Annotated in this window: 49 protein-coding genes, 1 tRNA gene and 1 pseudogene; 34 read left to right on the forward strand and 17 right to left on the reverse strand. The window is 65.2% G+C overall.

Going from position 1 to position 57,671, the window contains the following annotated elements:
* The first annotated feature begins 460 nt into the window (after positions 1 to 460).
* The 10 genes from NG697_RS08535 (at position 461) to NG697_RS08580 (ending at position 11,026) form a co-directional block, all read left to right on the forward strand.
* Positions 461 to 2,185, forward strand: coding sequence for a hypothetical protein (locus tag NG697_RS08535; protein WP_252614020.1), 1,725 nt, complete (start codon positions 461 to 463; stop codon positions 2,183 to 2,185).
* Positions 2,186 to 2,191: 6 nt separating this feature from the next.
* Complete coding sequence (locus NG697_RS08540) at positions 2,192 to 3,181, forward strand: HAD-IIA family hydrolase (RefSeq protein ID WP_252609105.1); 990 nt, start codon at positions 2,192 to 2,194, stop codon at positions 3,179 to 3,181.
* A gap of 9 nt (positions 3,182 to 3,190) precedes the next feature.
* Positions 3,191 to 3,421, forward strand: coding sequence for a hypothetical protein (locus tag NG697_RS08545; protein WP_252609106.1), 231 nt, complete (start codon positions 3,191 to 3,193; stop codon positions 3,419 to 3,421).
* 2 nt (positions 3,422 to 3,423) lie between these two features.
* Positions 3,424 to 4,236 (forward strand): TlyA family RNA methyltransferase, encoded by an 813-nt coding sequence (locus NG697_RS08550; RefSeq protein ID WP_252609107.1) that lies wholly within the window; start codon positions 3,424 to 3,426, stop codon positions 4,234 to 4,236.
* 13 nt (positions 4,237 to 4,249) lie between these two features.
* Entirely contained in the window at positions 4,250 to 5,275 is a 1,026-nt protein-coding gene (locus NG697_RS08555; RefSeq protein WP_252614021.1) for an NAD kinase, read from the forward strand.
* A gap of 3 nt (positions 5,276 to 5,278) precedes the next feature.
* Positions 5,279 to 7,018, forward strand: a complete 1,740-nt coding sequence (gene recN / locus NG697_RS08560) for a DNA repair protein RecN (protein ID WP_252609109.1) — start codon at positions 5,279 to 5,281, stop codon at positions 7,016 to 7,018.
* A gap of 88 nt (positions 7,019 to 7,106) precedes the next feature.
* Positions 7,107 to 8,852, forward strand: a complete 1,746-nt coding sequence (pyrG, locus tag NG697_RS08565; protein ID WP_252600686.1) for a CTP synthase — start codon at positions 7,107 to 7,109, stop codon at positions 8,850 to 8,852.
* 25 nt (positions 8,853 to 8,877) lie between these two features.
* Entirely contained in the window at positions 8,878 to 9,540 is a 663-nt protein-coding gene (locus tag NG697_RS08570) for an NUDIX domain-containing protein (RefSeq protein WP_056342385.1), read from the forward strand.
* Positions 9,540 to 10,523 (forward strand): site-specific tyrosine recombinase XerD, encoded by a 984-nt coding sequence (gene xerD / locus NG697_RS08575; protein ID WP_252609110.1) that lies wholly within the window; start codon positions 9,540 to 9,542, stop codon positions 10,521 to 10,523. The genes NG697_RS08570 and xerD overlap by 1 nt, the downstream gene beginning before the upstream one ends.
* 29 nt (positions 10,524 to 10,552) lie before the next feature.
* A complete protein-coding gene (locus NG697_RS08580; protein WP_252600689.1) occupies positions 10,553 to 11,026 on the forward strand; it encodes an 8-oxo-dGTP diphosphatase in 474 nt (157 codons plus the stop codon).
* Between the two features lie 108 nt (positions 11,027 to 11,134).
* On the opposite strand, the gene NG697_RS08585 is transcribed toward NG697_RS08580, so the two are convergent.
* From NG697_RS08585 to NG697_RS08600, 4 genes and pseudogenes are all read right to left on the reverse strand, one after another.
* Entirely contained in the window at positions 11,135 to 12,274 is a 1,140-nt protein-coding gene (locus tag NG697_RS08585) for a bifunctional 2-methylcitrate synthase/citrate synthase (RefSeq protein ID WP_252609111.1), read from the reverse strand.
* Positions 12,275 to 12,349: 75 nt separating this feature from the next.
* Positions 12,350 to 13,255: a methylisocitrate lyase gene (prpB, locus tag NG697_RS08590; protein ID WP_252600691.1), complete on the reverse strand. Its 906-nt coding sequence runs from the start codon at positions 13,253 to 13,255 to the stop codon at positions 12,350 to 12,352.
* A 33-nt stretch (positions 13,256 to 13,288) separates the two neighbouring features.
* Complete coding sequence (locus NG697_RS08595; RefSeq protein ID WP_252600693.1) at positions 13,289 to 14,809, reverse strand: MmgE/PrpD family protein; 1,521 nt, start codon at positions 14,807 to 14,809, stop codon at positions 13,289 to 13,291.
* Positions 14,802 to 15,462: pseudogene (locus tag NG697_RS08600) on the reverse strand (GntR family transcriptional regulator). The gene NG697_RS08595 and the pseudogene NG697_RS08600 overlap by 8 nt, the downstream one beginning before the upstream one ends.
* A 173-nt stretch (positions 15,463 to 15,635) precedes the next feature.
* Here NG697_RS08600 and NG697_RS08605 point away from each other — a divergent pair.
* The 3 genes from NG697_RS08605 (at position 15,636) to NG697_RS08615 (ending at position 20,773) form a co-directional block, all read left to right on the forward strand.
* Complete coding sequence (locus NG697_RS08605) at positions 15,636 to 17,534, forward strand: acetate--CoA ligase (protein WP_252609192.1); 1,899 nt, start codon at positions 15,636 to 15,638, stop codon at positions 17,532 to 17,534.
* A gap of 526 nt (positions 17,535 to 18,060) precedes the next feature.
* The gene (locus NG697_RS08610; RefSeq protein ID WP_252614022.1) at positions 18,061 to 19,635 is read left to right on the forward strand and encodes an NCS1 family nucleobase:cation symporter-1; all 1,575 of its coding nucleotides are present in this window, start codon (positions 18,061 to 18,063) and stop codon (positions 19,633 to 19,635) included.
* A gap of 40 nt (positions 19,636 to 19,675) precedes the next feature.
* Entirely contained in the window at positions 19,676 to 20,773 is a 1,098-nt protein-coding gene (locus NG697_RS08615) for a pyridoxal-phosphate-dependent aminotransferase family protein (protein WP_252609112.1), read from the forward strand.
* A gap of 17 nt (positions 20,774 to 20,790) precedes the next feature.
* Here the strand turns inward: NG697_RS08615 and NG697_RS08620 are convergent, their stop codons facing one another.
* On the reverse strand, positions 20,791 to 21,504 hold the full coding sequence (locus NG697_RS08620) for a response regulator (protein ID WP_252609114.1): 714 nt from the start codon (positions 21,502 to 21,504) through the stop codon (positions 20,791 to 20,793).
* A complete protein-coding gene (locus NG697_RS08625; RefSeq protein WP_252609115.1) occupies positions 21,501 to 23,141 on the reverse strand; it encodes a sensor histidine kinase in 1,641 nt (546 codons plus the stop codon). The genes NG697_RS08620 and NG697_RS08625 overlap by 4 nt, the downstream gene beginning before the upstream one ends.
* Positions 23,142 to 23,280: 139 nt before the next feature.
* On the opposite strand from NG697_RS08625, the gene NG697_RS08630 reads away from it, so the two are divergent.
* The 10 genes from NG697_RS08630 (at position 23,281) to NG697_RS08675 (ending at position 32,985) form a co-directional block, all read left to right on the forward strand.
* Complete coding sequence (locus NG697_RS08630) at positions 23,281 to 24,630, forward strand: cation:dicarboxylate symporter family transporter (protein ID WP_252609117.1); 1,350 nt, start codon at positions 23,281 to 23,283, stop codon at positions 24,628 to 24,630.
* A gap of 253 nt (positions 24,631 to 24,883) precedes the next feature.
* Positions 24,884 to 25,783, forward strand: coding sequence for a ParA family protein (locus tag NG697_RS08635; RefSeq protein WP_252569374.1), 900 nt, complete (start codon positions 24,884 to 24,886; stop codon positions 25,781 to 25,783).
* 7 nt (positions 25,784 to 25,790) lie between these two features.
* Positions 25,791 to 26,603 (forward strand): segregation and condensation protein A, encoded by an 813-nt coding sequence (locus NG697_RS08640; RefSeq protein ID WP_252609118.1) that lies wholly within the window; start codon positions 25,791 to 25,793, stop codon positions 26,601 to 26,603.
* A gap of 35 nt (positions 26,604 to 26,638) precedes the next feature.
* Positions 26,639 to 27,262, forward strand: coding sequence for an SMC-Scp complex subunit ScpB (scpB, locus tag NG697_RS08645; RefSeq protein ID WP_252614054.1), 624 nt, complete (start codon positions 26,639 to 26,641; stop codon positions 27,260 to 27,262).
* Positions 27,263 to 27,372: 110 nt separating this feature from the next.
* Entirely contained in the window at positions 27,373 to 28,662 is a 1,290-nt protein-coding gene (locus tag NG697_RS08650) for a pseudouridine synthase (protein WP_252614023.1), read from the forward strand.
* 3 nt (positions 28,663 to 28,665) lie between these two features.
* Positions 28,666 to 29,775, forward strand: a complete 1,110-nt coding sequence (locus tag NG697_RS08655) for a prephenate dehydrogenase (protein WP_252600711.1) — start codon at positions 28,666 to 28,668, stop codon at positions 29,773 to 29,775.
* A complete protein-coding gene (cmk, locus tag NG697_RS08660) occupies positions 29,775 to 30,488 on the forward strand; it encodes a (d)CMP kinase (RefSeq protein WP_252600713.1) in 714 nt (237 codons plus the stop codon). Before NG697_RS08655 ends, cmk begins: the two co-directional genes overlap by 1 nt.
* 31 nt (positions 30,489 to 30,519) lie before the next feature.
* Positions 30,520 to 31,200 (forward strand): lysophospholipid acyltransferase family protein, encoded by a 681-nt coding sequence (locus tag NG697_RS08665; RefSeq protein ID WP_252609202.1) that lies wholly within the window; start codon positions 30,520 to 30,522, stop codon positions 31,198 to 31,200.
* Positions 31,201 to 31,210: 10 nt separating this feature from the next.
* On the forward strand, positions 31,211 to 32,761 hold the full coding sequence (der, locus tag NG697_RS08670; RefSeq protein ID WP_141140079.1) for a ribosome biogenesis GTPase Der: 1,551 nt from the start codon (positions 31,211 to 31,213) through the stop codon (positions 32,759 to 32,761).
* A gap of 147 nt (positions 32,762 to 32,908) precedes the next feature.
* Positions 32,909 to 32,985: transfer RNA gene (locus NG697_RS08675), tRNA-Pro, on the forward strand.
* Positions 32,986 to 33,064: 79 nt separating this feature from the next.
* On the opposite strand, the gene NG697_RS08680 is transcribed toward NG697_RS08675, so the two are convergent.
* Positions 33,065 to 33,934: an Fpg/Nei family DNA glycosylase gene (locus NG697_RS08680; protein WP_252600714.1), complete on the reverse strand. Its 870-nt coding sequence runs from the start codon at positions 33,932 to 33,934 to the stop codon at positions 33,065 to 33,067.
* 3 nt (positions 33,935 to 33,937) lie between these two features.
* Positions 33,938 to 34,573 (reverse strand): hypothetical protein, encoded by a 636-nt coding sequence (locus tag NG697_RS08685; RefSeq protein ID WP_252614024.1) that lies wholly within the window; start codon positions 34,571 to 34,573, stop codon positions 33,938 to 33,940.
* A 118-nt stretch (positions 34,574 to 34,691) separates the two neighbouring features.
* On the opposite strand from NG697_RS08685, the gene gcvH reads away from it, so the two are divergent.
* The 5 genes from gcvH (at position 34,692) to NG697_RS08710 (ending at position 37,778) form a co-directional block, all read left to right on the forward strand.
* Positions 34,692 to 35,084: a glycine cleavage system protein GcvH gene (gcvH, locus tag NG697_RS08690; protein ID WP_252609122.1), complete on the forward strand. Its 393-nt coding sequence runs from the start codon at positions 34,692 to 34,694 to the stop codon at positions 35,082 to 35,084.
* A 139-nt stretch (positions 35,085 to 35,223) separates the two neighbouring features.
* Complete coding sequence (locus NG697_RS08695; protein ID WP_141140080.1) at positions 35,224 to 35,700, forward strand: FHA domain-containing protein; 477 nt, start codon at positions 35,224 to 35,226, stop codon at positions 35,698 to 35,700.
* Between the two features lie 23 nt (positions 35,701 to 35,723).
* Positions 35,724 to 36,440, forward strand: coding sequence for a transcriptional regulator FtsR (gene ftsR / locus NG697_RS08700; RefSeq protein WP_056342316.1), 717 nt, complete (start codon positions 35,724 to 35,726; stop codon positions 36,438 to 36,440).
* Entirely contained in the window at positions 36,440 to 36,943 is a 504-nt protein-coding gene (locus tag NG697_RS08705; RefSeq protein WP_252600717.1) for a bifunctional nuclease family protein, read from the forward strand. Before ftsR ends, NG697_RS08705 begins: the two co-directional genes overlap by 1 nt.
* Before the next feature lie 238 nt (positions 36,944 to 37,181).
* A complete protein-coding gene (locus NG697_RS08710; RefSeq protein ID WP_252600718.1) occupies positions 37,182 to 37,778 on the forward strand; it encodes a MerR family transcriptional regulator in 597 nt (198 codons plus the stop codon).
* 105 nt (positions 37,779 to 37,883) lie between these two features.
* Here NG697_RS08710 and NG697_RS08715 read toward each other — a convergent pair whose 3' ends face one another.
* Complete coding sequence (locus tag NG697_RS08715; protein WP_252600719.1) at positions 37,884 to 38,705, reverse strand: ParA family protein; 822 nt, start codon at positions 38,703 to 38,705, stop codon at positions 37,884 to 37,886.
* A gap of 300 nt (positions 38,706 to 39,005) precedes the next feature.
* Here NG697_RS08715 and NG697_RS08720 point away from each other — a divergent pair, with 300 nt between their 5' ends.
* Complete coding sequence (locus NG697_RS08720) at positions 39,006 to 42,401, forward strand: pyruvate carboxylase (RefSeq protein ID WP_252609124.1); 3,396 nt, start codon at positions 39,006 to 39,008, stop codon at positions 42,399 to 42,401.
* Positions 42,402 to 42,498: 97 nt separating this feature from the next.
* On the opposite strand, the gene NG697_RS08725 is transcribed toward NG697_RS08720, so the two are convergent.
* Positions 42,499 to 44,307 (reverse strand): AMP-dependent synthetase/ligase, encoded by a 1,809-nt coding sequence (locus tag NG697_RS08725; RefSeq protein WP_252600721.1) that lies wholly within the window; start codon positions 44,305 to 44,307, stop codon positions 42,499 to 42,501.
* 179 nt (positions 44,308 to 44,486) lie between these two features.
* Between NG697_RS08725 and NG697_RS08730 the strand changes: the two genes are divergently transcribed.
* The gene (locus tag NG697_RS08730) at positions 44,487 to 45,575 is read left to right on the forward strand and encodes an ROK family glucokinase (RefSeq protein WP_252600722.1); all 1,089 of its coding nucleotides are present in this window, start codon (positions 44,487 to 44,489) and stop codon (positions 45,573 to 45,575) included.
* A gap of 10 nt (positions 45,576 to 45,585) precedes the next feature.
* Here NG697_RS08730 and NG697_RS08735 read toward each other — a convergent pair whose 3' ends face one another.
* The 3 genes from NG697_RS08735 to NG697_RS08745 are packed head-to-tail and all read right to left on the reverse strand — an operon-like array spanning position 45,586 to position 47,826.
* Complete coding sequence (locus NG697_RS08735) at positions 45,586 to 46,221, reverse strand: hypothetical protein (RefSeq protein ID WP_252614025.1); 636 nt, start codon at positions 46,219 to 46,221, stop codon at positions 45,586 to 45,588.
* A complete protein-coding gene (locus tag NG697_RS08740) occupies positions 46,214 to 47,008 on the reverse strand; it encodes an alpha/beta hydrolase (RefSeq protein WP_252600724.1) in 795 nt (264 codons plus the stop codon). The genes NG697_RS08735 and NG697_RS08740 overlap by 8 nt, the downstream gene beginning before the upstream one ends.
* Positions 47,005 to 47,826 carry an alpha/beta hydrolase gene (locus NG697_RS08745; protein ID WP_252614026.1) on the reverse strand — a complete coding sequence of 274 codons (822 nt, stop codon included), beginning with the start codon at positions 47,824 to 47,826 and terminating at the stop codon, positions 47,005 to 47,007. The genes NG697_RS08740 and NG697_RS08745 overlap by 4 nt, the downstream gene beginning before the upstream one ends.
* Before the next feature lie 111 nt (positions 47,827 to 47,937).
* Here NG697_RS08745 and NG697_RS08750 point away from each other — a divergent pair, with 111 nt between their 5' ends.
* Both NG697_RS08750 and NG697_RS08755 read left to right on the forward strand, forming a co-directional pair.
* Positions 47,938 to 48,714 carry a lysophospholipid acyltransferase family protein gene (locus NG697_RS08750; protein ID WP_252600726.1) on the forward strand — a complete coding sequence of 259 codons (777 nt, stop codon included), beginning with the start codon at positions 47,938 to 47,940 and terminating at the stop codon, positions 48,712 to 48,714.
* A gap of 71 nt (positions 48,715 to 48,785) precedes the next feature.
* Entirely contained in the window at positions 48,786 to 50,177 is a 1,392-nt protein-coding gene (locus tag NG697_RS08755; RefSeq protein ID WP_181037301.1) for a class II 3-deoxy-7-phosphoheptulonate synthase, read from the forward strand.
* Positions 50,178 to 50,229: 52 nt separating this feature from the next.
* Here NG697_RS08755 and pknB read toward each other — a convergent pair whose 3' ends face one another.
* Both pknB and NG697_RS08765 read right to left on the reverse strand, forming a co-directional pair.
* Positions 50,230 to 52,320: a Stk1 family PASTA domain-containing Ser/Thr kinase gene (pknB, locus tag NG697_RS08760; RefSeq protein ID WP_252614027.1), complete on the reverse strand. Its 2,091-nt coding sequence runs from the start codon at positions 52,318 to 52,320 to the stop codon at positions 50,230 to 50,232.
* Between the two features lie 116 nt (positions 52,321 to 52,436).
* Positions 52,437 to 53,846 (reverse strand): lytic transglycosylase domain-containing protein, encoded by a 1,410-nt coding sequence (locus tag NG697_RS08765; protein WP_252614028.1) that lies wholly within the window; start codon positions 53,844 to 53,846, stop codon positions 52,437 to 52,439.
* 240 nt (positions 53,847 to 54,086) lie between these two features.
* On the opposite strand from NG697_RS08765, the gene NG697_RS08770 reads away from it, so the two are divergent.
* On the forward strand, positions 54,087 to 54,440 hold the full coding sequence (locus tag NG697_RS08770) for an Rv2175c family DNA-binding protein (protein WP_058929391.1): 354 nt from the start codon (positions 54,087 to 54,089) through the stop codon (positions 54,438 to 54,440).
* A 60-nt stretch (positions 54,441 to 54,500) separates the two neighbouring features.
* Here the strand turns inward: NG697_RS08770 and NG697_RS08775 are convergent, their stop codons facing one another.
* Both NG697_RS08775 and NG697_RS08780 read right to left on the reverse strand, forming a co-directional pair.
* Positions 54,501 to 55,595, reverse strand: a complete 1,095-nt coding sequence (locus tag NG697_RS08775; protein WP_252600729.1) for a polyprenyl synthetase family protein — start codon at positions 55,593 to 55,595, stop codon at positions 54,501 to 54,503.
* The gene (locus NG697_RS08780) at positions 55,592 to 56,119 is read right to left on the reverse strand and encodes a hypothetical protein (protein ID WP_252600730.1); all 528 of its coding nucleotides are present in this window, start codon (positions 56,117 to 56,119) and stop codon (positions 55,592 to 55,594) included. Before NG697_RS08780 ends, NG697_RS08775 begins: the two co-directional genes overlap by 4 nt.
* A gap of 140 nt (positions 56,120 to 56,259) precedes the next feature.
* Here NG697_RS08780 and dinB point away from each other — a divergent pair, with 140 nt between their 5' ends.
* Positions 56,260 to 57,417 carry a DNA polymerase IV gene (gene dinB / locus NG697_RS08785; protein WP_256470901.1) on the forward strand — a complete coding sequence of 386 codons (1,158 nt, stop codon included), beginning with the start codon at positions 56,260 to 56,262 and terminating at the stop codon, positions 57,415 to 57,417.
* Positions 57,418 to 57,671: the final 254 nt, after the last annotated feature.

Genomic DNA, 57,671 nt, shown 5'->3' on the forward strand with positions numbered 1-57,671 from the left:
GGAGAGTAGGTCACCGCCGGAACATCATTACAGGTCGAGAGCCCCCCAACCACCAGGTTGGGGGGCTCTCCCACGTTAACCACCACACCACAAACACCCCACAAACGCAGGACTAGCCCGGAACCCCACCGAAAACGCGGCACCCACCACACCCGCCGCCGTCGTGCACCACACAACCCGGCACCCGAAGTGACAGAGCGTCCGGCTGAACGTCGCACGAACTGAGAGAGCATCCGGCGGAACACTCCAGGAACTACGAGAGCGTCACCTGGGGAGTGTGAACATTCCCACGACGGCGGCCTGGAGGCGGATCCATGTCATCTGTCGGTGGGGTCTCGCCTAGAATTGAGTGAGATGTACGGACTTCGAAGCGCTTGATTTCGGGTTGCGTAGGATAACGAAACACGGAACGAGCGGCTGCGATTGCGCCAGTGGTCGGCTCATAACAGGAGGAATCCCCATGGCTGAGCACAACGGCGGCAACCGCGGCGGCAACGACCGCGGTCCTTTCCGCGGCAACAACAATTCTGGCGGCGACCCGCGCGGATTCCGTTCCCGCGAAGACCGTAACCCAGAGGCTCCGAAGCGCGCGCCTGGTTCCGGCGAACGTAAGCCTTTTGGTGATCGTCCGCGTCGTGAAGGTGATGGCGAGCGGCGGACCTTCGGTGGTGGAGAGCGTAAGCCTTTCAGTGGTGGCGGAGACCGGAAACCGTTCACAGGCGGCGGCGGTGGTGAGCGGAAGCCCTATGGTGACCGTGACAACAAGCCTTTTGGTGACCGTCCGCGCCGCGAGGGTGACGGTGAGCGGAAGCCTTATGGTGACCGTCCGCGCCGCGAAGGTGACGGCGAACGTCGCAGCTTTGGCGGCGGAGAGCGCAAGCCCTTTAGTGGCGGCGGAGACCGGAAACCGTTCACGGGCGGCGAACGCAAACCCTATGGTGACCGTGACAACAAGCCTTATGGTGACCGTCCGCGCCGCGAAGGTGACGGCGAACGTCGAGGTTTCTCCGGCGGTGACAACCGCAAGCCGTTCGGAGACCGCCAGGACCGCGCCCCCCGCAGCTTTGACCGTGGCGATTCCGGCCCCCGCCAGTTCGGCAAGGACCGTGCAGAAGACCGCCCGGTCCGTGTACCCAACGCGCGTGACCTTCGCAGCGCGAACCGCCCGGACCGCGAACGTTCCCCGGAAATCGATGAGGATGTCACGGGCAAGGAGCTTGACCGCGCTACGCAGCACCAGATCAAGACCCTGGAAGACAAGAGCGCCGAGTGGGTTGCCCGCCACCTGGTAATGGCCGGACGCCTGATCGACGAAGAGCCCGAGCTGGCTTTCCAGCACGCCCTCGCCGCGAGCCGGCGTGGTGGCCGGCTGGCTGCCGTCCGTGAAGCCGTCGGACTCACTGCTTACGCGGCAGGACACTACGGCGAAGCACTGCGCGAATTCCGGACCTACCGCCGCATCAGCGGTTCAAACGTCCACCTGCCCGTGATGGCAGACTGCGAACGCGGACTCGGTCGGCCTGACCGCGCTCTCGACGTTGTACGTTCCGAGGAAGCCAAAGACCTGGACGCGCCCGGCAAAGTCGAACTGGCCATGGTTGCAGCCGGGGCCCGGACCGACCTCGGACAGCTGGACGCCGCCGTAGCAGAACTGGAAATTCCCCAGCTGGACATGAACCGGGCGTTCTCCTACAGCCCGCGGCTGTTCCGGGCCTACGCCAACGCCCTGTCCGGTGTTGGTCGGGAAGATGAGGCGGCAAAATGGCAGAAGCAGGCAGTTGTGGCTGAAAATGCCCTGGGCCTCGGCGTCGATGAGGAACCCGACATCGTGGACCTCGGCTGGGACGAGGAAGAGGAAGCCCGCGAGGAAGCCCAGCGCCGGCGTCTGCTGGAGCGAGCTGCCGCAGGCCCCGAAGCCACTGCTTCCACGCCCGCTGCCCGTTCCGAGGTAGCCGCGGAGAAGACTGCCGTTGAGGCCGCCGCCGTGGATGCAGAGATCGACGACGTGGAATCGGATTTCTTCGAGTCCGATGACGCCGAGTCTGACGAGGATTCCCTCGAAGCAGATGAGCTGGAAGCCGGCGACGCCGAGCACGGTGAAGAAGTGCGCGATGAAGAAGAGCACAGCGAAGCAGACGACAGCAGCAACGGCGTCGATGGCCACTCTGACGGACGGGACAGCTAGCGCGCTATGACTGAAGTTCCACTGATTTCCCTGTTCGACGCCCTTTTGGCGGACCTGGACGGCGTGGTCTACGCCGGGCAGCACGCCATCCCAGGCGCCGTGGACTCGCTGCAGCAACTGGAGGGTTTGGGCATTGGCCTGGGGTATGTCACCAACAATGCCTCCCGCACCCCGGCGCAGGTAGCGGCGCATCTCCGTGAACTAGGTGCACCGGCGGACGACGACCAGGTGGTCAGCTCCTCGCAAGCCGCGGCCGAACTCCTGGCGTCACTCGTCGCCCCCGGAGCGCGGGTGCTCATCACCGGCAGCCCCGCTCTGGCGCAGGAAATCGAGCTGGTGGGATTGACGCCTGTTTACAGCCAGGACGAGGATCCGGTAGCCGTGGTCCAGGGATTCAATCCCGGGATCAGCTGGAAAGATCTTGCCGAGGCGGCGTACGTCGTGTCGGCCGGAGCACTGTGGATCGCAACCAACACCGATATGTCCATTCCGCAGGCACGCGGCATAGCCCCGGGCAACGGCACCCTGGTGGCAGCTGTAGCCGCCGCCACCGGACAGACGCCGCAGGTTGCCGGCAAGCCGGAGGCCCCGCTCTTCCACGCCGCCGCCAAACGGCTCACGGCTGACCGCCCGCTGGTGGTGGGCGACCGTCTGGACACCGACATCCTCGGCGGCAACAACGCCGGGTTTGCCACGGTGGCAGTGCTGACCGGCGTCGACACCACAGCTAGCATCCTGGCCGCACGCACTGCGGAACGCCCGGACTACATCATCAATTCCCTCAGCGACCTCCACCGCCCCTACCCGGCGCTGGACCACACTGACGGAACGCACCGCTGCGGGGCCTCCACTGCGCGGGTCAGCGGTGACACTATCCACGTCAGCGGCAGCGAGAGCGACCTGGATTCCTGGCGGGCCGCCTGCGCCGCCTGGTGGACTGCGGTCCCCGACGCCGCACTGCCCACCGAACCCAAACTCGAGTGGCGCAATCATTAGACTGGTCCAATGACTGAGCTGAACGAACCGCACCATCCGGAAGCAGCCCAGCCAACACAGGAATGGCCGGACACGGCGGCGTCGGCAACCAGCGATCCATCCATTGCGGCGATAACGGCCGCGCTGGACGGCGTCGAACGGTTGCCCGTGTCTGAGCATGAGGCTGTTTACAGCGACCTCCACGATGCCCTGCTGCACGCGTTGAACGAAGAGGCCCCAAACGGCGAAGGAGACGCTTGAGCATGGCACGACTTGACCAGGCGCTCGTCGCCCGCGGCCTGGCCAGGTCCCGGACCCACGCTGCTTCGTTGATCGCCGAGGGCAAGGTGAGCTCGGCCGGGCAGGTCCTGTCCAAGGCGTCCCTCCAGGTCGACGACGGCAAGGACCTGTCGGTCGAGCACACGGAAGAGGACAGCTACGTCAGCCGGGCCGGCCACAAGCTCGCCGGCGCTCTGGACGTATTCCCGGAGGTCACGGTTGCGGGCAAAAGGTGCCTGGACGCCGGCGCCTCCACCGGCGGCTTCACCGAGGTGCTCCTGCGGCGCGGTGCGGCACACGTGGTGGCCGTCGACGTCGGCCATGACCAGCTCGTCCCGCAACTCCGCGCCGATGACCGCGTAGCCGTGCATGAAGGCATGAACGTGCGGTACATGGCGCCGGAGGACATCGGCGGCCAGGCCGAACTCACGGTAGCCGACCTCTCCTTCATCTCGCTGACCCTGGTGGTCCTGCCCCTGGCGCTGTGCACGCAGCCGGGCGGCGATCTGGTGCTGATGGTGAAGCCCCAGTTCGAGATCGGCAAGGACCGGCTGGGCCGCACCGGTGTGGTCACCTCCGAGCGCGAACGCCGGATGGCAGTGGAAAAAGTTGCCAATGCGGCGCTCGACGCCGGACTGGACTTATGCGGCTTAGCGGCCAGTCCGCTGCCGGGCCAGGACGGAAACGTCGAATACTTCCTGTGGATAAAGCGCAGGATGACCCAAGAACTGCCTAAGATCGAAGAGCGCCTCGCAGCCATTGACGGATTGCTTGGCCGAATCTGGCCGAACCACTAGAAAGCGGAACCCGATGAGCAGGCGAGTACTTGTCCTTGCCCACACTGGCCGCGAGGAGTCACTGAAGGCCGCCTGGGAAGCCTGCGCCCAACTGCATGACTCCGGCATTGTTCCCGTCATGCAGGAGTCTGAGCTGCGTGACATGGAAAGATTCTTCGGGCAGCTCACGCAGCCGGTGGAGATCCTGCACGACCATGTACAGCTGCCGGACGTCGAGCTGGTGATGGTCCTGGGCGGTGACGGCACCATCCTGCGCGCCGCAGAGCTGGTGCGCGAGGTGGACGTACCCTTGCTGGGCGTCAACCTTGGCCACGTCGGCTTCCTGGCCGAGAGCGAGCGGGCGGACCTGGCCCAAACGGTGGAATGGATTGCCCGCCGCGACTACACGGTTGAAGAGCGCATGACCATCGACGTCCAGGTCTGGGTCCGCGGCCAGAAGATCTGGCATACCTGGGCCCTGAATGAGGCCGCGATCGAAAAGGGCAACCGCGAACGCATGATCGAGGTGGTGACCGAAGTGGATGAGCGCCCGCTGACGTCCTTCGGCTGCGACGGCGTGGTGGTGGCCACCCCCACAGGCTCCACCGCGTACGCGTTTTCCGCCGGCGGGCCCGTCGTGTGGCCGGAGGTCGAGGCCCTGGTGATAGTTCCCATCAGCGCCCACGCGCTCTTTGCCAAACCGCTGGTGGTATCGCCCCGGTCCCGGCTGGCCGTGGAAGTCCTCACCCGCACCGGTGCCCAGGGTGTGCTCTGGTGCGATGGCCGGCGCTCCGTGGACCTGCCGCCCGGCGCCCGGGTTGAAGTGACCAAGTCCGCCACTCCGGTCAGGCTGGCCAGGACGCACCAGACGCCCTTTTCAGCGCGTCTGGTCCGCAAATTCGAACTCCCCATTCACGGCTGGCGCGGGCCCGTGCCGCAGTCGGAGACGATTCACACCGGACCCATCCCGATCGTCCGGACGCCGCGGCCCAGGCCGCCGCTCCAGCTTGCCTCCGGCGACCAGCCGGAGGACGATACCGATCCCACGACCGCAAAGTGAACCATGCTTGAAGAACTGAGAATCCGCGATCTGGGCGTCATCACCGACGCCACGCTGCCGCTGGGCCCCGGGCTGAGCGTCGTTACCGGCGAAACCGGTGCCGGCAAAACGATGGTGGTCACCGCCGTCGGCCTACTGCTGGGGGCGAGGTCCGACGCCGGGGCGGTCCGGAGCGGGGCGAAGAGCGCCACGGCGGAGGCCGTCCTCAAGCTCGACGCCGGGCATCCGGCGATTGCCCGGGCAGTTGAAGCGGGTGCCGACGTGGAGGAGTTCGACGGCGGCGCTGAGCTTATTCTTGCGCGTCGCCTCGGTGCGGACGGGCGCAGCCGGGCCTTCCTGGGCGGGCGGGCCGCCCCGGTGGGCGTTCTGGCGGAGATCGGTGAAACCCTCGTGGTGGTCCACGGGCAGTCGGACCAGATCAGGCTGAAGGGGGCGTCCGCCCAACGCGGCGCCCTCGACAAATTTGCCGGCGATGCGCTGGCGGGCCCGATGGCCTCCTACCAGGCGCTCTACAGCCATTGGAAGGCCAGCCAGGCGGAGCTGGAAACCCTTCGCAGCGCCGCCCGGGACAGGCTCCGCGAGGCCGAGTCGCTGGAAGTCGCCCTGGCCGAAATCAGCACCGTGGATCCGCAGCCGGGGGAGGACGAATCCCTCAAGGCGGAGGCTGTGAAACTGGCCAACGTAGAAGAGCTCAGGATTGCGGCGAACACGGCGCACCAGGCGCTCATCGCGGAGGACTACGGTGACGCGGGCGACGCCACCACCCTCGTGGACGTTGCGAAAAGGACCCTGGAGCACGTGGCCGAGCACGACGCCGAGCTCGGGTCCGCCGCAGCACGGTTGGCCGAAGTGGGCTTCCTGCTCAACGACATCGCCACGGAGCTGGCCAGCTACCAGGCCGGCCTGGACTCAGAGGGTCCGGAACGCCTCGCCGAGATCGAGGACCGGCGGGCCGCCCTGGCCACGTTGGTCCGCAAGTACGCCCCCAGCATTGACGAAGTCCTGGTGTGGGCGGAAAACGCCCGGGTCCGTTTCGACGAGCTGCAGGACGACTCCACCAGGATCGAAGCCCTGGACGCAGACGTTGTCCGTACCGAAGCGGAACTGCAGAAGCAGGCTGCCGCCGTCAGCAAAATCCGGGCCAAGGCTGCCAAGGACCTCTCCGGCCGGGTGAGCTCGGAGCTGAAGGCACTCGCCATGGCCGACGCCACGCTGGTCATCACCCGTGAGGCGGCCGGTCAGCTGACACCGCATGGAGCCGACGAGATCGCGTTCCTGCTCCAGCCGCACTCCGGAGCCCCGGCCCGTCCGCTGGGCAAGGGCGCCTCCGGTGGCGAACTCTCCAGGGTCATGCTGGCCATCGAGGTGGTGCTGGCCGCTGTGGACCCGGTGCCCACGTTTGTGTTTGACGAGGTGGACGCCGGGGTCGGTGGCCGGGCCGCCGTCGAAATTGGCCGCCGGCTGGCCATGCTGGCACAGCACGTGCAGGTCCTGGTGGTCACACACCTGCCGCAGGTGGCAGCCTTCGCGGACCAGCACATCACTGTCACCAAGACATCCGTCAGAGGGGCCGACGGCGGCACCGCCACCGGGTTCACGTCCAGTGATGTTCGCCTCCTCGACGGCCAGGAGCGGGTGCGGGAGCTCGCCCGGATGCTGGCCGGCCAGGAGGATTCAGAATCAGCCCAGGCGCACGCCCAGGAGCTGCTGGACGACGCAAAACTGCTGCCGCAGCGGGCCTGACGGCCTGCACCCCTTGATCGCAGGGCGCCTTGCCATGCACACTGGATCATTTGGGGAGACAGTTCCTGATCGGGGAAAGGCTCAATTGATGATAGGCTCGAATTCCGTGGTGCAGCGATCAAATTCCCGTGTAAATTCCCGGTTCCCGGGCTCGTCCAAGACGACCAAACACATCTTCGTAACCGGTGGTGTGGCGTCCTCGCTCGGTAAGGGACTGACGGCTTCGAGCCTCGGTCACCTCCTGCGGGCACGCGGTCTGTCTGTAACTATGCAGAAGCTCGATCCCTATCTGAACGTGGATCCGGGCACGATGAACCCCTTCCAGCACGGCGAAGTCTTCGTCACCGACGACGGCGCCGAGACGGACCTGGACATCGGACACTACGAGCGGTTCCTCGACGAAAACCTCGAGGGCTCAGCCAACGTGACCACCGGCCAGGTCTACTCCACCGTGATCGCCAAGGAACGCCGCGGCGAATACCTCGGTGACACGGTCCAGGTCATCCCGCACATCACCGATGAGATCAAGCGGCGCATGCGGCTTCCGGCCGAGGGCAAAAACGCGCCGGACGTCATCATCACTGAAATCGGCGGCACCGTGGGCGACATCGAGTCGCAGCCCTTCCTCGAGTCGGCCCGCCAGGTCCGCCAGGACATTGGCCGCGGCAACGTCTTCTTCGTCCACGTCTCCCTGGTGCCCTACATCGGACCCTCGCAGGAACTGAAGACCAAACCGACGCAGCACTCCGTGGCAGCCCTGCGCTCCATCGGCATCCAGCCCGAGGCCATCGTGGTCCGCTCGGACCGCGAAGTCCCCGAGCCGATGCGCGCCAAGATCGGCCGCATGTGCGACGTCGATATCGAAGCCGTCATCGGATGCCCGGATGCCCCCAGCATCTACGACATCCCCAAGACCCTGCACACCCAGGGACTGGATTCCTACATCGTCCGTGCACTGGACCTGCCGTTCAAGGACGTTGACTGGACCAGCTGGGACAAGCTGCTCGAAGCAGTGCACAACCCCAAGCACCACGTGGAAATCGCGCTGGTGGGCAAGTACATCGACCTGCCGGACGCCTACCTGTCCGTGACCGAGGCCCTGCGTGCCGGCGGCTTCGCCAACGACACCAAGGTCAAGATCCGCTGGGTACCGTCGGATGAATGCGAAACCCATGAAGGCGCCGTGGCGTCCCTGGACGGCGTGGACGCCATCTGCGTTCCCGGCGGCTTCGGCATCCGCGGCCTTGAAGGCAAGCTGGGCGCCCTGAAGTACGCCCGTGAAGCCAAGCTGCCTGTCCTGGGCCTGTGCCTGGGCCTGCAGTGCATGGTGATCGAATATGCGCGCAACGTGGTGGGCCTTGAGGGCGCTTCCTCCAGCGAATTCGAGCCGGATTCGAAATACCCGGTGATTGCCACCATGGAAGAGCAGCTGGACATCGTGGACGGCAAGGGCGATCTTGGCGGCACCATGCGTCTGGGCCTGTACGAGGCAAAGCTCGACGACGGCTCGGTCATCGCAGAGACCTACGGGAAAACCACCGTCAGCGAACGCCACCGGCACCGCTACGAGGTCAACAACAAATACCGCGACCAGATCGCCGCCGAGGGCCTCGTGTTCTCCGGAACGTCGCCGGACGGCAAGCTTGTGGAATTCGTAGAGCTGCCCCGCGAGGTCCACCCGTTCTACGTGGCAACCCAGGCGCACCCTGAACTGAGCTCACGGCCCACGCGGCCGCACCCGCTCTTCGCCGGGCTCGTCAAGGCCGCACTGGACCACCAGAAAGCACAGGACGCGCCGGCAGCCAAGCCGTTGCGTACGGTTGCCGCAAAATAAAACCGAATAAGTAGAGGACGGCGCGATGCCCGGCACACCTGAAACCCCACAAGCTGCACGGCAGGTTTCGGATGCGCCGAGCCCGCGCCGTCTTCTGTCTACGGAGAAGGTCTATGAAGGTCGGATCTGGGATGTGGTCAGTGACAGCTTCCAGCTGAGCGAGACAGGGGAGTCCCTGACCCGCGACTACATCGACCACCCCGGCGCCGTGGCTGTCCTGCCGATGAACGACGCCGGCGAAGTTCTGCTGATCAGGCAGTACCGGCACCCCGTGGGCATGGACCTTTGGGAAATCCCTGCCGGCCTGCTGGATGTGGAAGGCGAGGATTTTGTGGCGGGCGCTGCCCGCGAGCTCGCCGAGGAGGCGGACCTTGCAGCCGGCGAATGGAACGTCCTGGTGGACTTCTTCAACTCGCCGGGCTCCTCCAGCGAGGCCATCCGCATCTACCTCGCCCGGGACCTCACCGACGTGCCTCACCACGAACGCCATGAGCGGACCGATGAGGAGGCCGAGATTGAATTCCACTGGATCGCCCTGGACGACGCTGTGGCCGCAGTTTTGGAAGGCAGGCTGCACAACCCGTCCGCCGTCGTCGGAATCCTGGCCGCCGCCGCGGCGAAAGCTGACGGCTTTGCGGGATTGCGTCCGGCGGATGCACCCTGGCCTGCGCACCCCAGCCAGCGTTGATGACGGCGAGTACTGAGGCGGCAGCCCCGACGCCGCCCGTCCGGCCACAGACGGCCATCGACCGCGCCATCACCGAGTATCTGCAACATATGGGCGTGGAACGCGGTCTGGCCGTAAATACACTCTCCGCCTACCGCCGTGACCTGACCCGGTATTCCCGCTACGTGACGTCGGAAGGCTGCCACGGCCCGGGCCAGATCACCCGCCACCACGTGACGGGGTTCCTGATGGCCCTCAACGACGGATCCGACGGCGGCACAGCGCTGGGCGTCCGGTCTGCCGCCAGGACTGTGGTGGCCGTCCGGGGGCTGCACAAGTTCTGGGCTCTGGAGGGGATCACAACGACGGACCCCGCCAGCGACGTCCACCCGCCCATGCCGGGCAAAAGGCTGCCCAAGGCCATCAGCGTGGACGAAGTCACCCGGATCCTTGAAGCCGCGAGCACGGACACCGCCACAGGGCTCAGGGACCGGGCCCTGCTCGAATTTCTCTATTCCACCGGGGCGAGGATCAGCGAGGCCGTGGGCCTGGACGTTGACGACATCGCCCTGCACGAGGCCGAAGCCGGGCCCGCCGTGGTCCGCCTGTTCGGCAAGGGATCCAAGGAACGGCTGGTGCCGCTGGGATCCTATGGGGCGCGGGCTGTGGACGCGTACCTGGTGCGCGGCCGTCCACTGCTGGCGGCGAAGGGCAAGGGAACGCCCGCCCTGTTCCTGAACGCCCGCGGCGGCAGGATCAGCCGGCAAAGCGCCTGGACCATCCTGAAGGCGGCCGCGGACAAAGCCAACGTCACCAAGGATGTTTCCCCGCACACACTGCGACACTCGTTCGCGACGCATCTGCTCGAAGGCGGCGCCGATGTCCGCGTGGTGCAGGAACTCCTGGGGCACGCCTCAGTTACCACAACGCAGGTCTACACCCTGGTTACGGCTGACACACTGAGGGAAATTTACGCAGCAGCCCACCCTCGGGCGCTGGGCTGACGCCGGCGGCCAGGCTATAGGGTTGGGGCATGACGTTTACCCCTGTCACGCTGTGCTTTCTCACCCGTGAGTCCGCCGGTGTGCCACAGGTCCTGCTTGGCCTGAAGAAGACCGGCTTCGGCCGCGGCAAAGTGGTGGGACTTGGCGGCCATGTTGAGCCGGGGGAGACGGATGAAGAGGCTGCCTGCCGCGAAGTCCACGAGGAAGCCGGGATTGTGGTCCGGCAGGAGGATCTGCGCGACGCCGGCGTGGTGACCTTCGATTTTCCTGCCCGCCCGGAGTGGAACATGAGTTCGCGGCTCTTTGTCGCAGCCAGTTGGACCGGGCAGCCGGCCGAAAGTGCCGAGATCCGGCCGGAATGGTTCGACGTCGGCGCCTTGCCGGTGGACCGGATGTGGCAGGACGCAGCGCACTGGCTGCCGCTCGCCCTTGCCGGGTCTTTCTTGCGCCTGACAGTGGTCCTGAACGATGACAACGAGACCGTCCGCGAAGTGCTGGACTGATCACGCCCCACCTCTGGCGTTGGCGTAACGGCCGACGGCGGGCCGGTTGGGCCCACGCCGGCGAGGGACCCGAACCGAGCTTGCGAGGTTGGGAGCCGGTGGGGAGGATTACGGAACGTGCCGTTCGTCCGGTCCGTTGTACTCGCTCAGCGGGCGGATCAGGGAGTTGCTGGCTGCCTGTTCCATGATGTGGGCGGTCCACCCGGTGATGCGGCTGGCCACGAACAGGGGAGTGAACGTGGCAGTGTCGAAGCCCATCAGGTGGTAGGTGGGGCCGGCCGGGTAGTCGAGGTTCGGTTTGATGGCCTTGGCCTCGTCCATGGCCTGCTCGAGGCCGTTGTACAGCCCCAGCAGTTCAGGGCGGCCGTAGTGGGCGATCATTTTGTCCAGCGCGGCCTTCATGGTGGGGACGCGGGAGTCCCCGTGCTTGTAGACGCGGTGGCCGAAGCCCATGACCTTTTTCTTGTGGGCCAGTGCATCCTCCATCCAAGCCTTTGCCCGGGCGGCCGCTTCGTCCAGTGATTCCTCAGGCCGGATGCCGATCTCGTCGAAGGTGTGCATCACGGCTTCGTTGGCGCCGCCATGCAGCGGGCCCTTGAGTGCGCCGATTGCGCCCGTTACTGCCGAGTGCAGGTCGGACAGGCTGGAGGTGATCACGCGGGCGGTGAAGGTGGAGGCGTTGAAGGAGTGCTCGGCGTACAGGATCATCGAGACGTTGAAGGCCTCCACGACCTCCGGGACCTGGTCTTCGCCGAACGCCATCCACAGGAAGTTTTCCGAGTAGCCCAGGTCATCACGGGGCTCCACGACTTCCTGGCCGCGCCGGCGTCGCTGGTCGTAGGCGACCACCGCGGGCATGGCTGCGAAGAGGTCCACGGCCTTGGCCATGTTGGCCTCGGGCGAGGAGTCCTCGGCCAGAGGGTGGCGGGCGCCCATGACGGATGCTGCGGTCCGGCAGACATCCATCGGGTGGGCGGTAGCGGGAATTGTGTCGACGATCTTCTTCACCACAGGATCAAGGGCGCGGCCGGCGCGCTCGCGGGCAGAGAACGCGGACAGCTCTTCAGGGGTGGGCAGTTCGCCGTTCCACAAGAGGAAGGCCACTTCCTCGAAGCTGCATTTGGCGGCGAGCTCCTGGACGGGATAGCCGCGGTACAGCAGCGAATTGGTGTCCGGGTTGACCTTCGAAACCGCGGTGTAGTCCACCACGACGCCGGCCAGGCCCTTCTTGATATCAACAGCTTCCATGCTGTCCTCCTTCGTTCATTGGGCAAGCCCGGATGTGCCGGAATGCTTGCAGTCTCCTTGGTGAGCTCTCGGGTCCTAGCGGACGCCGGGAATTTGGAAGTTGAAAACGCCGGTATCGAAGTGGTTGTAGGCCTCATAGTCCACAAGGTCATAAAGCCGCGCACGGGTGAGCATGTTCTCCACCTGTGCTTCCTGCGACCCTGTTGCCTTGATCGATTCCAGAGTACGCTCTGCTGCGCCCATGGCAATGCGCAGCAGCGTGACCGGATAAATGACCATGTTGACGCCCACACCCTGCAGCTGGTCCACGGTGAACAGATCGCTCTTGCCGAACTCGGTCATGTTGGCAAGGATCGGCACGTCCACGGCGTCGCGGATGGCCTGGAACTCGGACAGGTCCTTCATCGCTTCCGGGAAGATGGCGTCAGCACCGGCTTCCACGAGGGCCCGTGCCCGGTCCTTGGCGGCTTCGATTCCCTCCACGGCGCGGATATCGGTCCGGGCCATGATGAGGAAGTTCGGATCGCGGCGGGCGTCGGCCGCGGCGCGGATGCGCTTGGTGGCCGTGTCCTGGTCCACCACGTTCTTGCCGTCCAGGTGCCCGCAGCGCTTGGGATTGAACTGGTCTTCGATGTGGCAGCCGGCCAGGCCGGCGTTCTCCAGTTCCTGGATGCTGCGGGCCACGTTCATGGGCTCGCCGAAGCCCGTGTCCGCGTCCACCAGCGTGGGCAGGTCAGTCATTCGGGCGATCTGCCCGGCACGCGTGGCCACCTCGGTGAGGGTGGTCAGCCCGATGTCCGGCAGGCCCAGGTCATTGGCCAGCACCGCTCCGGAGACGTAAACACCGGCGAAGCCCTTTTCCTCGATCAGCCGCGCCGAGAGCGGGCTGAACGCGCCCGGGAACTGCTGGATGGTGCCGGACGCGAGCATGGCGCGAAGCGCGATCCGCTTCTGTTCCGGGGTTGTCTTGGAATACAGCATCTGATTCTCCTGTGCGGGGTGGGTAGGCAGAGCTTAGAAGAGGCCGGCGGGTGCGTTGCTGAGGTCGATGACGCCGGGGGCGGCGGTGATGTTCAGCTGGTCCAGTTCGCCCGGGCCCAGGTCCGGAAGGCTTTCGGCGGCGGCGAGGAATCGCTCGATTTCCTCCTCTGCGACCAGACCGGCTGCCAGGGTGCGGAACTTGTTGATGTACTGCTGGCGGGCGAACGGCCGGGCGCCGAGCGGGTGCGCGTCCGCTACGGCGATCTGGTCGGTGATGACCGTGCCGTCGTTCAGGGTGATCTCCACGGAACCGCCGAAGGCCTTCTCGGCGATGTCCAGCGAATGGTAGCGGCGGGTCCATTCGGCGTCTTCGACGGTGCTGACCTTGTTCCACAGCTCCACAGTGTCGGCGCGGCCGGCACGCTCAGGACTGTAGGAGTCAACGTGGTGCCAGGAGCCGTCCTGGAGTGCCACCGTGAAGATGTACGGGATGGAGTGGTCCAGGGTTTCCCGGCTGGCCGTGGGGCTGTACTTCTGCGGGTCGTTGGCGCCCGAACCGATCACGTAGTGCGTGTGGTGGCTGGTCTTGATCAGGACCGACGTCACGTTGGACGGGTCCGTTGCCTCGGGGTGCTCAGTATGCAGCTTGCGGGCCAGATCGATCCAGGCCTGGGCTTGGTATTCGGCGGAGTGTTCCTTGGTGTACGTGTCCATGATGGCGCGCTTGGCTTCGCCGGCCTCGGGCAGCGGGACCTCGTAGGAGGCGTCCGGGCCATCCAGCATCCAGGCGATCACGCCGTCTTCGCCTTCGTAGATCGGCACGGGGGAGGTCTGGCCGCGCATGGAGCGGTCCACGGCTTCCACCGCCATCTTGCCTGCGAACGCCGGCGCGTGCGCCTTCCAGGTGGAGATTTCGCCCTTGCGGGACTGGCGGGTGGCCGTGGTGGTGTGCAGCGCCTGGCCGACGGACTGGAAGATGGTCTCGACGTCCAGGCCCAAGAGTGTGCCGATGCCGGCAGCGGCGGACGGGCCGAGGTGGGCCACGTGGTCGATCTTGTGCTTGTGAAGGCAGATCGCCTTGACCAAGTTGACCTGGATCTCGTAGCCGGTGGCGATGCCGCGGATCAGGTCCTTGCCGCTCGCGCCGACGTGCTGTCCAACGGCGAGAATCGGCGGGATGTTGTCGCCAGGGTGGGAGTAGTCAGCCGCCAGGAACGTGTCATGGTAATCGAGCTCGCGGACGGCCACGCCGTTCGCCCAGGCTGCCCACTCGGGGGAGACGCGGTCCGTGATGCCGAAGACGCCGGCGCCCTTGCCGTTGGTGGTCGGTGCGTGGGTCAACGCCTGGGCGCGGGCAGCCACGATCGGGCCGCGGTTCAGGGAAGCGATGGCCACGGAGGCATTGTCGATGACACGGTTGATGACCATCTCGGTGACCTCGGGCGTGACCTCGACGGCGTCGGCGGCGACGACGGCGATCTTGTGCGCCAGCTGGTCTTCACGGGCCAGGTTCTCTTCGCTCTTGTAGACGCGGACGTGGTTGAGCTTAACCATGGTGCTCCTTCTTAGTGCTGTGGGTGGGTAGCTTTGACGTGGGAAAGGCTGCGGTGCAGGTGCAGGGTGGTGGCTGCTTCGGCAAGCCTGGCGTTGCCTGCGGCGATGGCCTCCGCGATGGCCGCGTGTTCGACGGCGGCAGCGTACAGTCGCGGGGCGTCATCGGCCGCGAGGCGGCGGACCCGGACCAGATGGACACGCAGGCTGCGCATCGCCTGCGCGAGGTAGGAGTTGGAGATGGCGGCGTCGATCGCCTCATCCAGCCGGCCCACCAGGGCGTAATACTCATGCCGGGCCGGATCGGTGTCGCTGATCAGCTCCTGCGCCCGCAGGAGATCGGTGTGGAGCTTCTCAAAGACAGCGCGCTCGCCGCGTTCGGCAGCCAGGGCTGCAGCCCTGCCCTCGAGGGTTTCGCGGAGCTCGAACATCTCATCGATGTCCTCCAGTGAGATGTCGGTGACGACGACGCCGCGGCCGCCTGCCGCCGTCGTCAGCCCTTCTGCGCTAAGCCGGCTCAGCGCCTCCCGGACCGGAGTGCGTGAGACGCCCAGGCGCTCCGACTGCTCCACTTCGGCGAGGACCGTTCCGGGCGTCAGGCGCCATTCGATAATGTCTTCGCGAAGCGTCGCATAGGCTTTGTCGCTGGCCCGCATGGTCCCTCCCGTCAATCTGCTCATGGGCACCAGTGTATACACGAATTGCCGAAAGACCCAGCAAAAGCCAGTTGATCAGCGAAATAGCCGCAGGTATGTATACATAGGCCTTGTCTGGTGCGGGTTGCCCGCATAGCATGGTGGCAACACAGCGACGTGAACGGGAGCCCATGATGGTCAGCGGAAATTACCGGGAAACATATTCGCGCAGCATCGAAAAGAAGGACGCCTTCTGGCTTGAGGCAGCAGGCGGCGTGACCTGGTCCAGGACGCCGGAAACCGCGCTTGATGGATCGGCCGCCCCGCTGTTCCAATGGTTTCCCGATGGCATGCTCAACACGAGCTACAACGCCCTGGACCGCCACGTTGAGGCCGGCCGCGGGGACCAGGATGCCCTCATCTACGACTCCGCGATGCTGGGGATCAAACGCACGTACAGCTACGCCGAACTGACGGACCTCGTGGCGCGGTTCGCGGGTGTGCTGCGCTCGCAGGGAGTCCGCAAAGGGGACAGGGTGGTCATCTACATGCCCATGATTCCCGAGGCCGCCATCGCGATGCTGGCGACCGCCCGGCTCGGGGCCGTGCATTCGGTGGTTTTCGGCGGATTCGCGCCCAAGGAACTCGCCGCCCGCATCAAGGATGCCGGTCCGGCCGCGATTGTGACGGCGTCCGGCGGGATTGAGCCCTCGCGCCGGGTGGAGTATCTTCCGGCGGTTGCCGAAGCGCTCGAACTCGCCGGCGCTGGGCAGACGCCCGTCATAGTCAAGGACCGGGAAGGCTTTGTGCACTCGGCATCCGAGTATCCGGACTGGCTGGACTGGGACCGGTGCTTTGACGCGGCCGCCCCGGCGGCAGCAGTGGATGTCGCAGCAACCGACCCCCTTTACATCCTCTACACCTCGGGCACCACCGGCACGCCGAAGGGCGTTGTACGGGACAACGGCGGCCATGCAGTGGCGCTCAGCTGGACCATGGCAAACATCTACGACGTCGGTCCGGGTGACGTGATGTGGACGGCGTCCGACGTCGGCTGGGTGGTGGGTCATTCCTACATTGTTTATGGCCCGCTGCTGGCCGGTGCCACCACGGTCCTCTACGAGGGCAAGCCCGTGGGGACGCCTGATGCGGGAGCGTTCTGGCGCGTGGTGCAGGACCACAAGGTCAACGTCCTGTTCACCGCACCCACGGCCCTGCGCGCGATCCGCAAGGCCGATCCTCAGGCGGCAGAGCTGGCCCGGTACGACATCTCCACCCTGCGCACGCTGTTTGCGGCCGGCGAGCGGCTGGACACGGACACCTACCGCTGGGCAGGTGAGGTCCTGGGTGTTCCGGTGGTGGACCACTGGTGGCAGACCGAAACCGGCTGGGCCATCTGCGCCAACCCTCGCGGGCTGGAGGACCTTCCCTTCAAGCCCGGGTCACCTACCGTGCCCATGCCCGGCTTCGAACTGAAGATTGTCGACGGCTCCGGGGCGGCGGTGCAGCAGGGGGAGGAGGGCAACATTGTCCTGCAGCTTCCCTTGCCTCCCGGAACCCTTACAACCCTGTGGCAGAACGACGACCGCTATGTGTCCTCGTACCTGGCTGCCTTCGAAGGCAGCTACGCCACGGGCGACAGCGGCTACCGGGATGCTGACGGCTACGTCTTTGTGATGGGCCGGACCGACGACATCATCAACGTGGCCGGCCACCGGCTGTCCACCGGTGCGATTGAGCAGGTCATCGCCAGCCATCCGGCCGTCGCTGAATGTGCCGTGATCGGCGTGGCGGATCCCCTCAAGGGTCAGCGGGCCAGCGGCTACGTGGTGCTCAAAGCAGGGGTCACCACCCCTGAGGACGAGCTGGTCCGGGAGCTGATCGCCCTTGTCAGGAAGGACATCGGGCCGGTGGCCGACTTCAAACACGCCACAGTGGTCGAAGCGCTCCCCAAGACCAGGTCAGGGAAGATCCTGCGCAAGACCATGCGGCAAATAGCCGACGGCGAAGCGTACGTGGTGCCCTCCACGATTGACGATCCGGACGTCATCGGGCAGTTGCTGGGCGAGCTTCGGCCAGAAGGCGCCGTTTAGTACTGCAGTCGCGTTTAGTTTGGGCTCCATCGGCGGTTTAACCGGACTTTCCGCCCGGAGCCTCTTGAGCGTTGGTGGTGAGTAATGGCAGAAAGCGGTGAACTGATCGGGCAGCGGCAGCGGCGTCGGGGTTGAGCAGGTGGTCGAGTGAATGGACACGACTGAATGTCCACGACGCCGGCACACTGCACCAGAAGATCCCATCACCCCGGGCCAGGGCAAGGCGCTGTCCGGGAACGTACGCGAGAGCTATCTGCGGGCACCGTGGTGGACACCGAGGCCGGCGCATCCGGCGGGGAAAGCTGAGCGCTCCCCGAAGCACCGCGACGTCGAACCCCCGGACGCGAAGAAGCCTTGACCGTGATCTGCCCCACAGCTACATTAGTTTCACGGCACGAAAGATTTTTTCCGAGATGCGGAATTTTAATTCCATGGCGCCACCCGTACAAGGGTGGTGCTCCGCATCCGCAGCACCAGTTCCCGTCCACACCCGCAACGCCCTTTCCGCCACTCGGAGGTCTGCATTATGTCCCACCAACACGGTCCCGACGAGCACGGGCACCCGAATCTGATTGACCCGGAGCCGTGGGGCACCGGTGACCCCGCGGTCGAGGAGATCGTGAGGGGAGGGCCAGCCACGCGGGTCCAGGTGCCCGCGGGCGTGAGCCGCCGACTCTACAACGAGGACCTGGCGCCCACCACGCGCAAGGGCCGCACCTGGCACGCCTACAGCATCTTCACGCTCTGGGCGAATGACGTGCACTCGCTGGGCAACTACGTGTTCGCCATCGGACTGTTCGCCCTGGGATTGGGCGCCTGGCAGATCATGCTCGCCTTCCTGCTCGGCGCCGTCCTGCTGTTCCTTCTCCTGAACCTCTCGGGGTTCATGGGCGAGCGGACGGGCGTGCCGTTCCCGGTCATGAGCAGGATCGCGTTCGGCATCCGGGGCTCCAATATCCCAGCCATCATCCGCGGCGCTGTGGCCGTGGCATGGTTCGGCATTCAGACCTATCTGGCCTCGGTGGTGCTCCGGGTGCTCATCTTGGCCCTCGCGCCGTCCCTGGCGCCGCTCGATACAGACTCGTTCCTCGGACTCTCGACTCTGGGCTGGATCTCGTTCGTTGCGCTGTGGGCGATGCAGACGGTGATCGTGAGCTTCGGCATGGAGATGATCCGCAAGTACGAGGCCTTCGCCGGCCCCATAATCCTGGTCACCATGCTCGCGCTGGCCGTCTGGATGTTGGTGGAGGCCGGCGGGACCATCGCCTGGTCCACCGCCGACTCGCTGACCGGCCCAGTGATGTGGGTGCGGATTTTCCAGTCCGCGGCGCTATGGGTCGTCGTCTACGGGACGTTCGTGCTGAACTTCTGCGACTTCACCCGGGGCGCGCCCTCGGAGCGGTCGGTGGTACGCGGCAACTTCTTCGGCATCCCCATCAACATGCTCTTCTTCGCCGCCATCGTGATCGTCCTCGCCGGCGCCCAGTACAAGATCGACGGAACAGTCATCGAGTCGCCCACCGACATCGTCAACGCCATCCCGAATACGTTCCTGCTGGTGCTTGCCTGCCTGGCTCTGATCATCCTGACGGTGGCCGTGAACCTCATGGCCAACTTCGTGGCTCCCATCTACACACTGGCCCACCTTTTCCCGCGGACCCTGACCTTCCGCCGCGCAGCCATTATCTCCGCGTTGATCGGCCTAGTGATCCTGCCGTGGAACCTGTACAACTCGCCCGTGGTCATCGTCTACTTCCTCGGCGGGCTGGGCGCCCTCCTGGGGCCACTGTTCGGCGTGATAATGGCCGACTACTGGCTGGTCCGGAAGGGCCGGGTCAACATTCCGGATTTGTACTCGGACTCCCCCGACGGGGAGTATGCCTACACCCGTGGCGTCAACCGGAAGGCTGTCATCGCGGGTACACCGGCCGCGATCGTCGCCCTGGTGCTGGCTCTCGTCCCTGCGTTCACCTACATTTCCGGCTTCTCCTGGTTCGTCGGCGCGATCCTGGCCGCCGTCACCTACCTTCTGATCATGGATCGCCACGCGCCGTTCCACGCCGTCGACGGCGAGGAGATCGCTGTCGCCCCGAAGCACTGACCGGCCCCACAAGGGCAAGAGCCCCAACGAAGGAGTTCCAATGCTTCAGGTATTGACCTCGCGGTTCCTGTTCGGTCCGGGACCGAGCAACTGCTACCCCGAAGTGACCGCCGCATTGGCGCATCCGGTGATTGGGCACCTGGATCCGGTCTTCATTGAACGGCTCGATAGCACCTGCGAGGGCCTCCGCACGGTCTGGGGGACTCAGAATGCCCGCACTCTGCCATTGAGCGTCACCGGTTCCGGCGGCATGGAAGCGGCTTTTGTGAACACCGTGGACGACGGCGATGTGGCAGTGATCGCCGTCAACGGCCTCTTCGGTGAGCGCATGTGTGACGTGGCCCGCCGCTGCGGCGCCACTGTGGTTCGTGTAGACCACGAATGGGGCACGCCCATCGACGTCGAACGCGTCCTGGCGACCCACCCGCGGCCGAAGGTGATTGCGGCCGTCCACGCTGAAACGTCGACTGGCGTGCTGTCCGACGTCGCGTCGCTCGGGCAGAACAAGGGTGATGCGCTGTTAATTGTCGACGCCGTGACATCCATCGGCGGCCTGGAACTCCTGGCAGACGACTGGGGAATCGACGTCGGCTATGCCGGCACCCAGAAATGCCTCGGCGTGCCACCGGGGCTGTCGCCCTTCACCATGTCGGGTAGGGCCTTCGAGCGAAGGATCAAGAATCCCCGCTCCTGGTACCTGGACGTCGGACTGCTCGGCGGTTACGTCGGGGCCGCCAGCGGCAGCGGCAGAACCTACCATCACACGCCGCCGGTCACCATGATCGCCGGTCTCGAGGCGGGCTTGCAAAGAATCCTGGCCGAGGGACTGGACGCGGTCCAGGCGCGCCACCGCGCGGCAGGGGCCGCGTTGCAGGCGGGGCTCCAGGAGATGGGACTTGAGCTGTTCGCGGCCGAGGGCCACCGGCTGCCCAGCCTCACCACTGTCAAGGTCCCGGACGGTGTCGACTCCGCGGCCGTGCGCCGCCATCTTCTGGAGCACTTCAGCATCGAGATTGGCTCAGGGGCGGGCAAGTATGCTTCCAGCATCTGGCGGATCGGAATGATGGGACCCAACGCAAACGCCGCATCAGTGACTCTGGCGCTGGGGGCCCTCAAGGAAGCCATCGCCTCTGCCTAGCCACAGACTCTGCAGTATCAGGGCCGCTTCCAGCCGTATTCGTTCTCCGGGCGGCCGGGGGTGCCATAGCGCGGGGCGCGGGTGAGGGTGCCGGCGTCGGCCAGGTATTCGAGGTAGCGGCGGGCGGTCACCCGGGACATGCCAAGCGCCGCCATGACCTCTGTGGCCGAAACGGATCCCGAATGCTGTTTCAGGTACTCCTTGACGGAGTCGAGCGTGGAGACGGACAGGCCTTTCGGCAAAGGCAATTCCGACGGCGCCCGGAGGCTCGCGAACGCCTGGTCCACATCGCTCTGGGAAGCCCCGGTCCTGCCCGCCCCGGACTCCGGGGAGGCCAACTGCTGCCGGAACAACCGGTAGCTGGAGAGCTTGTCTTCGAACGTGGCAAAGGTGAAGGGCTTGATCAGGTACTGGACCACGCCGATGGCCACGGCGCTCCGGACAATCGCCACTTCCCGGACCGCGGTGATGGCAATAATGTCCGCCAGGATTCCTGCCGCACGCATCCGCCGGGCAATGTCCAGCCCATGCAGGTCCGGAAGGTTCATGTCGAGCAGGACCAGTTCCACCGGCTCGCCGGCAGCCGCGAGCTCCCCCAGCAGCCTGAGCGCGGACTGGCCGTCAGGGGCCATCCCGGCCAGCATAAATCCTGCCATCCTGCCCACGTAGGCCGCGTGCGCGGCCGACGCCACCGGCTCGTCTTCCACAACGAGGACGCGGATATCGCTCACTGGAACTGCTCCTCTTTGTCGGTTCCGGCGGCCATGGCCGGCAGGAAGACCTGGAAGCGTGCGCCGTCCTTGCCGGTGATGGTCATGGTACCGCCCAGGCGCTGCACAGCCTGGCGGACGAGGGCCAGGCCAATGCCGCGTCCGAACGGACCGGACGCCTTGGTGCTGAAGCCATGCCGGAAAATATCCTCCACGGCGGCGGGGTCCACGCCGGAGCCGGAATCCTCCACCGTGATGTCCAGGCCCTCGGCGTCGGACTCCACGGTCAGCTCCACCGTCCTCGGAACCGCGCCATCCGCGGCGGCGTCGATCGCGTTGTCCAGGAGGTTTCCCAGAATGGTGACAAGGTCCTGGACGGCCAGGCCCGCAACGGACGCAGACCCCTCGGCGGAGAGCGTCAGCTTCACCCCGCGCTCATTCGCTTCGGCCGCCTTACCCATGATCAGGGCGCTGAGGACCGGCTCGTCCACGGAGCTCACCATCTCGTCGGTCAACTGCTGGCTCAGTTCGAGGTCCTTCGTGGCGAACTCCAAGGCCTCCCGGGTTCGCCCCAGCTCCAGCAGGGAAACCATGGTGTGCAGCCGGTTGGCGTGCTCGTGGGTCTGGGCACGGAGGGCGTCGGACAGCGTCCGCATTGTTTCCAGTTCACTGCCCAGCGATTCGATCTCCGTCCGGTCCCGGATGGTGGCCACGGTGCCGAACACCGCCGGCCGGCGGAGGCCGGGGGAGTCGGGACCCACGGCCGGGCCCTGGTTCACCACCACAATCCGCGGACCCGTCAGATGGATTTCATCGTGGGCCGTGCGGCCGGATTCAAAGAGTTCCTTCAGGCTCTCGGCAAGAGGCAGGTCTGACAGCAGGGGTGGCCGCAACTGGTCGTCGCCTGAACCGCGGTGCTCCAGTCCCAGCAACTCGGCTGCATGGTCGTTGTACATGACCACCCGGCCCTTTGTGTCGATCAGGATGAGCCCCTCGCGGACGGAGTGCAGTACTGATTCGTAATAGGCGAACAGCTGTGCCAGCTGTTCCGGGCCCCACCCCCTGGTGACACCGCGCAGGTAGCGTCCCAGTAACCAGGCTGCGAGTGACCCCCCGAAGAGCATGGCCAGAACAATGATCACTACAGCGGGCAGCCTTCCCAAAACGTCACCGTCGACGGACCCTACGGTGACGCCCGCAGCCACAAGCCCTCGCACTGTTCCCCCACTGTCGAGCAACGGGACGATGGTGCGCACGGAGGGGCCGAGGGTTCCGGAAACTATTTCAGTCTCAGGACGCCCCTTAAGGGCAGCGTCGATGGAGCCGATGTAGGGCTTCCCTAGCTCCTGATCGTTCGGGTGCGTCCAGCGGGTCCTGTCCGGCGCCATGATCGTGACAAAGTCCGCGCCGGCACCTTCCATGACGTCTTTCGCGTAAGGCTGGAGGATTGATGACGGATCGGTAGACTCGATCGCCTCCAGTACAAGGGGGTTCGTGGCCACGGCTGCCGCAATGCCGCGCATCCGAAGTCCGGCCTCGGTGTAAGTGCGGTCCCGGGCGTCGAGGTACGATGCCGTTCCGACGAGCATCGTCAGAGCCAGCGTGAACAGCAGGTGTGTGACCAAAAACCTCTTGGCAAGACTCCATTTGTGGATCATCGGCACCTTCCATGACCAATATGAACGCAACGGTGAGCTATGTCACGGTGTGCCTAATGATGGATATCACACCGGACCGACGCTATGGGCCAGAGACTGCGCCGCAGCGTCTACCAGATTATCCATAAGGAGACACATCATGGCTTCTCAACGAGGAGAGTCAGCAGCGCCTGCAAAGGCCGCCCGCAAGGGGCTGGACAAATCCCATTACCTTTACATCGCCGTCATTGTCGCCGTGATCGCGGGCGCCGTCGTCGGCCTCCTGTTTCCCGAGGTCGGCAAATCGCTGAAACCGCTCGGCGACGGCTTCATCAAGCTCATCAAGATGATGATCGCGCCGATCATCTTCTGCACCATCGTCCTGGGCATTGGCTCCATAGCCAAGGCAGCCACCGTAGGCAAGGTGGGCGGCCTGGCCTTGGGCTACTTTATGGTTATGTCCACGTTCGCGCTGGGCATCGGCCTTGTGGTAGGCAACCTGATCCACCCGGGTGAAGGTTTGAAGCTGGCGGCGTACGACCCCAGTAAGAAGGCAGAAGTAGACAGCACCGTTGCCTTCCTCCTGGGCATCATTCCGGGCGACATTCCCGTTCTGCCAACACTCTTCGCTGCCATCCTCGTAGGCTTCGCCCTCCAGAAGATGGGTGCGCAGGGCGCTCCTGTCCTGAAGGCCATCGGCCACGGCCAGGTAGTGGTGTTCAGGATCCTGATCATGATCATGTGGCTTGCTCCGGTGGGCGCCTTCGGTGCCATCGCCGCCGTCGTCGGTGCCACTGGTGTCGCGGCAATCGTGAGCATGGCCACCCTCATGGTGGCCTTCTACATCACCTGCGCCCTCTTCATAGTCGTGATCCTCGGCGGTCTGCTCCAGGTGGTGACCGGCGTGAACATCTTCAAGCTGATGAAGTACCTGGCCCGCGAATACCTCCTGATCTTCTCCACCTCCTCCTCCGAGGCCGCACTGCCCCGTCTGATCGCCAAGATGGAGCACCTGGGCGTGTCCAAGCCGGTCGTCGGCGTCACCGTGCCCACCGGTTACTCCTTCAACCTCGACGGCACGGCCATCTACCTGACCATGGCATCGCTGTTCGTGGCCAACGCCATGGGAACCCCTCTGGATCTCGGCGCCCAGGTATCCCTGCTCATCTTCATGATCATCGCCTCGAAGGGTGCAGCCGGTGTCACAGGTGCAGGCCTCGCCACACTGGCCGCTGGCCTCCAGGCACACAAGCCCGAGCTCCTCGGCGGCGTAGGCATGATCGTCGGGATCGACCGCTTCATGTCCGAAGCCCGCGCATTGACCAACTTCACGGGCAACGCTGTGGCCACGCTCCTGATCGGGACCTGGGTCAAGGAGATCGACGGCGAGCAGGTCCAGCGCGTCCTGTCCGGCGAAGAGCCCTTCGACGAGCAGACCATGATCGCCGGCCACCACGAGGTACACGAAACCCCGGCGCAGCCGGTGCAGCCAGTTCCGGCAAACGCCTAGTCCATAGAGGACAAGTCCTTAAGGGACAAGCGCCAGGCGCGGAAAACCGCCCGCACAGACAACTTGTGCGGGCGGTTTTGCGTCGGGACTGGTCAACCTTCGACCTCAGGTAAAAGGTCAAGGCTCAAACACCATCAAAAGTCAAGTTCCACAGAATGCCGTGTCGGGCGTTGTAGCCTTGGGTGGAAACAAGCATGGGCGCTGGTCAGTCAGCGGCAGAACAATGACCGTCATCGAAAGTGTGGAGAGATACGTGAGCAGCGAACAGGGTTCAGCAACTCTGGAAGGCACGGAACTCGATCTGGAAGACGCCGTGATGGGTCCCACAGGGCGCCCCTACCGTGAATTTCCGGAGCCCGCGCCGCTGCAGTCCCATGGTCCGGCCCGCGTCATCGCCATGGTCAACCAAAAAGGCGGCGTAGGTAAGACCACATCCACCATCAACCTTGCAGCAGCGCTGGCCGAGTACGGCCGCCGTGTCCTCCTGGTTGACTTTGATCCCCAGGGTGCCCTGTCAGCAGGCCTGGGGATCAACCCGCACGAGCTTGATCTCACCATCTACAACGTCCTCATGGACCGCAAGGTGGACATCCGCGACGCCATCCACCAGACCGGCGTCGAAAACGTGGACCTGCTGCCAGCCAACATCGACCTCTCCGCCGCAGAAGTGCAGCTGGTCAATGAAGTCGCCCGTGAGCAGGTCCTGGACAGGGCGCTGAAAAAAGTCGAAGACGATTACGACGTCGTCCTGATTGACTGCCAGCCCTCCCTGGGCCTGCTGACGGTCAACGCCCTGACCGCCGCCCACGGCGTGATCATCCCGCTGATCTGCGAGTTTTTCGCACTCCGTGCGGTAGCCCTGCTGGTGGAAACCATCGACAAGGTCCAGGACAGGCTGAACCCCGGACTGCAGGTTGATGGTGTCCTGGCCACCATGTACGACGCCCGTACGCTCCACAGCCGCGAAGTCATCACCCGCCTGGTGGAAGCCTTCGGCGACAAAGTCTTCGAGACCGTCATCAAACGCTCCATCAAGTTCGCGGACGCCACCGTCGCGGCCGAACCGATCACCAGCTACGCAGGCAGCCACATCGGCGCCGATGCCTACCGCCGCCTGGCCAAAGAGCTGATTTCGCGCGGCGGCGCACCCTAAAGACGCCGTGGCCGAGTCCAAACCCGGCTTTGAGGTGCGGCTTGCCAACTTCACCGGCCCGTTCGACCTCCTGCTGGGCCTGATCGCCAAGCACCAGCTGGACATTACCGAGGTGGCCATTGCCACCGTCACTGATGAGTTCATCAAGTACATCAGGAAGCTCCAGAAGCTCGGCGAGGAATGGGCGCTGGATGAAGCCAGCGAATTCCTGGTCATCGCCGCCACACTCCTGGATCTCAAGGCGGCAAGGCTCCTGCCCGCCGGTGAAGTCGAGGACGATGAGGACATCGCCCTGCTGGAAGCGCGGGACCTCCTTTTTGCGAGGCTCCTCCAATACAAGGCGTTCAAACAGGTGGCAGCCCTGATGGCCGGAACCCTGGAACACGAAGCCAGCCGGTTTCCGCGTCAGGTTGCCTTGGAGGAGCACTTTGCCGCCATGCTCCCGGAACTTGTGTGGAAGCACACGCCGGACCAGTTCGCCCGCCTGGCCGAGGCCGCCCTGAAGGCCAAGACGCCGCGGCCCACCGAGGTGGGCCTTGCCCACCTGCACGGCAGTGCCGTCAGCGTGAAGGAACAGGCCGAGATCCTGGGGCTCCGGCTCCAGCTGGGGAAGCCCCTGTCTTTCCGTGCGCTGATCGCCGACGCCGATTCCACGCTCGTGGTGGTGGCCAGGTTCCTGGCATTGCTGGAGATGTTCCGGGACAGGGCAGTCTCCTTCGACCAGGTGTCGCCCCTGGGGGATCTCACCGTGCACTGGACGGTGGACGGCCGGGACTGGTCAACAGAAAACCTAAGCGAAGAATACGAGGAACTGTCGTGAGCCAAGAACTTCCGGAGCCTGGGGCGGAGCCGGGCATGGACGGCCGGGATCTTCCCGGCGGTGCAAAGGCTGCACTTGAGGCGGTCCTGATGGTCCTGGACCAACCGGCCAGCGCTACTGAGTTGGCAGCCGGGCTTAACCTGACCGTCGCCGTCGTCGAGCAGTTACTGGCGGAACTGCAGCGGGAGTATAGCGGCTATACTGTTAAAGCCCCGGACATGGACGATGCCAGCGATGCTGGTTTCAGCGCCAGCCCCCGGGGTTTCGAATTGCGGAACATCGCCGGTGGCTGGCGGATCTACTCCCGCGCAGACTTCGCCGAGATCGTCGGACGGTTTGTGCTTGAGGGTCAGACGGCCAGGCTCACGGAGGCGGCCTTGGAAACACTGGCTGTCATCGCGTACCGCCAGCCTGTCTCCAGGGCCAGGGTGTCTGCAATTCGAGGAGTCAATGTCGATTCTGTCGTACGGACATTGACCCAGCGCGGGCTGATCGAAGATTCGGGACACGATCCTGAGTCGGGAGCCATCCTCTACCGGACCACGTCGTATTTCCTGGAACGGATGGGAATCGGCTCCGCAGCGGAACTGCCCCAGCTCTCACCCCATCTTCCGGGGCTTGAGGGCATCGCGGAGTTCTACGACGCCGACAGAATGTAGGCGGGAAATCCCGCGTGCGCACACGAATATTCATAAGGGCAGATAATTTCTGCATGGCTGGCTAGGGTTGTTCTTGGACAACCAGCGGGCCAAATAACGAAGGACGGGTCATGACACAGGCGGGACGCCAGGGTTCACCACGTAACAGTTCGGGACGCAACAGTTCAGAACGCAATGCCGGACAGGGCGGCGCCAGCCGCAATCCAGCGGCCAGCCGTAATCCGGCGCAGGGCGGCGCAAGCCGGAACCCTGCTCAGGGCGGCAGCGGCCGCCCCAGCGCGGCGGGCGGCGGATTCCGCGCCGGCGCCGGCAAGCGCAACGCCGGATTCGGCGGCGGCGACCGGCCGTACAAGGCCCCGAGGCCGCGCGAAGAGCCATTCGTGGATCCCGGCGACGCCCCGGCGTCGCCACCGGCCGGGCGCGGTGCCTCCGACCGGAAGCCAGCCGCCAGCCCATCGGCGCGCAATCCGGCTGCCCGCAAACCGGGCGCCAGCAAGGCTCCCGGCACCCCCGGCGCGCTCAAGCCCAAGCCGCGCACCGGCAGGCCCGGGGCGGCGGCGTCACGCGCCTTCGGCAGCGAACGGTTTGGCCAGAACCTTGGCCCCGTGCGGAAGCCTGCCCGCAAGCGTGGACCCCGCGGTGACGTTCCGCAGTCGGAAATGCACGACGCCGACGGCACGCGCCTGCAGAAAGTCATGGCCCAGGCCGGCGTGGCTTCGCGCCGCGTCTGCGAAGAGATGATCTCCGAAGGCCGGGTAGAAGTTGACGGCCAGGTTGTCACTGAGCTTGGTGTCCGCGTGGACCCCAAGACAGCAGTCATCCACGTTGATGGCCTGCGCATCCAGCTGGATGAAAACCTCGTGTACATGGTCTTCAACAAGCCCAAGGGCGTGGTGTCCACCATGGAGGACCCCGATGGCCGTCCTTGCATCAGCGATTTTGTGCGGAAGACCCACCAGGGCGAACGCCTGTTCCACGTGGGCCGGCTGGACGTCGCCACCGAAGGTCTGCTGCTGCTGACGAACGACGGCGAACTGGCCAACCGGCTGACCCACCCGTCCTACGAGGTCCCCAAGACCTACCTGGTCCAGGTCCGCGGCCCGTTCCCGCAGGGAGTTGGCGCGCAGCTCCGGGAAGGTGTGGAACTCGAGGATGGCTTTGCCTCCGTTGACTCCTTCAAGCTGGTGGACTCCACTCCGGGCCACGTGCTGATCGAAGTGGTCCTGCACTCGGGCAAGAACCGGATTGTCCGTCGCCTGTTCGACGCCGTCGGGTTCCCGGTCCTGCGGCTGGTGCGCGTCAAGGTGGGTCCCATTGGGCTGGGCGACCAGCGCCAGGGCAGCATCCGCAACCTTGGCAAGCAGGAAGTCGGCCACCTGCTGGCATCCGTAGGACTCTGAGGCATGTCCGCATTTCGCTCCCACGGGCGGGGGCACCTCAATGGGCCGGTCGTGGTGATTGGCACCGGCCTGCTCGGTGCCAGCATCGGGCTGGGCCTGCGTGGGCGCGGCGTGCCCGTGTTCCTGTCTGACCCGTCGCCGACCAACCAGGCGGTGGCCGTCGACATCGGTGCCGGCCAGCCCCTGGGCCAGCTCGGGGACGAGGCACCCGAGTTGGTGGTGGTGGCAGCACCGCCGGACGTGACCGCCGACGTCGTGGCCCGTGCGCTTGCCGACTACCCGGATTCCATGGTGGTTGACATCGCCAGCGTCAAGGCCGCCATCCTGGCGGAGTTGGGCGGCCGCGGCGCGGACCTCGCCCGCTATGTGGGGACGCATCCGATGGCAGGGCGCGAAAAGTCCGGGCCGGTTGCGGCCCGCGGCGAGCTCTTCACGTCCATGCCGTGGGTGGTTTGTCCGGGCCCGGAGTCATCCGCGGCTGCCGTGCAGACTGCGCGTTCCCTGGCCACGGACCTGGGAGCTGTGGTTTCCCAGTTCACTCCCGACGAACACGACGAAGCCGTGGCCTTGGTATCGCACCTGCCCCAGATCATGTCCTCCCTGCTGGCCAGCCGGCTGCAGGGGACGCCCCTTCACGCGCTGTCCCTCGCCGGCAACGGCCTGCGGGACGTCACGCGGATCGCCGCCAGCGATCCCACGCTGTGGGTCCAGATCCTGGGCGGCAACGCGGGGAAGGTCGTGGAGATCCTTTACGGAGTCCGCGAGGACCTGAACCGGCTCATCGGCACGCTCGAGGAACCGCTTGCGCCGGGCGCCAGGCTTGACCTGGCCCAGCTGATCAGCGAAGGCAATGCCGGGCAGGCCCGTATTCCGGGCAAGCACGGTGGCCCGCCGCAGGCCTACTCCTGGCTGACGGTCCTCGTGGATGACCGGCCGGGACAGATCGCGCAGCTCCTCACCGAAATCGGTGAGATCGGCGTGAACGTGGAGGACCTTCGGCTGGACCATTCCTCGGGCCAGAACGTGGGCATGGTGGAACTGTCCGTGCTGCCGAACAAGCATGACCATCTGATCGAAGCACTCAACGACCGCGGATGGCGGGTATTGCAGTAATGACACAAGAACTTCTTGACACCCTTCCGGCCTTGCGCGTCGGCAGGCCCCTGGTGGTTGCCATCGACGGGCCGTCAGGCTCCGGCAAGTCCAGCGTGAGCAAGGAAGTGGCCCGCCGGCTGCACCTTGCCTACCTGGACACCGGCGCCATGTACCGGGCCCTGACATGGTTCTGCGTCACCAGCGGAATTGACCTCAGTGACGCCGCCGCCGTGGAGCAGGCGTCCCGGGACCTGGTCCTGGAACTGAGCACCACGCCGCGGGAGGAATACGTCCGCGTGAACGGCGCCGACGTCACGGACGCCATCCGTGAACCGGCAATTTCGTCGGCGGTCAGTGCGGTGGCCACCACCCTGGGTGCCCGGACCGAACTGATCCGCCGGCAGCGTGAGCTCATTGAAAAGCACCACCGCCGCATCGTGGTGGAGGGCCGGGACATCACGACCGTCGTGGCCCCGGGCGCGGAAGTCCGCATGCTACTGACCGCCAGTGAGGAGGCCCGGCTTCGCCGCCGCGGCATCCAGCTGGGCGGCACGCAGAATGCGGAGCAGCTCGCCGCCCAGGTCACCCACCGTGACGCCAAGGATTCCACGGTGGTGAACTTCACCCAGGCTGCCGACGGTGTTGTCACCCTCGATTCTTCCGATCTGGACTTCGCCGAGACCGTGGACGCGGCGCTCGTGATCGTCACGAAGGTGCTTAACCGTGACTGACCGCGGCGTGCGGCTTCCCTCCGGCCTGACTATGACCTGGAGCCGGCCCGTCGGCTGGCTCCTGGACCACGTGGTGTACCGGACGTCCGTCACTGGCCGGGACAACGTGCCTACAGGCGGGCCGGTGATTTTTGCCGGCAACCACATCAGTTTCCTGGACGGGCCGGTGATGTTCGGCGCGTCGCCGCGTCCCATGCACATCCTGGTCAAGAAGGAGATGTTCAAGGGCTTGCTGGGTCGGGTCCTTCGGGCCTCCGGCCAGTTGCCGGTTGACCGCTCCGGGGACCGGGCTGCGCTGCTGCTGGGCAAGAACATGCTCGACGCCGGCCGCTGCATCGGGATTCTTCCGGAAGGAACTCGGGGGAGCGGCCAGGCAACAGACATCAACAACGGGGTGTCCTGGCTGGCGCTGAACTCGGGGGCCCCCGTGGTTCCCGTGGCGATCCTCGGCACCCGGACGGGCAGCGAACACCTCGACACAGTACCCAGGCCAGGGCGGCGGTTCCACGTCAGCTTCGGCAACGCACTGACCCTCAGCCGCAACCCCGGCGAAACGGGCCGTGCTTCAATGGACAGGGCGGGAATGGAAATCCGCGCTGCGCTTGCGGGGCACGTCCAGGAGACCATCCAACACAGTGGGCAGCCTTTGCCCCACGCGGATTTCCGCACGAACTTCACAGCAGTAGCCGGGACGCCGGCAGATGACCACTAAGGAAAGTGCAATGAGCGATACGACTCAAACCTCCAGCCACTCCGGCGCCGGCGAAGATGAATACACGCCCACCGGCACGGACCAGGTGGCCGAGCGGCTGGCCGCCATCGACGACGACGAAGCGGAGATGCGTGCCGCGTCGCTCCGCGCCGGCTTGGACGACTACGAGCTCGACGAGGAAGACGCCGCCCTGCTCAGCGGGAACTACGACGACGAGGACTTCGACGGTCCGGTCAAGCTCGATCCCGTGCTTGCCATCATCGGCCGTCCCAACGTGGGCAAATCCACTCTGGTGAACCGTATCCTGGGCCGCCGCGAAGCCGTGGTTGAGGATACTCCCGGCGTGACGCGGGACCGCGTGATGTACTCGGCACACTGGAACGGGCGCAACTTCACTTTGGTGGACACCGGCGGCTGGGAGCACGATGCGCGCGGCATCCACGCCCGGGTGGCCGAACAGGCGGAAATGGCCGTGGAAATGGCCGACGCCGTGCTCTTCGTCGTCGACTCCGCGGTGGGCGCCACCGCAACGGACGAGGGCGTTATGAAGATGCTCCGCCGCAGCAAGAAGCCGGTCATCATGGTGGCCAACAAGGTGGACGACTTCGCCCAGGAAGCGGACTCCGCCACCCTGTGGGGCCTCGGCTTCGGCGAGCCATACCCCGTCTCGGCCCTGCACGGACGCGGCGTGGCCGACCTCCTGGACCACGTGATGGACACCCTGCCGGAGTTCTCCACCATTGAGGGCCTGGAACGCTCGGGCGGACCCCGCCGCATCGCACTGATCGGCCGCCCGAACGTGGGCAAGTCATCACTGCTGAACAAGCTGGCAGGGTCCGAACGTGTCGTCGTGGACAACACCGCCGGCACCACGCGTGATCCGGTGGATGAGTTCATTGAACTCGGCGACCGCACGTGGCGCTTTGTGGACACGGCAGGCATCCGCCGCCGCCAGCACATGGCGCAGGGCGCCGACTACTACGCCTCCCTCCGTACGCAGGCGGCGCTCGAAAAGGCGGAGGTCGCCGTCGTGCTTCTCGCGGTGGATGAGGTCCTCAGCGAGCAGGACGTCCGCATCCTGCAGCTCGCCATCGAGTCGGGCCGCGCCCTGGTGCTGGCCTTCAACAAGTGGGATCTGCTCGACGACGAACGCCGCACCTACCTGGAGCGCGAAATCGAGCAGGACCTGGCCCACGTGGCCTGGGCGCCCCGGGTCAACATCTCCGCCCTGACGGGCTGGCACAAGGACCGCCTGGTTCCCGCCCTGGACCTGGCCCTGGAGAACTGGGACAGGCGCATTCCCACCGGCAAGCTCAATGCCTTCCTCGGCGAGCTTGTGGCGGCGCACCCGCACCCGGTCCGCGGCGGAAAGCAACCGCGCATCCTGTACGGCACGCAGGCGTCCAGCCGGCCGCCGAAGTTTGTGCTGTTCACCACCGGATTCCTGGACCCGGGCTACCGCCGCTTCATCACACGCAGGCTCCGCGAAACGTTCGGTTTCGAGGGCACGCCCATCGAGGTCAACATGCGCGTCCGCGAAAAGCGCGGCAAGAAGCGTTAATTAGGACACACCGGGGGCGTGCAGGCGGCAAAGTGTCACTTGCACCCTCCGGAATCGTGTAAGCTTTTCAAGGTGGTTCGGCCGGACTGCTGAGTTGAAATCCTGGCTAGCATCGGGAGTAAACGCAGCGGAGAACGGCGGAACTAACGGGCTGTAGCGCAGCTTGGTAGCGCACTTGACTGGGGGTCAAGGGGTCGCAGGTTCAAATCCTGTCAGCCCGACCAAAACAGAAGCGTCCCGGAGAATTGTCTCCGGGACGCTTCTGTTTTTGTGCCGTCCTTTTCGGATGTTTCGCGGCCTGGCTTATTTCAGGAACTTCGACGTCCTGCGGTCCGCCAGAATCTTTCCCTTGCTCTGACACGTGGGACAGTACTGCAGGGAAGTATCCGCGAAAGACACCTCCCGGACTGTGTCACCACACACCGGGCAAGCCTCGCCGGTGCGTGCATGGACCCGCATGTGGCTGCGTTTGACGTCCTTGAGCTCGCTGGGCGGCTTGCCCTCGGCTTCGGCCAGGGCTGTTCCGAGCACGCTGTGGATGGCGTCATAAAGCACCTGCACCGTGCCACGGTCCAAGGACTTGGCGGTGGCAAAGGGGGAGATCCTCGCAGCATGCAGGATCTCGTCGCTGTAGGCGTTCCCGATCCCCGCGATCACGCTCTGGCTCCGCAGGACGCCCTTGATCTGCTGGGAAGTGGAGCCGAGAATTTCCGCCAGCATGTCGGCGTCGAACGCTGCGCTGAACGGGTCCGGCCCGAGCGCCGCGACGCCCGGCACATCCTGGGGGTCGCGCACCACGTACACGGCAAGGCTCTTTTTGGTCCCCGCCTCGGTGAGATCCATGCCATGGGCACCGTCCGGCCCGGTGAACGCCAGCCGGGCGGCGATGTGGCCTTTTCCCATCCGGAGCTGGGTGTCTGTGGGCGAGTCCGTGAAGCGGACCCAGCCCGCCCGGGCGAGGTGGAAGACAAACGACGGCCCGTCGGTGTCAATGCTGACAAACTTTCCAAACCGCCGCACGCCGGCGACCGTGCAGTTCTCCAGCGCTGTGAACGGCGGATCCGCTGTCTTCAGCACGGCAAAGGAAACGATCTGGACCTTCCGCACCACCGCTCCGCGCAGGTGCTCGTCCAGGAAACCGGCCAGGCCTGCAACCTCGGGAAGCTCCGGCATGGTTTACCTGTGGTCAGCCTGGCTGTCGGGTGCGGCCGGCGCCTCAGGAACAGCTGACGCCTCGGGACCGGGTGAGCTGGCGGCGGAGTCCTTGGCTGCCTTCGCAGCCTGGGAACGCTCGGCACCTGCCTTCTTGAGCACCTTCATCTTTTTGCCGCGCTGCCGCCAGACCCTCCACAGGATCAGGCCAACCACAAAGATCACGGCGGCGGCGATGGCTGAGATCTGTGTCCACAGCGGGAACCAGGTTGCCTCTGTGCCAAGGATCCGCTGTCCGTTGTGGGCGGCCTGCGAGCTGCCGAACATGATCCCGGCGGTCAGCAGATTCGGGGACGCGAGAGCCGCAGCTGCGACGAGGATGGTCAGCTTCCAGGGCCAGCTTACGGATTTGCGTGTGGCCTGCCAGGCCACCAGGAGGGGGACGAACGTGAAAACAAACCCGTAAAACATCCCCACCAGGATGCCCGCCCCGAGATTGCCCTGGACCTGGTTGCGGATAACATTCGCCCACCAGACCGGGAGGATGGCCGCTAAGGCAAAGTAAGCGATTGTGAGGACCACCAACGCCACCGCAACGAGGATGATCCGTGCAGCCCAGTTCGCCTTTTTCGCGGGCGATTCTTGTGCATGTGATCTCATGAGTCTCATCATGTCAGAATCCTCCTCGAACGCCCGTGGAGTTGTGCCTATACTTTCAGCGGCGGCTTGTTTTCCAGGCCCCGTTGACATTGGTGATTGACCCGATGAAAGGCCCCTGATGAGCAACATTCCCGAAGACCTGTCCTACACCGCCGAGCACGAGTGGGTATCCGCACCGAGCGCCGACGGCGTGGTCCGGGTGGGCATCACCGACTTCGCGCAGGACGCACTCGGAGATGTTGTCTATGCCCAGATGCCGGAAGCCGGCACCAAAGTCACCGCAAACGAAGTCGTGGGCGAGGTCGAATCCACCAAGAGTGTCAGTGACATCTATGCTCCGGTCAGCGGCGAAGTCGTGTCACGCAACGAATCCCTCGATACCGATTCGGCGTTGATCAACTCCGATCCGTACGGCGACGGCTGGCTGATCGAGATCCGGCTGGCAGAAGCGGACGCTGTGGAATCGTTGCTCAGTGCATCCGAGTACGAACAGCAGGTAGGCTTAAGCTAACGGGTTCATCCAGTCCGGCCAACGGGCGTCTTCGCACGTCAGTGGCCGGATCGGGGCCCGGCATCGGATCCGCGAGGCGGATCCGTCAGGGCAAAAGTTGATTGCAGGCGTGAGAGCTGCAACGAAAGAGGAGGAATCCATGGTTGGCCACGAACAGGACCCTGCCGAAGGCGAGCACGGCACAGGTGCGGCCAGGGCTTCGGAGACCACCTCGATCCATCTCACCCCCGTCTCCGACGAACCCACCATCGCCCCCAAGCTGTCCACGGACGAGCGTTCATCCGTGGAGGCGCTGCCGGCCGGTTCCGCGCTCCTGGTGGCCCACAGCGGCCCGAACGCGGGTGCCCGCTTCCTGCTTGACACCGACACCACCACGGCCGGCCGTCATCCTGATGCCGACATCTTCCTGGATGACGTCACCGTCTCGCGGCGCCACGTCGAGTTCCGCCGCACTGCGCGGAGCTTTGAAGTGGTGGATACCGGCAGCCTCAACGGCACGTACGTCAACCACGACCGCGTGGACAGTGTTGAGCTAAAGTCCGGGAACGAAGTCCAGATCGGCAAGTTCCGACTCACCTTCTACCTGAGCCCTGCCCGCGCAGCAGGCCGCGCCTGATCCCGGGACACTTGCCTGTGGCAATGGCACAACCGGAACGCCGGGGGCCCCAAGTTTTGAACATCGGGGAAGTCCTCGCGCAACTCAGCGGCGACTTTCCGGGTATGACCGCGTCGAAAATCAGGTTCCTTGAGGAAAAGGGACTGATTAATCCGCGCCGTACTCCGGCCGGATACCGGCAGTACTCGGACAGTGACGTCGAACGTCTTCGTTTTGTGCTGGCGCTGCAGCGGGACCAGTATCTTCCACTGAAAGTCATTAAGGACTACCTTGATGCGATCGACAGGGGAGAGCGGCCCGAGAACCTGCCACCCGGCGTCGTGGTTTCGCCGCGGATCGTTTCGGATGAATTGGCCGTGGAGCTTCAGAACCGCGGCCGGAAATTCAGTGAGGAACAGCTGCGGACCGAGTCCGGCGCCAGTATTCCGTTACTCCAATCGCTGCTGAGCTTCGGGCTGATCAGCCACAGCAACGGCAAGTTCGACGAGCACGCCCTCCAAGTGGCCCGTGCCTGCGTGCAACTGGAGAGCCACGGCCTTGAGCCGCGCCACCTGCGGCCGTTCCAGGCCGCCGCGGAACGTGAATTCGGACTCGTGGAGCGCGCAGTTGCGCCGCTCGCGTCCAGGCGCGATTCCGCGTCACAGGCGCGGGCTGCTGAAGCGGCCCGCGAAATCAGCGACCTCTGCCTTGTCCTGCACCGGGCACTGGTCCAGGACCGTATCTCACGTATGGACATCTGATGATCGAAGTGGAGATCGTAGGCGTTCGTATCGAACTGCCGTCCAACCAGCCGCTCGTCCTGCTGCGCGAGATCCACGGCGAACGGCACGTGCCCATCTGGATCGGGACTCCAGAGGCAAGTGCCATCGCCCTGGCCCAGCAAGGGGTAGTGCCTCCGCGCCCGATGACCCACGACCTCCTGGTGGACGTGGTGGAGTCCCTGGGCCATTCGGTTGTCAGCGTCAACATTGTGGCCGTTGAGGACAACATCTTTTATGGCCAGCTCCAGTTCGAGAACGGCACCACCGTCAGCTCGCGGGCATCCGACGCCCTCGCGATCGCGTTGCGAGCCAAATGCCGCATCTGGTGTGCCGACTCGGTAATGGATGAAGCCGGAGTCCGCATTACCGAGCATGACGATGGGGAGGACACTGACCCGGGCCCCACCGTGGACGAGGAGCGCGAACTGCGGCGCTTCCGTGAGTTCCTGGACGATGTGGAGCCCGAAGACTTCGACGGCTGAGGTCACGTTAAGGTTAAAGTTGAGCCTGAAAGTTCCGACACGCCTGCGCCAAGCGGCCTAGATCTTTGACCTTGGGGCGCAGCGGGCCTAACGTCGAAGGTATCAAGCTCCCATTGCTTACAGCAGCCGCGCAAGTCACACTGTAAAAGTACGACCCCCGCGAAATTACATGCATGAACTTCATGTGTGAACCGGCTGATGCAGTGGTCCCCGGGAGCTTATGACAAGGAGGATCCAGGTGAGTCCCAAAGGCGAAGCAGGCGGGCTGAAGCAGCCCACAACGGCTGGTGTGGCTGTGCCCGCGAGCGGTGCCCAGGGCCTCCTGTTTACCGAAGACCTTCCCGTCCTGGACGAGGACGCCGGCTACCGCGGCCCCACGGCCTGCAAGGCGGCCGGCATCACGTACCGCCAGCTGGACTACTGGGCTCGCACCGGGCTGGTTGAGCCCGCAGTCCGCGGCGCCGCAGGCTCCGGCTCGCAGCGACTCTACGGCTTCCGGGACATTCTCGTCCTCAAGGTAGTCAAGCGGCTTCTGGACACCGGTGTTTCCCTTCAGCAGATCCGCACGGCAGTGGAACATCTGCGCGAACGCGGCGTGGAGGATCTGGCACAGATCACGCTCATGAGCGACGGCGCGAGCGTCTACGAATGCACCTCCGCAGACGAGGTCATCGATCTTGTACAGGGTGGACAAGGCGTTTTCGGCATCGCCGTGGGCCGGGTCTGGCGCGAAGTCGAGGGCAGCCTGGCTTCCCTGCCGAGCGAACACGCCGCCGAACAGTCCTTTCCCGACGACGAGCTGAGCAAGCGGCGCGCTGGCCGCAAGATCGGCTGACAACAGGCTGGCACAACACCAACAAGAAGAGGCCACCCCCGGCGGGGATGGCCTCTTGTCGTTGTCTGCGGAACCTTTGGCTGCAGCGGGGCTGCAGCCAAAGGGTTAACGCTGGGTTCGGTTTCGCAGGCCGCTTCCGGCCGCCAGGAGGTTGACAAGGAGGGCGTCGAACAACGCAGCAGATGTCTTCGCGGATTCGCCGGGCCAGTGGTGCACCGGGTGGGCCGCGCCCTGGATCTGCTGCCAGTTCGCCTGTTCGGGGATGCGTGGGCTCAGCAGCAGGTCACCGAACATCGATTCCATTTCCGCGAGGCGGTACGTGTGTTCGGAGGAGCCGGTGCGAACGCGGTTGGCCACAATGCCTGCCGGGGATAGGTTCGGCGCGAATTCCTGCTTGAACAGCTGGATGGCGCGCATGGTCCGTTCCGTCCCAGCCACCGAGAAGAGTCCCGGCTCGGCCACGAGCGCTACTTTGTCACTTGCGGACCAGGCCATCCGGGTCAGCCCGTTCAGCGACGGCGGGCAGTCAATGAGGACCAGCTCGTAGCGGTCGGCGCCAGCCAAGACCGCGGAAAGCCTGCGAAGATCCCTGCGGCCAAGGTCGGGGCGGTCGTAGATGCCGGTGTACGCCGAACCCACGGCGACGTCCAGGACGGCCGGTCCGGATCCGTTGGTATGCGCCCGTGCCGTCCAGGAGCTGCCCGCGACATTGTCCGCGAGCTTGGCCCGGCGGGGGCTCTTGAGCATCCTGCCGATGTCCAGGTGGTCGCCGGCCTGGACACCCAGGGCTGTGGTCGCGTCCGCATGGGGATCGAGGTCCACCACCAGTGTGGGGATGCCTGCGGCAAGCGCCGCAGACGCCAATCCTGTGGTGACGGACGTCTTGCCGACTCCGCCCTTGAGGCTGCTGATGCTGACTACTTGCACTTGTGAGACCAAAACCTAACGCCGGCTGCCGTGTTGGGGGTAATGTTTGCTCCGGCACTGCCGAAGCCAGCGGCTCGAGCCGCCTTACTCATCATATGTGGCTGCGCCGATGAATCCCGCCTTATGGGGACGCGGCATGGCACGGCGATGGTATGGGTGACCGGTTCTGCCAGCCTCCGTTGATGCACGCGGGACATGACGGAGGTTCTGTGACTGTGGCCACAATGATTTGTGTTTGCCAGCACGGGTCTTAGACACTGTGACCACCTACCGATACACCCGCGATGATGCAGGAGAAGTATGTTTTCCAAGATTCTGGTGGCCAACCGCGGCGAAATCGCGATCAGGGCCTTCCGTGCCGGCTACGAGCTGGGCGCCAAGACCGTTGCTGTCTTCCCCAATGAGGACCGAAACTCGATCCACCGCCAGAAGGCCGATGAGGCATATCTGATCGGCGAAGAGGGGCACCCCGTCCGGGCTTACCTGGATGTTGCCGAAGTGGTCCGCGTCGCCAAGGAGTCCGGCGCCGACGCCATCTACCCCGGCTACGGCTTCCTTTCGGAAAACCCGGACCTGGCCCGCGCAGCACAGGAAGCGGGCATCACCTTTGTTGGCCCGCCGGCTGAGGTGCTTGAGCTGGCCGGCAACAAGGTGGCAGCGCTGAAGGCTGCCCGTGAGGCCGGTGTTCCGGTCCTGAAATCGAGTGAACCCTCGAAGGACATGGATGAGCTGATCGCTGCAGCCGACGAGATCGGTTTCCCCATCTTCGCCAAGGCAGTCGCCGGCGGCGGCGGACGTGGGATGCGCCGCGTCGACACGAGGGAAGCCCTTCCCGAGGCGCTGCAGGCCGCCATGCGCGAAGCCGATGCGGCATTCGGTGACCCCACCATGTTCCTGGAGCAGGCAGTGCTCCGCCCGCGCCACATCGAGGTGCAGATCCTGGCCGACGCCGAGGGTAACGTCATCCACCTCTTCGAACGTGACTGCTCCATCCAGCGCCGTCACCAAAAGGTCATTGAGATCGCTCCCGCGCCCAACCTGGACGAAGGCATCCGCCAGGCCCTTTACCGTGACGCGGTGAAGTTCGCCAAGGCCCTGAACTACGTCAACGCCGGAACCGTAGAGTTCCTGGTGGACACCGTCGGCGAACGCGCCGGGCAGCACGTCTTCATCGAAATGAACCCCCGCATTCAGGTGGAGCACACCGTCACTGAGGAAGTGACGGACGTTGACCTGGTGCAGGCACAACTGCGGATCGCTTCCGGCGAAACCCTCGCGGACCTGGGTCTCTCCCAGGAAACGGTCCAGCTCAAGGGCGCAGCGCTGCAGTGCCGCATCACCACCGAGGACCCTGCCAACGGGTTCAGGCCGGACGTCGGGAAGATCACCGGTTACCGTTCCGCCGGCGGCGCCGGTGTAAGGCTCGACGGCGGTACCGTCTACTCGGGGGCCGAAATCAGCCCGCACTTCGACTCCTTGCTGGTGAAGCTGAGCTGCCGCGGCCGCGACTACCCGGCCGCCGTGGCCCGCGCACGCCGGGCGCTCGCGGAGTTCCGCATCCGTGGCGTATCCACCAACATTTCCTTCCTCCAGGCCGTGCTCGACGATGCCGACTTCATTGCCGGGAACGTCGCCACGAACTTCATCGACGAGCGTCCCCAGCTGCTAAAGGCCAGGGTTTCCGCCGACCGCGGCACCAAGCTCCTGACCTGGCTGGCCGAGGTTACAGTCAACAAGCCCAACGGCGAGCTGACCGTGCACTCGGATCCGGCCGCCAAACTCCCGGCCGTTGGGGATCAGCAGGCGGCGCCGGGATCGCGCCAGCGCCTCCTGGAGCTTGGCCCCGAAGGCTTCGCCAAGGCCCTGCGTGCGCAGACCGCCGTGGCCGTCACCGACACCACGTTCCGCGATGCCCACCAGTCCCTGCTGGCAACCCGGGTGCGTACCCGCGACCTCGTGGCCGCCGGTCCCGCGGTCACCGCGCTGCTCCCGGAACTCCTGTCCGTTGAGGCCTGGGGCGGCGCCACCTACGATGTGGCACTGCGCTTCCTCGGCGAGGACCCCTGGGACCGCCTGGCCGCCCTGCGGAAGGCGCTGCCCAATGTCTGCCTGCAGATGCTGCTGCGCGGCCGGAACACGGTGGGCTACACGCCGTACCCGGAAGAGGTGACGGTGGCTTTCGTCAACGAGGCCGCCGCCACCGGTATCGACATTTTCCGCATCTTCGATGCCTTGAACGACGTCAACCAGATGGCACCCGCCATCCGCGCCGTCCGGGCCACGGGCACAGCAGTAGCCGAAGTCGCCCTGTGCTACACCGGCGACTTGCTGAACCCGGATGAGAAGCTCTACACGCTGGACTACTACCTGGAACTGGCGCAGCGGATTGTGGACGCCGGCGCCCACATCCTGGCCATCAAGGACATGGCCGGGCTGCTCCGCCCGGCAGCGGCCGCCAAGCTGGTGGCTGCACTGCGCGAACGCTTCGACCTCCCGGTCCACCTCCACACGCATGACACGGCAGGCGGCCAGCTGGCCACCCTGATGGCGGCAGTTGACGCCGGCGTGGACGCTGTTGACGTTGCCTCAGCCTCGCTGGCCGGGACCACCAGCCAGCCGTCCGCCTCCGCCCTTGTGGCGGCGCTGGCGCACACCCCGCGGGACACCGGCTTGAGCCTTGACGCAGTCAGCTCCCTTGAGCCGTACTGGGAAGCCGTGCGCCGCGTTTACGCGCCGTTCGAATCAGGCCTTCCGGGCCCCACCGGCCGTGTTTACCAGCACGAAATCCCGGGCGGCCAGTTGTCCAACCTGCGCCAGCAGGCCATCGCGCTGGGTCTGGGGGAGCGCTTCGAGGCGATCGAGGACATGTACACCGCGGCGGACCGGATTCTGGGCCGCCTGGTGAAGGTCACGCCGTCGTCCAAGGTGGTGGGCGACCTCGCCCTGCACCTCGTGGGCCTCAATGCAGATCCGGCGGACTTCAACGAAAACCCGCAGAACTACGACATCCCGGACTCCGTCATCGGTTTCCTGTCCGGCGAACTTGGCGACCCGCCCGGAGGATGGCCGGAACCTTTCCGTACCAAGGCGCTCCAGGGTCGCAGCATCAAGGTCCGCGACGTTGACCTCAGTCCCGAGGACAGCGCCGCGCTCCAGGGTGATTCCAAGACCCGCCAGAGCACGCTGAACCGCCTGCTCTTCGAAGGCCCCACCAAGGATTACCTCAAGAGCGTGGAAACGTACGGCAACATTTCCGTCCTCGACACCCGTGATTACCTTTACGGCCTGCAGCGCGGCGCCGAGCACGAGATCCAGCTGGAGAAGGGTGTCCGGCTGATCGCCTCGCTGGAAGCTGTTTCCGAGCCCGACGAAAAGGGCATGCGGACGGTCATGTGCACCCTGAACGGCCAGTCCCGCCCCGTTGTGGTCCGTGACCGCTCCGTGGTGAGCAACGTCAAGGCTGCCGAGAAGGCAGACCCGGCCCAGCCGGGCCACGTCGCCGCGCCGTTCGCCGGCGCCGTCACCGTGACCGTCAAGGCCGGCGACACGGTCAACGCCGGTGACACGGTGGCCACCATCGAAGCAATGAAGATGGAAGCCTCCATTACGACGCCGGTGGCAGGCAAAGTCTCGCGGCTCGCCATTTCAGCTGTAGAGCAGGTGCAGGGCGGGGACCTCCTCCTGGTCGTCGAGTAGACCCTACAAACAACGCGGGGTCACTTCCCGCCCATCCGAGTGCATCGGAGGGGCGGGAAGTGACCCCGCGTTGTTGTTTGCTTGGGACGGATATCCGCTAGCCGCGCGGCGCGCCGTACATTTCCTCGATGACTGTCTCGAAGTCCTTCATCACCTGGGCCCGCTTCACCTTCATGGACGGCGTCAGGTGGCCGGAAGCTTCCGTGAAGTCCGAAGCGACGATCCGGAATGACTTGATGGCTTCCGCCTGCGACACCGAGGCGTTGGCATGCGTGATCAGGTCCTGCACGGCTGCCTTGACCACCGGGTTCTCGACCGCTTCGTCGAGCGTGGTGGTGGCCGGCAGTCCGTGCCGCTGGAGCCAGCCCGGCAGGGCCTCCTGGTCCAGGGTCACCAGGGCGCCGATGAACGGCCGGTTGTCTCCCACCACCAGGACCTGGGAGACCAGAGCATCCGCCCGGATCTGGTCCTCCAGCAGGGCCGGAACCACGTTCTTACCGCCGGCCGTGACAATGATTTCCTTCTTGCGGCCGGTGATCCACAGGAAGCCGCTCTCGTCGAGCCGTCCGATGTCGCCGGTGCGGAACCAGTCATCGGCAAACGTATCCGCCATCAGGTCATCGCGCTTGTAGTAGCCGCGCATCACACAGACGCCCTTGGCCAGGATCTCGCCGTCTTCGGCGATCCTGACGGAGTTGCCCGGCAGGGGCTTCCCCACGGAACCGATCTTGATCAGGGCCGGCGTGTTGACGGAAATCGGGGCGGTGGTCTCGGTCAGGCCATACCCTTCAAGGATCTGCAGGCCGATGCCCTGGAAGAAGTGGCCCAGCCGTTCGCCGAGCGGACCGCCGCCGGACACAGCATGGGCCACGTTCCCGCCCATCGCAGCGCGCAGCTTGCCGTAAACGAGTTTGTCGAACACTGTGTGCTTGAGTTTCAGCCCCAGGCCAACGTGCCCGGCCTGGCGGGCTTTGGAGAACGCGATGGCGGTCTCCGTGGCCTTGTGGAAGATGGCACCCTTGCCGCCGTCCTCTGCCTTTGTCAGGGCCGAGTTGTACACCTTTTCGAAGACGCGCGGCACGGCCAGGATGAACGTGGGCTGATAGCTCTGCAGGTCAGCCAGCAGGTTCTTGATGTCGGGGGTGTGTGCCACGGTGGCCCCGGCGGCCACAGCCAGCACCGAAATGAACCGGGCAAAGACGTGCGCCAAAGGCAGGAACATGATGGTTTTTGCCTGTTCGTTGACCACGTCGCCAAGCAGTGCCAGGGCGTTGTCGGACAGCTCAACGAAGTTGCCGTGGGTCAGCTCGCAGCCCTTGGGCCGGCCGGTGGTGCCGGAGGTGTAGATCAGGGTGGCAACGTCACTGAGCCGCGCCGATGAGCGGCGGGCCTCAAGGTCGGCGTCGCTGACGTCCCGGCCGGCCTCACGGACGGCGTCCAGTCCGCCGCCTTCGAGCTGCCAGACGTGCTGGAGGGCGGTGAGGCCTTCCGAGGTGGCAGCCTGCCTGATGATGTCCTCGTGGTGGGCGGCCTCGCCGAAGGCGGCCACTGCACCGGAGTCACCGAGGTTCCAGGCAACCTGCGACGGCGATGAGGTCTCGTAGATGGGCACTGAGACGCCGCCGGCGAACCAGATGGCGAAGTCGATGAGGGCCCATTCGTAGCGTGTCCGGGACATGATGCCCACCCGGTCGCCGGCTCCCACGCCGCTGGCCATCAGGCCCTTCGCAAGGGCTGAGACGTCTGCCAGGAAGTCTGTGGCGGTGACGTCCCGCCAGGCGCCTGCGGAGTCCAGCCGCGAGAAGAGCGCCGGGTTGCTGGGCTTGGCTGCCTGCCGAAGCAAGAGATCGGTGATGTTGCTTTCCGGTGGGACAACAACCAGGGGCGGAACACTGAATTCGCGCACTATAGCTCCTTTGATATCCATAGACCCGCACAGGGTATGCCTAAAGACTAATACGCCCTGTAACTTGGCCGTGCAGAAACAAACCTACTGGCCAGTAACATATGAGTCAAAGAGGAGTGAGGGGGCCATGGGCCCGGCCTCCGGCGCTGCCCGCCCGGCGCGCCCTAGAATGAAGCACTATGTACGAAACGCCCCCCGGCGAGCCAGCCGCCCCGCCCCGACGTCCGGCTCCCTGGCGGCGGCGGCCGCTGGCATTGAGGGCCCGGCCGCGGCAGGTGGAATCGTTCCGCGAGCACCTGCGGCTCGGGCGCAAGGGGCTGGCAATCGGCATCGATATCGGCGGCACCAAAGTCGCCGCCGGCGTGGTGGACGCCGACGGAAGGATCCTGAGCGAGGCCCGGCGGTCCACACCCGGCAGCGACCCGCGTGCGGTAGAGCAGGTCATCGTAGAGCTCGTGGACGAACTCGGTGCCGGCCACAGGGTCTGGTCTGTAGGCATCGGTGCGGCCGGCTGGATGGATCTGGACGGCGGAACCGTGCTTTTCAGTCCGCACCTCGCCTGGCGCAACGAGCCGTTGCGCGCAAACCTGCAGCGCCTGCTGCGCCGGCCTGTGCTGCTGACGAACGACGCCGACGCCGCGGCCTGGGCGGAATGGCGCTTTGGTGCAGGGCAGGGCGAGGACCGGCTGGTATGCATCACCCTCGGTACCGGCATCGGCGGTGCCATGGTGATGGACGGGCGGGTGGAGCGCGGCCGGTTTGGTGTAGCCGGCGAATTCGGCCACCAGATCATCATGCCCGGCGGGCAGCGTTGCGAGTGCGGTAACCGGGGCTGCTGGGAGCAGTACGCCTCGGGCAACGCCCTCGGCCGGGAAGCGAGGATTCTGGCGCGGGCCAATTCGCCGGTTGCCCAGGAACTGCTGGCCACCGTCGGCGGTGACGCCGAGCAGATCACCGGGGCCATTGTCACTGATCTGGCACTCGCCGGTGACGCGGCCTGCCGCGAACTCCTGGATGAAGTGGGCGAGTGGCTGGGCCTGGGATTGGCGAACCTGGCGGCAGCATTGGATCCGGGACTGTTTGTGATCGGCGGGGGACTCTGCTCGGCAGGGGACCTGCTGGTGGAGCCCGCGCGCAAGGCGTTCGCCCGGAACCTAACGGGCCGTGGCTTCCGTCCGGCAGCCGGCATCGCGCTGGCAGCGCTCGGACCAAACGCGGGGCTCATCGGGGCGGCCGATCTGTCCCGCGTCAGTAGCCGCATGCGGTGAGGGACGCACCTTAGACGCGGGCGCCGTCGTCGTTCTCGTCCTTTTCCTGGGGCAGCTTCATGATCAGGTAAACCACGGCAAGGATGAACACTGCCACCATGCCCACGATCGCCAGCAGCGGCGCTGACCGCCAGAACATCACGGCCAGGAGCAAGGCAATGGGCGCACCAATTGCGCCGAGCCAGGCAAGCATGGTCAGGGGATCCGTGCCTGCAAGGCTTGGCGGTTCTTCGGGAACGAAGTCCCCGGCGTCGTCCTCCGCAGCGTAGTCACGCGGGCCGAAGGCGGCAGGGCCGCCCTGGCTGTCACCGCCGGTCCGCTCGCCGGCCTCGACCTGCCCGCCGGCACCGGCGCCCGGCGTCGCCGCCTGCCGTTCGGCTGCGGACAGTTCGGTGGGGGCTGTTCCGGCCAGACCCAGCGGATCAAAGTCGCGGAATGTCGCGGACCTGCCGGACCCGGCCACGGCCTCCGGGCCAGCCGGACCAGGAGTTTCAGGGACAATGCCCGTGGCGTCAGGGCCCGAGGAGGCGTCCGCTGTGCCGGTAGGGTTGGCAGGTTTCTCTTCGAGCCGGGCCACCAGGTCCAGCCACACAGCATCGTCCTGGTTTGCGCTCTGGTCCGGCGATCCGGAGTCGGGCCTATTCATGGGCAGTGCCCTCCTGGACCTGGGCTGCTGCCGTGCCGGCAACCACCGCGCGGATGAAGTCGGCGGAGCCCTGGAAGATGTCCTCGGCGTCGTTATCCAGTGTTGCCACGTGGTAGCTGTTCTCCAGAGTGGTCAGTGTCAGTGGAGCGTTGGTCAGGCCGCGGCGCAGGGCTGCCACACTCGTGTCAGAGACAACGTGGTCCACGGTGGACCGGAAGACCCGTACGGGTGCGGTGATGCGGGGGAGCAGCCGGATGGTGTCCTTGAACATCTTGTTCAGCTCGTGGGCCGCGGCTACGGGCGTTCGCGGGTAGGCGCCCTCGTCCATCCCGGGCTTGAGGATGTCGTTGGCAATGGCCGGGGTGCTCTTCAGGACCAGTTTCAGGATGCCCGCCAGTGGAGCGCGTGGATCATCAATCACCAGTCCGGGGTTCACCACGATCACCCCCGCCACGGGCCGGGTGGCGGCAATTCTCAGGGCCAGGGTACCGCCCATGCTCAGCCCGGCGACGAAGACGTGGTCGCAGTGGGAGTCCAGCTCCAGGTAGGCGTCGTCCAGGGCGTCGTGCCATTGCGGCCAGCGCGTGCGGGCAAGGTCCTGCCAACGGCTGCCGTGCCCGGGCAGCAGCGGCATGCGTACCGCGAAGCCGGCGTCGGCAAGCGACTGGGCCCACGCGCGCAGCCCGTGCGGACTGCCCGTGAATCCGTGTGAGAGGACCACCCCGATCCGGGCTCCTTCGCCGTTGAAGGTGCTGCTGAAAGGGCTGTGGTCCGGTACGCCGGTCATGTAGTCTCCGAGGTGGTGTGAGGTGTGGCCGCGGTTCGGGCTGACGGTGCAGTGCTGGGTGCATGGGCAAGGAAGAAGGCGCTGGAACGGGCAAAAATCTCGGGCGCATCAACATCCAGGGTGGCCACGTGACCGCTGTTGTGCAGGTCCACTACCTCCACCAGCCGTGGGCCCAAACGCTGCCGCAACATCAGTAGTGAGGTGGCCGGCACCACGACGTCCGACTGGGACTTGAATACCTGCACCGGGGCGGTGACCTGGTGCAGCCCGCGGGTGGCTGTGCCGAAAAGCTTCTTGAGCTCGTGCACGGCTGCCAACGGAGTCCGTGAGTAGTCGCCGTCATTGGTGACGTCCGCCGTCGGCTGTTCCTCCTGAATGGGCAGTGTGGTGCGCTGGAAGTACTTGAGAACTCCGATGACCCGCACGCGGCGGTCGTAGAAGCTGAGGCCGGGATTCACCAAAGAGACGCCAGCCACGGGATGCCTGGCGGCAGTCAGCAGCGCAATGGCGCCGCCCATCGAGAGGCCGGCCACAAAACACTGCTCTGTCTGAGCGCTCAGCTGCAGGTACGCCGATTCGAAAGTCCCGTACCAGTCACGCCAGTTCGAGCGGGCGAGCTGCCGCCAATCCGAACCATGGCCGGGCAGGAGCGGCACCGACACGGCGAATCCTTGGGCGGCGAGGTTCTCTGCCCAGGGCAGGACGCTGAGCGGGCTGCCGGTAAAGCCATGGCAGATGGCAATCCCGGTAGTGGCATTGGGTCCGTGGCCGGGGTAGCTGAAAGCGGCAGGCCGGGGCGCGATGCTGCTTTCTGTCATAACACCATCGTGTCATTGTTCTCGACAAATCTCACTAGAGTAGGGTTGCACTGGAGTGCCCGCCCGGCCCGACGAAGGGCCGGCCGGCCGGCTTCCGGAGAGGTTCGTCACGTGTTCTATTGGGTCATGAAGAGGATCTTCCTGGGGCCGGTGCTGCGGCTTCTTTTCCGCCCCTGGGTCAAGGGCCTGGACAATGTTCCGGCGCAGGGCGCGGCAATTATCGCCTCAAACCACCTGTCTTTCTCCGACTCCATCTTTATGCCCCTGATGGTCCGCAGGCCGGTTGTTTTCCTGGCCAAGTCCGAGTACTTCACCGGCACCGGCATCAAAGGAAGGCTGACGGCCATGTTCTTCAGGCTCACCAACCAGCTGCCCATGGACAGGTCCGGGGGCGCGGCATCGGCTGTTTCGCTCAACGCCGGCATGGATGTCCTGACAAGCGGGGGACTGCTGGGCATCTACCCTGAAGGGACCCGCAGCCCCGACGCTCGCCTCTACCGGGGCAAAGTGGGCGTCGCCAGGCTGGCCCTGCAGGCTGGTGTGCCCGTGATTCCCGTGGCCATGATTGGCACGGACAAGGTTCAGCCCATCGGCAAGCGGATGCCGAACATCCGGCGCATCGGCATGATTTTCGGTGCGCCGTTGGATTTCAGCCAGTACGCAGACCAGGCGGAGGACCGGCTGGTCCAGCGCAAGGTCACCGACGAAATCATGTTCGAGCTGATGCGGCTCTCCGGCCAGGAGTACGTGGACGAGTACGCTGCCGTGGTGAAGCTCCGCCTTACGGGCGCAGCAGCCACCGAGGCTGGGGACGCCACCGCGAAACGCGCCGACCCTGACGGCGGGGCTGAGGGCACTGATGCCGAGGGTAAGGACCCGGCAGGCTGACTGTGACGCCGCTCTCTGTACGCGTGACGGTCAGGTGTCCTGAAGCCAGCCGCGCACATTAGTCTTAGATAGTGACTGAGCTATCTGCAAAACCTGCCTTTTCGCTGTCCAGCACCGCCCAGAGCGGAGCAGCCAATTATCCTGGCCTCGATGATTGGCGTGACCTTCCCGTTTCCCAGCAGCCCAGCTGGCAGGACAAGGACGTTTTCGACGCGTCTGTCGGGGAGCTTTCCGTGCTCCCGCCGCTGGTATTCGCCGGCGAAGTGGACGTTCTCCGGGAACGGCTGGCGGCTGCGGCGGAGGGCAAAGCCTTCCTGCTGCAAGGTGGCGACTGTGCTGAGACCTTTGAAGCGGCAACAGCGGATAAAATCAGCGCCCGGGTCAAGACCATCCTCCAGATGGCAGTGGTGCTCACCTATGGCGCAGCGATGCCAGTCATCAAGATGGGCCGGATGGCCGGCCAGTTCGCCAAGCCCCGCTCTTCCAACGACGAGACCCGCGACGGCGTGACCCTCCCGGCGTACCGCGGCGACATCGTCAACGGCTACGAGTTCACCCCCGAGTCCCGTGGCCATGACGCCGCCCGGATGCTCAAGGCCTACCACACGTCCGCCTCCACCCTGAACCTCATCAGGGCCTTCACGCAGGGCGGCTTCGCGGACCTGCGCTCCGTGCACCAGTGGAACAAGGGTTTCACCGAGAACCCGGCGCACGCCCGTTACGAATCCCTGGCCCGTGACATCGACCGCGCCATCAAGTTCATGGCGTCCTGCGGGGCTGATTTCGAAGCACTCAAGCGGGTGGAATTCTTCGCCAGCCACGAGGCCCTGCTGCTGGACTACGAGCGCGCACTGACCCGCATTGATTCGCGGACCGGTTTCCCGTATGACACGTCGGCGCATTTCCTGTGGATCGGGGAGCGTACGCGCGAGCTTGACCACGCGCACGTTGACTTCCTCTCACGCGTCCGGAACCCCATTGGCGTGAAGCTGGGCCCGTCGACAACCGGCGACGACGCCCTCCGCCTCATCGACAAGCTGGACCCCGAGCGGGAGCCGGGCAGGCTGACGTTCATCACGCGTATGGGCGCGGGCAATATCCGCGAGAAGCTTCCCGCCATTGTGGAGAAGGTGACCGCCTCCGGCGCCAAGGTTCTCTGGGTCACCGATCCGATGCACGGCAACACCGTCACCTCGCCCAACGGCTACAAGACCCGGAACTTCGACGACGTCATTGACGAAGTACGCGGGTTCTTCGAAGTCCACCATGCTTTGGGCACGGTTCCCGGTGGCCTCCACGTGGAGATGACCGGCGACGACGTCGCCGAATGCCTGGGCGGTGCCGATCCGGTGGACCAGGAAGCGTTCCTCGACAAGTACGAGTCGGTCTGCGATCCGCGCCTGAACCACATGCAGTCCCTGGAAATGGCGTTCCTGGTGGCCGGAGCACTGGCCAAGCACTGACCGCTCGACGCGGAGTCGGACTTCCGCGGTGGTGTGGCCGGCAGTCCGCCGGCTACACCACTGTCAGGGTAACTACGGAGCCTTCAGGCACCCTCTTCTTCACCGGGTCCTGATCCCGTACCGTGCCGAAGAAGCCGCCGAGGATATTGTTCACCCGTACCTCGAAGCCCAGCGCACGCAGCGCGTCTTCGGCTTCCTTGGCTTGTTTCCCGATGAAACTGGGGACTTCAACGAGCTTGGGTCCGTCTGAAATGGTCAGCGTCACCGTGCCGCCCTTGGTCAGGGTGCCGGTCGCAGGCGACTGCGCGGCAACCGACCCCTTGGGCACGTGCCTGTCGTTGACTTTGTCCTTCGCGACATCGGCCTTGAGCCCGGCCGACTCGATGGTTTCGACGGCGGCGTCCTCCTCCAGCCCGACGACTGACGGAACGGGGATCGGCTGCGGACCCTTGGAGACGGACAGGGCTACCGGAGTGCCATGGCGCGCTGGGGTTCCTGCGGCGGGATCCTGGGCCAACACAACGCCGGCGGCAACGGCGTCATCAAATTTTTCACTAACTGTACCTAGCGCCATTTCGGCCTGGTTCAGTGCATTTTTCGCATCGTCAAGTGTTCCGCCGGTCAGTTTCGGGAGTTCGAACAGTTGCGGCCCCTTGGAAACAAACAGGGACACGAGCTGGAACTTCCTGGTCTCTGTGCCGGCAGTCGGGTCGGAGCCCACAACGAGGCCGGACGGAACGTCGTCGTCAAAGACATCGTTGGTACGCGACTGGAACCCCGCCTCGCTCAGCAGTTGCTGGGCCTGGGCCACTGACTTGTTGGCGACCGCCGGAATGGTGCCCGGCGACCCGGGGCCCATGCCGAAGAACCAGCCGGCTCCTGTGGCAAGCAACGCGATGATGACCAGGACCACCACCCAGAGGGCGCCGCGGCGCCGCGGGTTCCCCTCCCGCAGACTCCGGACCGGGGTCGCCGCAGCCCTGGACCTTGCCTTCTCGTCCTCCCTGTCGAGCTTGCGGCGGGCGCGTTTGCTGAGGGGGATCGCTGCCGGGACGGCGTCTTGAGCATCTGGCCTGTAGTGCGCTTCCGGCCGGAACTGTTCGCCTGGCCGGTAGTCGGCGTCGGGCGGATACAGGGCATGCGGAGCGTGCGGAGCGTGCGGAGCGTGCGGTGGGTGCTGTGGCTGCGGCCGGGAGAAGGACGACATCACGGCGGTGGGGTTGTTGGTGCGGGCGATGATCTCGGTCTGGTTCTGCTGGCCTTCTTGGGTCGCGGCAGGCGGCCTGAGGTCCAGTTCGGCATCCGTGAGGTTGGTCCGGATGTGGCGGAGTTCCTGCAGCAGGGCGTTGCCGTCCACCGGGCGGTTCTCGGGATCGTTTGCGGTGCACCACTGGACGAGTTCATCCACCTCTGCGGCGAGGCCAGGCACTAAGGCCGACGGCGGACCGACCGTTTCATTCACGTGCTTGTACGCAACCTGGATGGGGACCTCGCCGTCGTACGGCTGCTGGCCGGTCAGCATCTCATAGAGCATGATGCCCACCGAATAGATATCACTCCGGGTGTCAGCCTGCTTTCCCAGCACAAGCTCGGGGGAGAGATAACCCACCGTACCGATCAGCGTCCCGGTACTCGTTGACGTCGTTACTGCCCGGGCCAGTCCAAAGTCGCCGATCTTGATCCGGCCGTCGTCCGCGATCAGGACGTTCTCCGGTTTCACATCCCGGTGGATCAGCCCCGCGGCATGGGCCGCGCCGAGTCCCTGCACTACCGGATCAATCAGGGCAAGGGCCAGGCGGGGAGGCAGCGCACCTTTGGATCTGATGACGTCCCGGAGGGTGTGACCCTTGATGTGTTCCATGACCAGATAAGCCGTCTGGCCGTCGTTACCCTGGTCCAGGACTCCCACCACATGGGCGTGGGACAGCTTCGCGGCGGCTTTCGCCTCGCGGCCCAGCCGGTCCAGAAACGTCTCGTCGGTGGCGAGGTGGGGATGAAGGACCTTCAGGGCAACATCGCGTTCCAGCCGAAGGTCCGTTGCCAGATATACAGTGGACATGCCGCCGCGCGCGAGTTTGGAGCGGACGGCGTAGCGGTTGTCCACCAGCGTTCCAACGAGACGGTCTGACACTTGTTCCTGCACCCTACGATCCTAATCCCGCATGGAAAAGGGTCCGAACCGACGTGCGGTCCGGACCCTTATCGTTACCCCGTTGGGCCGGCTTCAGCAAGCCCGGGGAACCATGGCCCGGTGGCTCTTTAGCCGAAGTTCTTCTGGTGCGCCTTGATGGCAGCTACGTAGGCTTTGGTGTCGTCGTACATGCCGTATTTGCTGACAGAGTACTGGCCCTGGTAGTACCCCGCAATTGCTGTGTCGAGGTCCTTGCTGGTGGCGATAAGCCGCTTGATGATCGCCACGCCGGCCGTCGCGTTGTCGTAGGGGTCCAGCAGGTTCAGCTTCCGCCCTACGAGGTCTGAGGCCCACTGCCCGGAGGACGGGATGACCTGCATGGTGCCGATCGCGTTGGCAGGTGACACCGCACGCTGGTTAAAGCCGGACTCCTGGTGCGCGAAGGCGAGGGCCAGGGTGGGGTCCACTCCCATCTGGCGTGCTGTGTCGGCCACAATTGCGCGCATCTCGGCCCGGGACGGTACGGGAGAGGCGTTCAGCAAGGCCTTGTTCTCATTGGCGGAGCTCACAACGGCAGCGGGGTAGGTGAAACCCAGGAAGGAGCTCGGCACCAGCGGGGCGGCGGGTGCCGCCGGGGTGGAGGAAGCGGGTTGAAGGGAGGCGCCGGGAATGACCAGCTTGTTGCCGGGGTAGATGACAGTGGTCATGCTCAGCTGGTTGGCCGCGAGAATGTCCGAGAGCTTGACGCCGTGCCGGGAGGCGATCGCTGACAGGGTGTCCCCGGCCTTGATCGTGTATGAACTGCCGGGAGCGGGCGCAGCAGGAGCTGGTGCGGGAGCCGGCGCAGCAGGAGCGGGAGCGGGCGCTGCGGGAGCGGAAGTAGGCTGCACGGCCGAAGCCGGTGCAGCCGGGGCTGCGGGAGCACCTGCGCCGACTTTGATCTTCTGGCCGGGGTAGATGATGGAGCGCATGTTCAGGCCGTTCCAGCTGAAAACGTCCGACAGGCTGACCTTGTGCCGGGCCGCGATGGCGCCGAGCGTATCGCCGGACTTTACGGTGTAGCTGCCTCCGGCATTGGCCGGAGCGGCCGCGGCAGGGGCCGCAGGAGCCGGGGCGGGGGCGGAACCCGTGCCAGACAGCTTGATCTTCTGGCCGGGGTAGATGATTGTGTTCGGCTGGAGGTTGTTGAGCTTAAGGACCTCGTACGTTTCCAGCCCGAATTTGCCGGCGATTCCGCTGATGGTGTCGCCCCGGGCAATGGTGTATTCCGCGGGAGCCGCCGGCTGCATGGGCTGGAAGGCAGCCGGAATAGTCGTGGAAACCGAGGCCGCCGGGATCAGGGCAGCCTTAGGTTCGGCTGCCTGGGCCTTCATCGCGGCGGCAAGGGTTGCCGGGATAGCACGGGCAGGGGCCTCTGCGGCAGCAGGCTGGGCGAGGGCCAACGACGACAGGACAACCGCAGGAAGCGCTGCTGTGGTGACAGCAATCATGGGCAGGCTCTGCCTGGAGGGCTGCTTTGGCGAGCGGGACGTCGTCATGGAAAGAATCCTCTTCTTCAACTGCCGGGGGCGGGAGATGCGATGTGACTATTGATACTAGTGTTACTTAAGTTATTGATGTTTCAAATGTGATCTATGTGAATCTCTCACGAAAGTTCGCCTAGCACAAGAATTCCGCCCCACGCAGAATAAAGAGTTTTATGGAGTGTCGCGTGATTCGCGGCAGTGGCGGCCAATCCCGACTAGGCGGCAGGGCTCCGGCCGTGGCAACCTTGAACCGTGAGTAACGTAGAAAGCCTTGTGGGCGAGTGGCTGCCCCTGCCGGATGTCGCGCAGTTGTTGGACGTTTCGATTACGAGAGTCCATGGCCTTATTGATGAACGGGCTTTGGCGGCCCTGCGGGTCGGGGAGCGCCGGATACGTTCAGTTCCGGCCGCGTTTATCCTGGACGGCCAGGTTGTCGACAGCCTCAAAGGGACCATTGTGGTCCTGGCGGACGCCGGCTATTCCGACGAGGATCTCATCGTCTGGTTGTTTACCCCCGACGAGTCGCTCCGCGGCCGGCCGATTGATGCATTGCGGGAAGGCCGCAAGACGGAAATCAGGCGCCGGGCCCAGACCCTGGCCTGGTAAGCAGCACAAAGGGCCCGGACGACGCCGGGCCCGCGGACGTGCCCAAGACGGGCGCCAGCGTCAGGATGCGCGGCTGACCGTCGCTTCCGCCAGCTTCCGCAGGGCAGTCTTGGGCAGTTCTTCCAGCGGCAGCTGTTCCAGTGCGTCATACGCCGCGGCGCCAAATTCGTTGATCAGCACTTCAGTGGCCTGAAGGGCCCCCGACTCTTCGATGATCCGGCGGATCTCGGCCACATCGGCGTCACCCAGGTCAGGGCTGCCCAGCTTCGCATCGATAAACGCCGATTCTGCGGTTGATGCCTGGCCCAGCGCGAGGGCAATGAGTACGGTCCGTTTGCCTTCGCGGAGATCGTCACCTGCCGGCTTGCCCGTGGTGACAGGGTCCCCAAAGACGCCCAGGACGTCGTCGCGCAGTTGGAACGCCTCGCCCAGCGGCAACGCGAAGGCCGAGTAGCCCCGGAGCAACTCGTCCGGAGCGTCCGCCAAGGCGCCGCCAAGCGCCAGCGGGTGCTCAGTGGAATATTTGGCGGACTTGAACCTGATGATGGACTGTGCCCGTGTCACTGCTCCGGCCCGGTCCCGGACAGGACCGGCCACTTCCTCCAGGATGTCAAGATACTGCCCCGCCATCACCTCGGCACGCATGAGGTTGAAGATCAGCCGTGCCCTGCTGCCGGCAGCCGCCTGTGCGCCGATGTCCGTGAAGGCCTCCTCGCTGAACGAGAGGCAAAGATCCCCGGTGAGGATCGCGGCTGCCTGCCCAAACCGCTCGCTGTCCAGGGCCCAGCCCTGCGCGTGGTGCAGCTGGCTGAAGCGGCGATGCACGCTGGGGCCGCCCCGCCGCGTGTCCGAGCGGTCAATGATGTCGTCATGGATCAGGGCAGCTGCCTGGAAGAGCTCCAGGGCCGATCCCGCCGTCACGATTTCCTGGGCCGCCGGCTCGCCGCCCGCGCCGCGCCATCCCCAGTAGCACATCAGCGCACGGAGCCTTTTGCCGCCGGTCACCAGGTTGGAAATGGAACCCATAATGGGATCGATATCGGGTGATATGGCGGCCATCAGGGATTGCCGCGTGGTGAGGAAGTCTGTCAGCTCACCGGCAACGGCGGCGACGAATGCAGTCTGCTCAATCCTTAGCTGCTCTGAAACGCTCACTTGGCTGACTCAGCAGCCACGTTGGCGCCGATGGTGAACGTGGAAACACCGGCCGCTTCGACGGCGGCGATGTTGACCGTCTCGGAGTCGTTCCGGACGAAGTCCTTGGAAGCAACGGCGCCCACTGCGTCGCCGGGGACGGCTTTGAATCCCTGCGCCTCCAGGTGCTTTGTGTAGAAATCCACGACGGCGGCAGTCGGGGCATTGATGCTTGCCACGAGTGCCGCGGTGGCGGGCGTTGAGGTCTTGTCAAAGCTGCTCGAAATCACCGTGGCGCCGGGCATCAGGGGAAGCAGCGTTTCCGGGAACCCTGCGACGATTGTCCCAACAGTGGCGGAAGTTCCCGGCGACGCCGTCGGACTGGCGGAGGCGGTGATGCTGGCGCCGTCCGACGCTGGTGAGGAGGTAACTGGGGAGGATGATGTCACTCCGGGCTCCGCGGGGCTGCAGGCAGCGAGGGCCAGTATTGCGCCCGCGGCCAGTGCCGCTAATCCTGTTGGCTTAAGACTTCTCATGACGGTCACAGGGACTGTCCTCCTGGTGTTGATGCCGGATTCAGCCTCCAGTTTAGTCAGTACCAACCGATACAATTGCCGGTGTGGGGCCTGAGCGGAACAACCAGTACACCGAAGCGGGTCTTCGTGAGCTCCGGCGTAACTGCATCATGCACGTGGACATGGACGCCTTCTTCGTCTCCGTGGAGCTTCGCACGCGGCCGGAACTCCGCGGCAAACCGGTGATCGTTGGATTTCCCGCGGACCGCTCAGTGGTCCTCTCGGCGTCGTATGAAGCACGCGCGTTCGGGGTGAAGTCGGCCATGCCCATGGTGGTCGCCGCCAGGATGTGCCCCAAAGCGGTCATCATTGAACCGCGCCACAAGCTGTACTACGAGGTTTCCGCCCAGCTGATGGAAATCTTCGAGTCCATCACCGATCTCGTGGAACCGCTGAGTGTGGACGAAGCCTTCCTGGACGTCGGCGGCGCCATCCGCCGGTTGGGACCCCCGCGCGTCATCGGTGAATTGATCCGGCGCCGGGTGGCTGCCGAACTGGGCATTACGGCCTCCGTGGGCATTGCAGCCAGTAAGTTCGTGGCCAAGATTGCTTCCACGCGTTGCAAGCCGGACGGGCTGTTGTTGATTGGACCCGACGAGACAGTGCCCTACCTCCACAGCCTGCCCGTCGGGGCCTTGTGGGGAATCGGCGCGAAGACGACGGACGTCCTTGCCCGGATGGGCATCCGGACGGTGGCGGACGTGGCAGCCACGCCGGTGTCCTCCCTTAGGAAAATGCTGGGTGCCACCGGTGAGCACGTGTACCGGTTGTCGTGGGGGATCGATCCGCGGCCTGTGACCCCCGTGAGGCTCGAGAAGAGCATCGGGGCTGAGGAGACGTTCGCCGTGGACACGGGCGATGACGGGCTGATCGCCCGGGAATTGCTGCGGCTTTCCCACCGGACGGCAGGACGGCTGCGGAGTTCGGGGATGGTGGCACGGACGGTGGCGTTGAAACTCCGCTACGCCGACTTTTCCACCATCACCAGGAGCCGCACTGTGCACACACCCCTGGACAGCGCCCAGCTGATTTACGCCGTGGCCATCCAGCTCCTGGAATCATTGGGGAGCCGTCCCATGACCGTGCGGCTTGTTGGCATCCGGGCCGAGCAGCTCGAAGACACCGCCAACACGTCCCTTCAGCTGAGCCTTGACCGCCGGGATGACAACTGGCGGGCAGCAGAACAGGCCCTGGACGAGGTCAGCCGGAAGTTCGGAAACAAATCGATTCTCCCCGCCAGCCTGCTGGATTCGGGAAACGGGTCTTAGCCTGGCGCCGGCACCATGCGTGCGTGTTTCGGGAAGGTGATGGCCGTCTTTCAGAACGGCCCCCGACAAACTATCCTTATATGTACATAGTTCTCAGTTATTGCCGGACTTCTTGGACATGCTGCAGTTCCAAAGGCCCGCATGCCGGTGTTCGCTTTCCGCCATCGTCGGCGGGGCGGGAACCTCCCGGGCATGCCGGTCGTTATCGGAGCAGTAGTACGGGATGGGACCAGCCCGGACGTTGGCCTACTTAA

Source organism: Pseudarthrobacter raffinosi, assembly GCF_023913835.1.
Classification (GTDB): domain Bacteria; phylum Actinomycetota; class Actinomycetes; order Actinomycetales; family Micrococcaceae; genus Arthrobacter; species Arthrobacter raffinosi.

Bases quoted from the DNA above. Each gene is read 5' to 3' on its own strand.
- NG697_RS08535 (WP_252614020.1), top strand. From the start codon at position 461: ATGGCTGAGCACAACGGCGGCAACCGCGGCGGCAACGACCGCGGTCCT.
- NG697_RS08540 (WP_252609105.1), top strand. From the start codon at position 2,192: ATGACTGAAGTTCCACTGATTTCCCTGTTCGACGCCCTTTTGGCGGAC.
- NG697_RS08545 (WP_252609106.1), top strand. From the start codon at position 3,191: ATGACTGAGCTGAACGAACCGCACCATCCGGAAGCAGCCCAGCCAACA.
- NG697_RS08550 (WP_252609107.1), top strand. From the start codon at position 3,424: ATGGCACGACTTGACCAGGCGCTCGTCGCCCGCGGCCTGGCCAGGTCC.
- NG697_RS08555 (WP_252614021.1), top strand. From the start codon at position 4,250: ATGAGCAGGCGAGTACTTGTCCTTGCCCACACTGGCCGCGAGGAGTCA.
- recN (WP_252609109.1), top strand. From the start codon at position 5,279: ATGCTTGAAGAACTGAGAATCCGCGATCTGGGCGTCATCACCGACGCC.
- pyrG (WP_252600686.1), top strand. From the start codon at position 7,107: ATGATAGGCTCGAATTCCGTGGTGCAGCGATCAAATTCCCGTGTAAAT.
- NG697_RS08570 (WP_056342385.1), top strand. From the start codon at position 8,878: ATGCCCGGCACACCTGAAACCCCACAAGCTGCACGGCAGGTTTCGGAT.
- xerD (WP_252609110.1), top strand. From the start codon at position 9,540: ATGACGGCGAGTACTGAGGCGGCAGCCCCGACGCCGCCCGTCCGGCCA.
- NG697_RS08580 (WP_252600689.1), top strand. From the start codon at position 10,553: ATGACGTTTACCCCTGTCACGCTGTGCTTTCTCACCCGTGAGTCCGCC.
- NG697_RS08585 (WP_252609111.1), bottom strand. From the start codon at position 12,274: ATGGAAGCTGTTGATATCAAGAAGGGCCTGGCCGGCGTCGTGGTGGAC.
- prpB (WP_252600691.1), bottom strand. From the start codon at position 13,255: ATGCTGTATTCCAAGACAACCCCGGAACAGAAGCGGATCGCGCTTCGC.
- NG697_RS08595 (WP_252600693.1), bottom strand. From the start codon at position 14,809: ATGGTTAAGCTCAACCACGTCCGCGTCTACAAGAGCGAAGAGAACCTG.
- NG697_RS08605 (WP_252609192.1), top strand. From the start codon at position 15,636: ATGGTCAGCGGAAATTACCGGGAAACATATTCGCGCAGCATCGAAAAG.
- NG697_RS08610 (WP_252614022.1), top strand. From the start codon at position 18,061: ATGTCCCACCAACACGGTCCCGACGAGCACGGGCACCCGAATCTGATT.
- NG697_RS08615 (WP_252609112.1), top strand. From the start codon at position 19,676: ATGCTTCAGGTATTGACCTCGCGGTTCCTGTTCGGTCCGGGACCGAGC.
- NG697_RS08625 (WP_252609115.1), bottom strand. From the start codon at position 23,141: ATGATCCACAAATGGAGTCTTGCCAAGAGGTTTTTGGTCACACACCTG.
- NG697_RS08630 (WP_252609117.1), top strand. From the start codon at position 23,281: ATGGCTTCTCAACGAGGAGAGTCAGCAGCGCCTGCAAAGGCCGCCCGC.
- scpB (WP_252614054.1), top strand. From the start codon at position 26,639: ATGGACGGCCGGGATCTTCCCGGCGGTGCAAAGGCTGCACTTGAGGCG.
- NG697_RS08650 (WP_252614023.1), top strand. From the start codon at position 27,373: ATGACACAGGCGGGACGCCAGGGTTCACCACGTAACAGTTCGGGACGC.
- NG697_RS08655 (WP_252600711.1), top strand. From the start codon at position 28,666: ATGTCCGCATTTCGCTCCCACGGGCGGGGGCACCTCAATGGGCCGGTC.
- cmk (WP_252600713.1), top strand. From the start codon at position 29,775: ATGACACAAGAACTTCTTGACACCCTTCCGGCCTTGCGCGTCGGCAGG.
- NG697_RS08665 (WP_252609202.1), top strand. From the start codon at position 30,520: ATGACCTGGAGCCGGCCCGTCGGCTGGCTCCTGGACCACGTGGTGTAC.
- der (WP_141140079.1), top strand. From the start codon at position 31,211: ATGAGCGATACGACTCAAACCTCCAGCCACTCCGGCGCCGGCGAAGAT.
- NG697_RS08680 (WP_252600714.1), bottom strand. From the start codon at position 33,934: ATGCCGGAGCTTCCCGAGGTTGCAGGCCTGGCCGGTTTCCTGGACGAG.
- NG697_RS08685 (WP_252614024.1), bottom strand. From the start codon at position 34,573: ATGAGATCACATGCACAAGAATCGCCCGCGAAAAAGGCGAACTGGGCT.
- gcvH (WP_252609122.1), top strand. From the start codon at position 34,692: ATGAGCAACATTCCCGAAGACCTGTCCTACACCGCCGAGCACGAGTGG.
- NG697_RS08695 (WP_141140080.1), top strand. From the start codon at position 35,224: ATGGTTGGCCACGAACAGGACCCTGCCGAAGGCGAGCACGGCACAGGT.
- ftsR (WP_056342316.1), top strand. From the start codon at position 35,724: ATGGCACAACCGGAACGCCGGGGGCCCCAAGTTTTGAACATCGGGGAA.
- NG697_RS08705 (WP_252600717.1), top strand. From the start codon at position 36,440: ATGATCGAAGTGGAGATCGTAGGCGTTCGTATCGAACTGCCGTCCAAC.
- NG697_RS08720 (WP_252609124.1), top strand. From the start codon at position 39,006: ATGTTTTCCAAGATTCTGGTGGCCAACCGCGGCGAAATCGCGATCAGG.
- NG697_RS08730 (WP_252600722.1), top strand. From the start codon at position 44,487: ATGTACGAAACGCCCCCCGGCGAGCCAGCCGCCCCGCCCCGACGTCCG.
- NG697_RS08735 (WP_252614025.1), bottom strand. From the start codon at position 46,221: ATGAATAGGCCCGACTCCGGATCGCCGGACCAGAGCGCAAACCAGGAC.
- NG697_RS08740 (WP_252600724.1), bottom strand. From the start codon at position 47,008: ATGACCGGCGTACCGGACCACAGCCCTTTCAGCAGCACCTTCAACGGC.
- NG697_RS08745 (WP_252614026.1), bottom strand. From the start codon at position 47,826: ATGACAGAAAGCAGCATCGCGCCCCGGCCTGCCGCTTTCAGCTACCCC.
- NG697_RS08765 (WP_252614028.1), bottom strand. From the start codon at position 53,846: ATGACGACGTCCCGCTCGCCAAAGCAGCCCTCCAGGCAGAGCCTGCCC.
- dinB (WP_256470901.1), top strand. From the start codon at position 56,260: ATGCACGTGGACATGGACGCCTTCTTCGTCTCCGTGGAGCTTCGCACG.